Origin of the sequence: Streptomyces sp. NBC_01176 (genome assembly GCF_045039825.1) — a bacterium.
Lineage (GTDB): Bacteria > Actinomycetota > Actinomycetes > Streptomycetales > Streptomycetaceae > Streptomyces.
In genome coordinates this window covers 1432434-1487960 of sequence record NZ_CP108600.1, presented here as the reverse complement: position 1 = coordinate 1487960, position 55527 = coordinate 1432434, and the positions used below count along the sequence as shown (strand labels likewise).

The 55527-nt window shown below is 71.3% G+C and carries 57 protein-coding genes and 1 pseudogene (2 of these 58 running past the window's edge); 30 read left to right on the top strand and 28 right to left on the bottom strand.

The features are described 5' to 3' along the window. Together OG199_RS06255 and OG199_RS06250 are read left to right on the top strand one after the other, a co-directional pair. Positions 1–949, top strand: partial view of an ROK family transcriptional regulator gene (locus tag OG199_RS06255; protein ID WP_356800221.1) — the 3' portion only. It extends 374 nt beyond the left edge of the window; 949 of the gene's 1323 nt are visible here — the last part of the coding sequence; its start codon lies beyond the left edge, outside the window; it ends in the stop codon at positions 947–949. A 145-nt stretch (positions 950–1094) separates the two neighbouring features. Continuing rightward, positions 1095–1937, top strand: coding sequence for an alpha/beta fold hydrolase (locus OG199_RS06250; RefSeq protein ID WP_405828444.1), 843 nt, complete (start codon positions 1095–1097; stop codon positions 1935–1937). Positions 1938–2084: 147 nt separating this feature from the next. Here OG199_RS06250 and OG199_RS06245 read toward each other — a convergent pair whose 3' ends face one another. Beyond that, positions 2085–3044 (bottom strand): SDR family NAD(P)-dependent oxidoreductase, encoded by a 960-nt coding sequence (locus OG199_RS06245; protein ID WP_356800219.1) that lies wholly within the window; start codon positions 3042–3044, stop codon positions 2085–2087. A 368-nt stretch (positions 3045–3412) separates the two neighbouring features. Next, entirely contained in the window at positions 3413–4450 is a 1038-nt protein-coding gene (locus OG199_RS06240; protein ID WP_405828442.1) for a PHP domain-containing protein, read from the bottom strand. Between the two features lie 132 nt (positions 4451–4582). On the opposite strand from OG199_RS06240, the gene OG199_RS06235 reads away from it, so the two are divergent. From OG199_RS06235 to OG199_RS06220, 4 genes are all read left to right on the top strand, one after another. Beyond that, entirely contained in the window at positions 4583–4822 is a 240-nt protein-coding gene (locus OG199_RS06235; RefSeq protein ID WP_148011937.1) for a hypothetical protein, read from the top strand. A 266-nt stretch (positions 4823–5088) separates the two neighbouring features. Further along, the gene (locus OG199_RS06230; protein ID WP_356800217.1) at positions 5089–5487 is read left to right on the top strand and encodes a hypothetical protein; all 399 of its coding nucleotides are present in this window, start codon (positions 5089–5091) and stop codon (positions 5485–5487) included. Positions 5488–5490: 3 nt separating this feature from the next. Beyond that, complete coding sequence (locus OG199_RS06225) at positions 5491–6195, top strand: hypothetical protein (RefSeq protein ID WP_401807705.1); 705 nt, start codon at positions 5491–5493, stop codon at positions 6193–6195. After that, positions 6192–6569 (top strand): peptidase inhibitor family I36 protein, encoded by a 378-nt coding sequence (locus tag OG199_RS06220; protein ID WP_401807703.1) that lies wholly within the window; start codon positions 6192–6194, stop codon positions 6567–6569. The genes OG199_RS06225 and OG199_RS06220 overlap by 4 nt, the downstream gene beginning before the upstream one ends. A gap of 202 nt (positions 6570–6771) precedes the next feature. Here OG199_RS06220 and OG199_RS06215 read toward each other — a convergent pair whose 3' ends face one another. The 4 genes from OG199_RS06215 to otr(A) all read right to left on the bottom strand — a co-directional run bounded on the left by OG199_RS06215 (position 6772) and on the right by otr(A) (position 11722). Next, positions 6772–8007, bottom strand: coding sequence for a ricin-type beta-trefoil lectin domain protein (locus OG199_RS06215; protein WP_405828439.1), 1236 nt, complete (start codon positions 8005–8007; stop codon positions 6772–6774). 135 nt (positions 8008–8142) lie between these two features. Further along, a complete protein-coding gene (locus tag OG199_RS06210; protein ID WP_356800213.1) occupies positions 8143–8814 on the bottom strand; it encodes a VanZ family protein in 672 nt (223 codons plus the stop codon). Positions 8815–8872: 58 nt separating this feature from the next. Then, positions 8873–9523 (bottom strand): DUF4230 domain-containing protein, encoded by a 651-nt coding sequence (locus OG199_RS06205; protein ID WP_356800212.1) that lies wholly within the window; start codon positions 9521–9523, stop codon positions 8873–8875. 342 nt (positions 9524–9865) lie between these two features. After that, the gene (gene otr(A), locus OG199_RS06200) at positions 9866–11722 is read right to left on the bottom strand and encodes a tetracycline resistance ribosomal protection protein Otr(A) (protein WP_401807700.1); all 1857 of its coding nucleotides are present in this window, start codon (positions 11720–11722) and stop codon (positions 9866–9868) included. 245 nt (positions 11723–11967) lie between these two features. On the opposite strand from otr(A), the gene OG199_RS06195 reads away from it, so the two are divergent. Beyond that, the gene (locus OG199_RS06195) at positions 11968–12921 is read left to right on the top strand and encodes a ribose-phosphate pyrophosphokinase (RefSeq protein ID WP_356800210.1); all 954 of its coding nucleotides are present in this window, start codon (positions 11968–11970) and stop codon (positions 12919–12921) included. 222 nt (positions 12922–13143) lie between these two features. Here the strand turns inward: OG199_RS06195 and OG199_RS06190 are convergent, their stop codons facing one another. The 4 genes from OG199_RS06190 to OG199_RS06175 all read right to left on the bottom strand — a co-directional run bounded on the left by OG199_RS06190 (position 13144) and on the right by OG199_RS06175 (position 16710). Then, positions 13144–14025, bottom strand: a complete 882-nt coding sequence (locus OG199_RS06190; protein ID WP_405828436.1) for a GNAT family N-acetyltransferase — start codon at positions 14023–14025, stop codon at positions 13144–13146. A 77-nt stretch (positions 14026–14102) separates the two neighbouring features. After that, positions 14103–15128, bottom strand: a complete 1026-nt coding sequence (locus OG199_RS06185) for a JmjC domain-containing protein (RefSeq protein WP_405828434.1) — start codon at positions 15126–15128, stop codon at positions 14103–14105. Positions 15129–15216: 88 nt separating this feature from the next. Further along, positions 15217–16296 carry a cytochrome P450 gene (locus OG199_RS06180; RefSeq protein WP_405828432.1) on the bottom strand — a complete coding sequence of 360 codons (1080 nt, stop codon included), beginning with the start codon at positions 16294–16296 and terminating at the stop codon, positions 15217–15219. Between the two features lie 234 nt (positions 16297–16530). Then, the gene (locus OG199_RS06175; protein ID WP_356800206.1) at positions 16531–16710 is read right to left on the bottom strand and encodes a hypothetical protein; all 180 of its coding nucleotides are present in this window, start codon (positions 16708–16710) and stop codon (positions 16531–16533) included. 380 nt (positions 16711–17090) lie between these two features. On the opposite strand from OG199_RS06175, the gene OG199_RS06170 reads away from it, so the two are divergent. After that, positions 17091–18026 carry a class I SAM-dependent methyltransferase gene (locus tag OG199_RS06170; protein WP_356800205.1) on the top strand — a complete coding sequence of 312 codons (936 nt, stop codon included), beginning with the start codon at positions 17091–17093 and terminating at the stop codon, positions 18024–18026. A 94-nt stretch (positions 18027–18120) separates the two neighbouring features. Here the strand turns inward: OG199_RS06170 and OG199_RS06165 are convergent, their stop codons facing one another. After that, entirely contained in the window at positions 18121–18501 is a 381-nt protein-coding gene (locus tag OG199_RS06165) for an anti-sigma factor antagonist (protein WP_356800204.1), read from the bottom strand. A 256-nt stretch (positions 18502–18757) separates the two neighbouring features. Then, entirely contained in the window at positions 18758–19708 is a 951-nt protein-coding gene (locus OG199_RS06160) for an NADP-dependent oxidoreductase (protein WP_401807686.1), read from the bottom strand. Positions 19709–19778: 70 nt separating this feature from the next. Here OG199_RS06160 and OG199_RS06155 point away from each other — a divergent pair, with 70 nt between their 5' ends. Both OG199_RS06155 and OG199_RS06150 read left to right on the top strand, forming a co-directional pair. Beyond that, entirely contained in the window at positions 19779–20729 is a 951-nt protein-coding gene (locus tag OG199_RS06155) for a GlxA family transcriptional regulator (protein ID WP_401807683.1), read from the top strand. Between the two features lie 317 nt (positions 20730–21046). Continuing rightward, the gene (locus OG199_RS06150; protein WP_405834449.1) at positions 21047–22027 is read left to right on the top strand and encodes a zinc-binding dehydrogenase; all 981 of its coding nucleotides are present in this window, start codon (positions 21047–21049) and stop codon (positions 22025–22027) included. Between the two features lie 139 nt (positions 22028–22166). Here the strand turns inward: OG199_RS06150 and OG199_RS06145 are convergent, their stop codons facing one another. The 3 genes from OG199_RS06145 to OG199_RS06135 all read right to left on the bottom strand — a co-directional run bounded on the left by OG199_RS06145 (position 22167) and on the right by OG199_RS06135 (position 24676). Beyond that, positions 22167–22619, bottom strand: coding sequence for a VOC family protein (locus OG199_RS06145; protein WP_356800201.1), 453 nt, complete (start codon positions 22617–22619; stop codon positions 22167–22169). 312 nt (positions 22620–22931) lie between these two features. Continuing rightward, positions 22932–23702, bottom strand: coding sequence for a DUF427 domain-containing protein (locus OG199_RS06140; protein ID WP_405828428.1), 771 nt, complete (start codon positions 23700–23702; stop codon positions 22932–22934). Between the two features lie 227 nt (positions 23703–23929). Further along, positions 23930–24676, bottom strand: coding sequence for an SDR family oxidoreductase (locus tag OG199_RS06135; RefSeq protein ID WP_356800199.1), 747 nt, complete (start codon positions 24674–24676; stop codon positions 23930–23932). Positions 24677–25150: 474 nt separating this feature from the next. Here OG199_RS06135 and OG199_RS06130 point away from each other — a divergent pair, with 474 nt between their 5' ends. Then, a complete protein-coding gene (locus OG199_RS06130; RefSeq protein ID WP_356800240.1) occupies positions 25151–25522 on the top strand; it encodes a cupin domain-containing protein in 372 nt (123 codons plus the stop codon). A gap of 64 nt (positions 25523–25586) precedes the next feature. Further along, complete coding sequence (locus tag OG199_RS06125) at positions 25587–26201, top strand: DUF5134 domain-containing protein (protein WP_356800198.1); 615 nt, start codon at positions 25587–25589, stop codon at positions 26199–26201. A gap of 51 nt (positions 26202–26252) precedes the next feature. Here the strand turns inward: OG199_RS06125 and OG199_RS06120 are convergent, their stop codons facing one another. Then, entirely contained in the window at positions 26253–27161 is a 909-nt protein-coding gene (locus tag OG199_RS06120; protein ID WP_405828425.1) for an RNA polymerase sigma-70 factor, read from the bottom strand. Between the two features lie 463 nt (positions 27162–27624). Between OG199_RS06120 and OG199_RS06115 the strand changes: the two genes are divergently transcribed. Beyond that, a complete protein-coding gene (locus tag OG199_RS06115) occupies positions 27625–28695 on the top strand; it encodes a ferritin-like protein (protein WP_401808914.1) in 1071 nt (356 codons plus the stop codon). A gap of 179 nt (positions 28696–28874) precedes the next feature. Here the strand turns inward: OG199_RS06115 and OG199_RS06110 are convergent, their stop codons facing one another. Continuing rightward, positions 28875–30806 carry an N-acetylmuramoyl-L-alanine amidase gene (locus OG199_RS06110; RefSeq protein ID WP_405828422.1) on the bottom strand — a complete coding sequence of 644 codons (1932 nt, stop codon included), beginning with the start codon at positions 30804–30806 and terminating at the stop codon, positions 28875–28877. A gap of 334 nt (positions 30807–31140) precedes the next feature. On the opposite strand from OG199_RS06110, the gene OG199_RS06105 reads away from it, so the two are divergent. Both OG199_RS06105 and OG199_RS06100 read left to right on the top strand, forming a co-directional pair. Next, positions 31141–31299, top strand: a complete 159-nt coding sequence (locus OG199_RS06105) for a hypothetical protein (RefSeq protein ID WP_405828421.1) — start codon at positions 31141–31143, stop codon at positions 31297–31299. 250 nt (positions 31300–31549) lie between these two features. Continuing rightward, positions 31550–31945 (top strand): hypothetical protein, encoded by a 396-nt coding sequence (locus OG199_RS06100; protein WP_405828419.1) that lies wholly within the window; start codon positions 31550–31552, stop codon positions 31943–31945. A gap of 455 nt (positions 31946–32400) precedes the next feature. Here the strand turns inward: OG199_RS06100 and OG199_RS06095 are convergent, their stop codons facing one another. Together OG199_RS06095 and OG199_RS06090 are read right to left on the bottom strand one after the other, a co-directional pair. Continuing rightward, positions 32401–33441 (bottom strand): GlxA family transcriptional regulator, encoded by a 1041-nt coding sequence (locus tag OG199_RS06095; protein ID WP_405834447.1) that lies wholly within the window; start codon positions 33439–33441, stop codon positions 32401–32403. Positions 33442–33690: 249 nt separating this feature from the next. Continuing rightward, a pseudogene (locus OG199_RS06090) lies at positions 33691–34488 on the bottom strand (PP2C family protein-serine/threonine phosphatase); the annotation flags it as partial. 744 nt (positions 34489–35232) lie between these two features. On the opposite strand from OG199_RS06090, the gene OG199_RS06085 reads away from it, so the two are divergent. Continuing rightward, on the top strand, positions 35233–35982 hold the full coding sequence (locus OG199_RS06085) for an NAD(P)H-binding protein (protein WP_356800071.1): 750 nt from the start codon (positions 35233–35235) through the stop codon (positions 35980–35982). Positions 35983–36045: 63 nt separating this feature from the next. Here OG199_RS06085 and OG199_RS06080 read toward each other — a convergent pair whose 3' ends face one another. Continuing rightward, positions 36046–36600, bottom strand: a complete 555-nt coding sequence (locus OG199_RS06080) for a TetR/AcrR family transcriptional regulator (protein ID WP_356800069.1) — start codon at positions 36598–36600, stop codon at positions 36046–36048. Continuing rightward, entirely contained in the window at positions 36597–36959 is a 363-nt protein-coding gene (locus tag OG199_RS06075; protein WP_356800067.1) for a DUF1304 domain-containing protein, read from the bottom strand. Before OG199_RS06075 ends, OG199_RS06080 begins: the two co-directional genes overlap by 4 nt. 212 nt (positions 36960–37171) lie before the next feature. Here OG199_RS06075 and OG199_RS06070 point away from each other — a divergent pair, with 212 nt between their 5' ends. The 6 genes from OG199_RS06070 (at position 37172) to OG199_RS06045 (ending at position 43613) form a co-directional block, all read left to right on the top strand. Then, the gene (locus OG199_RS06070) at positions 37172–38716 is read left to right on the top strand and encodes an oxidoreductase (RefSeq protein ID WP_405828416.1); all 1545 of its coding nucleotides are present in this window, start codon (positions 37172–37174) and stop codon (positions 38714–38716) included. Between the two features lie 198 nt (positions 38717–38914). Continuing rightward, positions 38915–40798 carry an ATP-binding protein gene (locus OG199_RS06065; protein ID WP_405828414.1) on the top strand — a complete coding sequence of 628 codons (1884 nt, stop codon included), beginning with the start codon at positions 38915–38917 and terminating at the stop codon, positions 40796–40798. A gap of 5 nt (positions 40799–40803) precedes the next feature. Continuing rightward, positions 40804–41214, top strand: coding sequence for a roadblock/LC7 domain-containing protein (locus OG199_RS06060; protein ID WP_401808933.1), 411 nt, complete (start codon positions 40804–40806; stop codon positions 41212–41214). Further along, positions 41211–41585 carry a DUF742 domain-containing protein gene (locus tag OG199_RS06055; RefSeq protein ID WP_405828412.1) on the top strand — a complete coding sequence of 125 codons (375 nt, stop codon included), beginning with the start codon at positions 41211–41213 and terminating at the stop codon, positions 41583–41585. Before OG199_RS06060 ends, OG199_RS06055 begins: the two co-directional genes overlap by 4 nt. Next, positions 41566–42171, top strand: coding sequence for a GTP-binding protein (locus OG199_RS06050; protein WP_405828410.1), 606 nt, complete (start codon positions 41566–41568; stop codon positions 42169–42171). The genes OG199_RS06055 and OG199_RS06050 overlap by 20 nt, the downstream gene beginning before the upstream one ends. Continuing rightward, positions 42168–43613, top strand: a complete 1446-nt coding sequence (locus OG199_RS06045) for a cytochrome P450 (RefSeq protein WP_405828408.1) — start codon at positions 42168–42170, stop codon at positions 43611–43613. The genes OG199_RS06050 and OG199_RS06045 overlap by 4 nt, the downstream gene beginning before the upstream one ends. A 75-nt stretch (positions 43614–43688) precedes the next feature. Here the strand turns inward: OG199_RS06045 and OG199_RS06040 are convergent, their stop codons facing one another. Together OG199_RS06040 and OG199_RS06035 are read right to left on the bottom strand one after the other, a co-directional pair. After that, a complete protein-coding gene (locus OG199_RS06040) occupies positions 43689–45317 on the bottom strand; it encodes an amidohydrolase (RefSeq protein WP_405828406.1) in 1629 nt (542 codons plus the stop codon). Between the two features lie 47 nt (positions 45318–45364). Beyond that, entirely contained in the window at positions 45365–46858 is a 1494-nt protein-coding gene (locus tag OG199_RS06035; protein ID WP_401808942.1) for an APC family permease, read from the bottom strand. 118 nt (positions 46859–46976) lie between these two features. Between OG199_RS06035 and OG199_RS06030 the strand changes: the two genes are divergently transcribed. The 3 genes from OG199_RS06030 (at position 46977) to OG199_RS06020 (ending at position 48745) form a co-directional block, all read left to right on the top strand. Next, a complete protein-coding gene (locus OG199_RS06030) occupies positions 46977–47804 on the top strand; it encodes a TetR/AcrR family transcriptional regulator (RefSeq protein WP_405828403.1) in 828 nt (275 codons plus the stop codon). Between the two features lie 6 nt (positions 47805–47810). Then, positions 47811–48272, top strand: a complete 462-nt coding sequence (locus OG199_RS06025) for a pyridoxamine 5'-phosphate oxidase family protein (protein ID WP_405828401.1) — start codon at positions 47811–47813, stop codon at positions 48270–48272. Positions 48273–48352: 80 nt separating this feature from the next. Beyond that, positions 48353–48745, top strand: coding sequence for a VOC family protein (locus OG199_RS06020; protein WP_401808948.1), 393 nt, complete (start codon positions 48353–48355; stop codon positions 48743–48745). 35 nt (positions 48746–48780) lie between these two features. On the opposite strand, the gene OG199_RS06015 is transcribed toward OG199_RS06020, so the two are convergent. After that, positions 48781–49107: a DUF4235 domain-containing protein gene (locus tag OG199_RS06015; RefSeq protein WP_401808950.1), complete on the bottom strand. Its 327-nt coding sequence runs from the start codon at positions 49105–49107 to the stop codon at positions 48781–48783. 244 nt (positions 49108–49351) lie between these two features. Between OG199_RS06015 and OG199_RS06010 the strand changes: the two genes are divergently transcribed. After that, positions 49352–50296, top strand: a complete 945-nt coding sequence (locus OG199_RS06010) for a cation diffusion facilitator family transporter (protein ID WP_356800091.1) — start codon at positions 49352–49354, stop codon at positions 50294–50296. A gap of 173 nt (positions 50297–50469) precedes the next feature. Here the strand turns inward: OG199_RS06010 and OG199_RS06005 are convergent, their stop codons facing one another. Further along, on the bottom strand, positions 50470–50913 hold the full coding sequence (locus OG199_RS06005; protein ID WP_356800041.1) for a nitroreductase family deazaflavin-dependent oxidoreductase: 444 nt from the start codon (positions 50911–50913) through the stop codon (positions 50470–50472). Between the two features lie 165 nt (positions 50914–51078). Between OG199_RS06005 and OG199_RS06000 the strand changes: the two genes are divergently transcribed. Next, positions 51079–51594 (top strand): nuclear transport factor 2 family protein, encoded by a 516-nt coding sequence (locus tag OG199_RS06000; protein ID WP_356800039.1) that lies wholly within the window; start codon positions 51079–51081, stop codon positions 51592–51594. Between the two features lie 105 nt (positions 51595–51699). On the opposite strand, the gene OG199_RS05995 is transcribed toward OG199_RS06000, so the two are convergent. Next, positions 51700–52332 carry a LysE/ArgO family amino acid transporter gene (locus OG199_RS05995; RefSeq protein WP_402183099.1) on the bottom strand — a complete coding sequence of 211 codons (633 nt, stop codon included), beginning with the start codon at positions 52330–52332 and terminating at the stop codon, positions 51700–51702. A 422-nt stretch (positions 52333–52754) separates the two neighbouring features. Here OG199_RS05995 and OG199_RS05990 point away from each other — a divergent pair, with 422 nt between their 5' ends. Further along, positions 52755–53942 carry a cytochrome P450 gene (locus OG199_RS05990; protein ID WP_401808953.1) on the top strand — a complete coding sequence of 396 codons (1188 nt, stop codon included), beginning with the start codon at positions 52755–52757 and terminating at the stop codon, positions 53940–53942. Positions 53943–53961: 19 nt separating this feature from the next. Continuing rightward, positions 53962–54156, top strand: a complete 195-nt coding sequence (locus tag OG199_RS05985; protein ID WP_356800089.1) for a ferredoxin — start codon at positions 53962–53964, stop codon at positions 54154–54156. Between the two features lie 104 nt (positions 54157–54260). On the opposite strand, the gene OG199_RS05980 is transcribed toward OG199_RS05985, so the two are convergent. Continuing rightward, complete coding sequence (locus tag OG199_RS05980) at positions 54261–54848, bottom strand: TetR/AcrR family transcriptional regulator (RefSeq protein WP_405828397.1); 588 nt, start codon at positions 54846–54848, stop codon at positions 54261–54263. A 107-nt stretch (positions 54849–54955) separates the two neighbouring features. Between OG199_RS05980 and OG199_RS05975 the strand changes: the two genes are divergently transcribed. Then, on the top strand, positions 54956–55414 hold the full coding sequence (locus tag OG199_RS05975) for a nuclear transport factor 2 family protein (RefSeq protein WP_401808958.1): 459 nt from the start codon (positions 54956–54958) through the stop codon (positions 55412–55414). 51 nt (positions 55415–55465) lie between these two features. On the opposite strand, the gene OG199_RS05970 is transcribed toward OG199_RS05975, so the two are convergent. Beyond that, positions 55466–55527, bottom strand: partial view of an amidase gene (locus OG199_RS05970; RefSeq protein ID WP_405828395.1) — the 3' end only. 1390 nt of this gene lie beyond the right edge of the window; 62 of the gene's 1452 nt are visible here — the last part of the coding sequence; its start codon lies beyond the right edge, outside the window; the stop codon is at positions 55466–55468.

Genomic DNA, 55527 nt, shown 5'->3' with positions numbered 1-55527 from the left:
GCAGCGTCGGGAGTACGACGTCGACGTCATCGTCCGGCACATCCGCGACGGCATCGCCGAGGTGCTCGCCGAGGCGGGCATCGACCCGGAGCAGCTCCTCGGCGTCGGCATCGGCGTCCCCGGCATCGTGGCCCGCACCCCCGAGCGCGGTGCGGTGGTGCACGGCCAGACGATCGGCTGGGACGCCGTCCCGCTGGAGTCCCTGCTCCGCTCGACCTGCCGACTCCCCGACACCGTCCCGTACTTCGCCGACAACGGCGCCCGGACCCTCGGACAGGCGGAGATGTGGTTCGGCGCCGGACGCGGCGCGCGCAACGCGGTCGTCGTCCTCTTCGGCTCCGGCGTCGGCGCCTGTCTGGTCACGGAGGACGTGGAGAACGGCCGGTCCGTCGAATGGGGGCACCTGACCGTACGGGTCAGGGGGCGCCGCTGCCGTTGCGGCTCCCTGGGCTGTCTGGAGGCGTACGCCGGTGCGGAGGCGCTGCTCGACCGGTGGCGCGAGGAGGGCGGACGGCCGCCGGAGGGCACCGACGAGGAGACCGCGCTCACCGCGATGCTCGCCGCCGCCTACCCCGACGGGGACGCCGAGCACGACCCGGTGGCGCTCTCCGTTCTCGAGGAGACCGCCGAGTACCTGGGCGCGGGCCTGTCCGACCTGATCAACCTGTTCCAGCCCGAGCGCATCCTCATCGGCGGCTGGGCCGGACTCCAGCTCGGCACCCGCTTCCTGCCCGCCGTACGCCGGTACGCCACCTCGTACGCCCTGCGCTATCCCGCCCAGCGGGTCTCCATCGACCTCGGCCGGCTCGGACCCGACGCGGTGACCGTGGGCGCCGCGATCCTTCCCCTGGCCGACTTCTTCGCCCGGGGCGGGAGGCGTGCCGAGCCGGTGAACGAAGGGCCTTCCCCGGCCTGGCGGACCGCCCTGGAGGAGCGGGCGCCGCACTGACGCGGCAGTGTGCGCCTCGCACCGGCTCACCGGCCCGCGCGTCGCCATGACGTCCGGGGTAATCGACCCGGCACCCGTCTCCCGGAACCCTGATGGACGTACCCGGACGCACCTCGCGTCGTGACCGGATCCCGGGAGGATTCCCATGCCGTACTTCCAGAGCCCCGTCGATGGCACCCGGCTGCACTTCGTGGACTACGGACCGGCCGACGGCCCGGTGATCGTGTTCGTCAACGGCTCCTACTTCGATACCGGGATGTGGGAGTTCCAGACGCTCCCGCTCGCCGACGAGGGATTCCGCTGTGTCGGCCTCGACCGGCGGGGCCACGGCCGGTCGGACGACGTGTGGGGCGGCTTCGACCTCGACAGCCTGGCCGACGACGTCGACGGTCTGCTGCGCCACCTCGACCTGCGGGACGTGACCCTGGTCGGACACTCGGTCGGGGCCGCGGAGGTCGTGCGCTGCCTCACCCGGCATCGCGGCGCGCGCGTGTCCGGGGCGGCGCTGGTGGGAGGCGTGGTGCCGGGCGTCGTGCGCACCGCGGATCATGCGGCGGGCGTCGATCCGGCAGTCGTACGGGCCGGCAACGAGACCGTCCGCCGCGACCCGGCGGCCTTCTTCGCACGGGGAGCCGACGCCTTCTTCGCCCTCGGTCTGCCGGGCAACGACCTCTCCCCGGAGTACGTCCGCGGTGCGGTCGACCGCTGCCACGGAGCGACCGCGCGCGCCGGGGCGGCCCTCAGGGAGCTGGTCGCCACCCTGGACCTCGCTCCCGAGCTGCCGAAGATCGATCTCCCGGTGCTCGTCGTGCACGGCACCCACGACACGTCCGCGCCGCTCGCCCCGACCGGCCGCCGCGCGGCGGAACTGCTGCCCGACAGCACCCTCAAGGTCTACGAGAACGCGGGCCACGGCCTCTACGCCACCCACGCGGATCTGCTCACCGCGGATCTCCGGGAGTTCGCGCGCAAGCGCGTGAGCGCGTGAGCCGTGCTCCGGCCGACGAGTGACCCCGGTCGTCCGGAGTCACCGTTCAACCGGGGAGCCACCGCTCTCCGCCCCCGTTCGGGCCGGCCGGCGTTCGGGCCGACCCGCGCCGCGGCGGACCCGAACCGGGGCCGACCCGAGGTCGGGTCACGCGAACGCGTTCACCCCGGTCAGCTCCGCCGACAGCTCCCACAGCCGGGCGGCCTGGTCGGGGTCGATTGCGTACTCCCGTACGCCCGTCCGCTCGCCGTCCGCGGCAGTGACCTCGGCGATGTCGCAGTCCTCGCAGTACACGCCGCCCAGACCGGCCAGTTGCGGCGAGGTCGCGGCCCACACCTGGGTCGCGGCGCCCTGGGCGGGCGACTTGAAGGCCTCCGGGTTCAGCGGCACGCCGTTCTCGTCGATCCACCCGCGCTCCATCATCTCCTCCTTGGCGAGGTGACGCTGGAGCGGCGTGAGGATGCCGCCGGGGTGGAGGGCGAAGGCGCGCACGCCGGAGTCCCGGCCGAGCCGGTCGAGTTGGACGGCGAACAGGACGTTGGCGGTCTTCGCCTGCCCGTACGCCTCCCACTTGTCGTAGCCGGTGCGCCAGTGGACGTCGTCCCAGCGGATGCCCGAGTTGTGGTGGCCGGTCGAGGACACGGAGACGACCCGCGCGCCGCCGGGCTCGATCGCGGGCCAGAGCCGGTTGACGAGCGCGAAGTGGCCGAGGTGGTTGGTGGCGAACTGGGCTTCCCAGCCGGGCCCGACCCGGGTCTCCGGGCAGGCCATGATCCCGGCGTTGTCGATCATGATGTCGACGGTCCGGCCGGAGGCGAGGAACCGCTCGGCGAAGGCGCGGACGCTGTCGAGGTCGCCGAGGTCGAGCTCGTCCACCTCGACACCGTCGATGCCCGCCACCGCTTCCCGGGCCACGTCGGGGCGCCGTGCGGGGACGACGACGTGGGCGCCGGCCTCGGTGAGCGCCCGCGTCGTCTCCAGGCCGAGCCCCGAGTACCCGCCGGTGACGATCGCGAGCTTCCCGGAGAGGTCGATGCCCTGGAGGACGTCGTCGGCGGTGCTGCGGGCGCCGAACCCCGAGCCGATCTTGTGCTGTGCAGTGGTCATGCGACGACGTTACGGATTGGAGAGCACTCGAAGTCAACCGCGCGCCGGTCGGCCGCGGGACAGGGGAAAGGCCCCGACCGGACGGGGGAATCGCGGTCGGGGCCGTCTGTGGTGGGCACGGACGGCGGTCGCCTCGCGGCGAAAGGCTCCACAGGGCATCAGCCGAACGATCATCCCTGTGGGCGATGGTCGAGGCCCGGGGACACTGTCCCGTCCATACCCACGGCTGGTTTAACGGGGAACTACCGGCGGGTGTTCCCCCGGGACCAGGGCGGGAGCGGTGATGTGGGTCACCCCGGCCGTGGGCGGGAGAGGGCCGGCCGCGGCGGGCGCCCAGCGCTGGGTCCCGCGCCCCAGGAGCACCGTCCTCAGGGCCCTGCCGCGTGCGACGGAGGGGTCCTTTCCCGGGTCCAGGCCAACAGCTCGTCCGCGGTCCAGGTGGTGATCACACGCTCGGCGGGCACCCCGCACTCCTCCGCCCGCGCGCACCCGTGGATCTGCCAGTCGAGCTGACCGGGGGCGTGCGCGTCGGTGTCCACGGAGAACAGCACGCCCGCGTCGACCGCCCGGCGCACCAGCCGGCGCGGCGGGTCGAGCCGCTCCGGACGGCTGTTGATCTCCACGGCCGTACCGGATTCGGCGCAGGCCGCGAAGACGGCGTCCGCGTCGAACTCCGACTCGGGCCGTCGGCGCTCGGTGAGCAGCCGGCCCGTGCAGTGCCCCAGCACGTCCGCGAGCGGGTTGCGCACGGCGGCGATCATGCGCCGGGTCATCGACCGCGCGTCCATGCGCAGTTTGGAGTGCACCGACACGACCACGACATCCAGTTGGTCCAGCAGTTCGGGCTCCTGGTCGAGCGACCCGTCGTCGAGGATGTCGCACTCGATCCCCGTGAGCAGCCGGAACGGAGCCCACCGCCGATTGAGTTCCCCGACCACCGTCAGCTGTTCGCGCAGGCGCCCTGGGGACAGGCCCCGCGCGACGGTGAGCCGCGGCGAGTGGTCCGTGAGCACCGCCCACTCGTGCCCGAGCGAGGCCGCGGTCCGGCCCATCGCCTCGATCGGGCTGCCGCCGTCCGACCAGTCGGAGTGCAGGTGACAGTCGCCGCGCAGCAGCGCCCGCAGCGCATCGCCACCCTGGGCGAGCGGCTCCCCGGCCGTCGCCTCCAGCTTTTCCAGATAGCCGGGCACCCGGCCGTCGAGCGCCTCCCGCACGACCTGTGCCGTCTTCGGCCCGATGCCCTTCAGCGACTCCAGGGACCTGTCGGCCGCGCGTCGCTCGACCTCGGCACGAGAGAGCCCGGCCAGCAGGGACTCGGCGGTGCGGAAGGCCCGTACCCGATAGGTGGGGGCCCGGGACCGCTCCAGCAGGAACGCGATCCGGTCCAGGGCCTCGACGGGATCCATCGGCGCCACCTTCCACCAGCTCCGCGGGCCCTTCCAGACTCGCCCAGCCGCCGCGCGCCCGCACGGCGGGGCGGCTCACCCGGCTGGACGCGCGCCCCCGCCCACGTGCGGGAATCGATCTACGCTCTACTCATGACCGAAATCGCGAGCCCCCACATCTCCCAACCACGGATCCTGGTGCTCGGGGTACAGCCGGGCACGCCGCCGTTCCGGATCATGGAGATCGACGGCGAAGTGGTCTGCGAGGCGAGGGCCATCACCGACGTACTCGTGACGGCCGCCGCCTACGGGATCACCGTCCACGATCTCGACGACCCGGACGTGGTGCGCTGGGTGGGCGGCGACAAGTTCACGTGGCTGCCGCGCCACTAGCGGCGGCAGCACGGCACGGGCGGCAGCAGCGGCATCGGCACCGCGACCGGCATCGGTGGTGCTGCCGGGCGAGGGCCTGGGGGAGCGCGCGGACCTGAGGGTTCTGCGCCGGTGCGAGCTGTTTCAGGAGGAATGACCCCGCACCTCGGTAAAGATCATCAATTGTCGGGAACCGCGCATGGGTCCGCGATCACGAGGGCACGGTTGATCTTGCCGGGCGGGCAGCAGCCGCTCCGGCATCCCCCTCCGTCTCCTCGGGAGTCCTCATGTTCCGTGGCTTCGCCGTGCCCGCCTCCCTCCTGGCCTCGACCGCGCTCCTCGCCTCCGCGGCGGCGGGTACGGCCGCCGCGACCCCCTCGCTCTCCGTGTCGCTCCCGGCCTCCGCAGCTTCGCGGGCCGGGGACGTGTGCTTCTGGACAGCGGCCGGACAACACGGCTCGTCCTGGTGCTACACCCCACCCGGCTATACGGACGTCCCGGAGTTCCTGCACGACAAGGCCGCCTCCTTCCGGTCCAACGCCGACACCGCCGTGTACGCCATCGACTGGGGCCGCGGCACCTGTTACGCCCGGCTGATCCGGGCGCACGACCTGGCCGACAACTGGCCCTGGGGCGCCCGGCTGGACGGTGTCGCCGACACCACGATGGGCTGCGAGGTCGGCTGACCCGTGCGACTCCTTCGCGCGCTCTGCGCCGCCACGCTGGTGGTGCTCATGCTGGCGGGCTGCGCCACGACGCCCGCGCAGCGGACCGCGCCGCCGCTGCCCAGGACCGAGCGCGACCGGGACGACCTCATCGACGCCGCGCAGCAGGTACTCGTGGACCGCTGCCTGGCCCGGCAGGGGATCACTCCGCGCCACACCACGGACGGAGACGACCGCCGACTGCAGGGCGCCCTCTTCGGCCGCGGCCGGCCCGAGCTGGCCGTCACCCTCGCCACCGGCTACACCGTCACCGCCCACACGGACGGCTGTCTCGCCGCCGCCCAACGCGACCTGTACGGGGACCAGGAGCTCTGGTTCCGTACCCGGGTCGTGGTGAACAACCTGCGGGCCGAGGCCCAGCAGCGCATGAAGCGCGACACCGGTTTCCGTGCGGCGACGGCCCGCTGGACCCACTGCGCCACCCCGGCACACGGACCCCGCCCCGGCCGCCCCGACCCCGCCGTCTCCGAGCGCTGCGCCCGTGAGAGCGGCCTGACCCGGCTGCGTACGCGCCTGGAACCGGTCCTACTGGCCCGGGTCCGCGCCGAGCGGCGCGGGCCGTTGACCACCTACCGGCAGCTGCGCACCCGCGCACTGCACCGCGCGGCGGCGCTGTACGCCGAGCGGACCGTTCCCACAACCCGGAAGAAAGGCAGTACCTCTTCGTGATCACCAAGCGCCTCGCGCTCTCCGCCGCAGCGTCCCTGCTCGCCCTGACCGGCGGTCTGGCCCTGGCCGCTCCCGCCGGCGCGGCCGACTGCCCCAGCGGGAACTTCTGCGTCTGGGAGAACGCCAACTTCGACGGCCAGCGTGCCAACTGGTCGGGGGACGACGGCTGGTGGGAGAGCTGGATCGCCGACACCGACTCCTCGTGGGCCAACCACGGGCTGTCGGGACCGGGCGTCAAGGACCACGTGAAGGTCTACGAGAACGCCTGGCAGGGCGGCGCCATGACCATCTGTCTCGGTCCCGGCGAGGAGGTCGGCTACAACGCCGTGGCGAACGACCGCGGCGACTCGCACACCTGGTCCATGGGCTGCTGACCGGCCGCCGACCCGCGCTGTCCGCCCGCGGTACGAGGCCGTGGGCGGACACCCGGCGGTGTGTACGCCCCGGGTGCTGAAGTCGGAGACACAACCGGGGGTCATGCAGGGGGACATCTGTCGGGGGGACATGTACGGGGGGTCCGGCGGGGGCGCGAACCCCCACCGGACCCCCCGTCCCCCCGTCCCCCGAGGTGGACTGTCAGCTCACGGACCACTTCTGGTTGGCGGCGCCCGAGCACGTCCAGATCTGCAGCCGGGTGCCGTTGGCCGAGCTGTTGCCCGTCGCGTCCAGGCACTTGTTGGCCTGCGGATTCACGATGTCGTGGGCCGCGCTGACGGCCCACTTCTGGTTGGGCCCGCCGGTGCAGTCCCACAGCTGGACGGTCGAGCCGTCCGCCGTACCGCCGCTGGTGACGTCCAGGCACTTGCCCAGTGCGCGGATCGTGCCGTCGGAGGAGACCGTCCACTGCTGGGCCGCGGTGCCGTTGCAGTCGTAGAGCTGTACGGGTGTGCCGTTGGCCGCGCTCGCCCCGGCCACGTCCACGCACTTGCCGGCGAGACCGGTGATCGGCCGTCCGGTGGACCCCGAACCGTCGCTCGTCGTCACCTTCACCTCGTCCACCACCAACTGCTGGGGGAAGACGGTGGAACCGTCCGGGTCGCCCGGCCAGTAGCCGCCGACCGCCAGGTTGAGGATCATGAAGAACGGCTTGTTGAACACCCAGGTCCTGCCACCCAGATCGGCGGGCGTACGCCGCTGGTAGACGTTGCCGTCCACCGACCAGGTGATCGAGTCGGGGGCCCAGTCGATGGCGAAGGTGTGGAAGGCGTCGGCGAAGGCCTGGCCGCCCGGCAGGGTGTAGCCGGCGCCGATGCCCCCGGATCCCGAGTACCCGGGCCCGTGGATGGTGCCGTGCACGGTCGAGGGCTCGAAGCCGACGTTCTCCATGATGTCGATCTCGCCCGAGTCCGGCCAGTTGACCGGTGTGCCGAGCATCCAGAAGGCGGGCCACATGCCCTGCCCGCGCGGGATCTTCATCCGCGCCTCGACATGGCCGTAGGTGCCGGTGAACTTCCCGGACGTGTTCATCCGGGCCGAGGTGTACTCACAACGCCCGTACCAGCATTGGTAGTTACCCGGGTTTTCCCGACGAGCGGTGATCACCAGGTGGCCCTGGCCGTCCAGCTTCGCGTTGTTGTTGCCGGACGTGTAGTACTGCCGCTCGTGGTTGTTGACGTTGTCGCCGGTCTCGACCTGCCACTTCGAGGAGTCGACGCCGGCGCCGGAGGGACCGTCGAACGTGTCGGAGAAGGTGGTGACGGCCGCGACCGCCGTCGGGGGATCCGCCTGGGCGGGTACGACGGCGGCCGCGGTGACGAGCGCTGCGGACAGCACTCCCAAGAGGCATCTGCGGAGCAGGCGTGGGGAGTTCAAGACTCTCCCTTCCGTACGGTGCCCCGGGGAAGGGGGCGCCGACTGAGGTGGGGGGTGCGTGCTTCGCCTCTTGATTTAAGGAGTGAGGTAAGGGGGTGTCAATACTTTGGTCCGGACCAGCGCTTCGGGTTCGGTTCAGGCCTCCTGGGAGTCGCGCCGGTTGCGGAAGCGACGGCGTGGGTGCACGGCCCGGCCCATCCGCCGCCCCAGCAGCAGATAACCCACCAGCGCGCCGGTGGTGTTGAGGATGACGTCGTCGATGTCGAAGGCCCGCCCGGTGATGAACGCACCCTGGGCCAGTTCCACGAGCAGCATCACCGCCGCGGTGAGCAGCACCACGCGCAGAATCCCGCGGGTGCGGGGCACGAGGACCGGCAGCAGTACGCCGAACGGCACACCGAGCAGGATGTTCCCGCCGATCTGCTTCACGGCGTCACGCAACGCCGGCTGGTCGAGGTAGGCGCGCAGGGACCGGCCGGGGTGCAGGTTGGTGTGGATCAGCGCCTTCGACGCCGGGGACGGCTCCAGGGTCAGCCGGGCCAGGGCGACCGCGAACCCCACCATGGCCACGAACGCCAGCAGCATGATCAGCAGCCGGACCAGCAGCGGGAGCGACCTGCGCTGCTCCTTGGCCGGTGCCGTGCGCGCGACCCGGGCCGGTTTCTTCGGACGGCGACGGAAGACCTTCGCCCTGTCCCCGGACGGTGTCTTGCGCTTGCCCTGTGCGGACGCCTTTCCCTTGTCCTGCGGGCGGCCGGATTTCCCGGCACGCGTGCCCAACGCCGTACGGATCACTCGATCCTCCACGTTTCAACATTTCTCTGGTCGAAGGCTGTTACCCGCAATGCCGTGCACCACTCCCGTGTCAGGTGCCGTAGGTGACGGTCACGTCGGTGAAGCCGAGGGAGTGCAGCAGGCCGTCGAGCATGCTGGTGGTGTTCTGCTCGGCCCGTGCCGTCAGACGGCTGTCCTTGGCGGCGTCACCGATGTGTTTCGCCGCGAGTTTCTGCACGGACCGCTCGCTGTTCGGGTTGTCGGAGAAGAAGTCGCCGAGCCGGTCCAGCAGACCGCGCTGCTTGGAGACGGCGTACGAGCGGTCGGGGTCGAGGGCAGGCTTGCCGAGCACCGCGTGCGGCAGCCGCAGAGTGGCCGAGGTGCGGTCGGAGTTGACCGTCACGTCGTTCTTCGCGAGCTTCCCGAGGTCGACATACGCGTCGACCGTACCGGCGCCGACGTACAGCGTGCGGGACCCGCGGATGGCGTCGGGCAGGAACTTCGCGTCCTTCTCCAGGTCCACGACCACCTGGAAGTTGCCCGAAGCGGCGTCGTAGCGGCTCATGTCCTGGATCGACTGCAGGAGCGTGGGCCCGGAGCGGTCGTGCGTCTCCGTGCCGAACAGATCGCGCAGCCCCGGGAGAACGGCCAGCCGCAGCCCGGCGAACAGCACCACGAGCACCAGTACCACGGCGGTGATCACCTTGGCCCACACGGGCATGCGCTTGATGGACGTCGTCATGTCGACGGCCCTCCTTCCTGCTCCCCGGATGCCCGCCAATCCCGTTGATAGACCCTTCCGTTGTTGGGCCGATGTCAGTGCAGGGGGCACGGGTTTCCGTGGCGGGGCGGGGATAGGGCCAGGGCAGGATGGTCGAGCAACCTGCCCCTGTGCCCGTCCCTGCCCACGCCCTCGCGGTGAGCGGTGAGCGGTGCGCCGACGGAGCGCGGTGCCCACCTGGCGTACGCCGTCGGTCCGCCCGCACGTAGCGTGCTCCGGGGCGCACGCGGCGACTGCCGGACCGCAGGAGGCGGCCGCCGGACCATACGCGCGGTCTCCGGACCGCACGCGCCGGTCGCCGTACTACACGCGCCGGTCGCCCGACGGGCGCGACCACCAGACTCCCTCCCCGTGGGTGAGGCCCGGCAGCCGCAGCTCGATCTCCCGCACCCGCCGGGCCGGCAGTTCGCCGGTGACCAGCCAGGAGGTTCGTCCGCCGGTGGTCTCCCCGAACTCCGCTTCCAGCGCGGCGAGTCGCGCGGTCACAGGGGCGAGCGCGTCGAGCGGGACCTCCACTTCGAAGGTGTGACAGGGCTCGTACACCCGCGTCCCCGCCCGCTCCAGCGCGCGCAGCAGCACGATGGGGGTGAGGCCCCGGAAGTCGGCGGCCGTGCTGAGCGGCGCGACGAATCCGGAGCGGATCAGGGTGACCCGATAGTCCGTCACCGGCCGGTCGTGCGGACCGGTGAGCAGGGTCGCGTGGACGGTGTCCTCGATCGCCTGATGGAAGGCGCGGGGAAGGGCGCCGAGTTCGGTCTCGTACGTGAACACTCCGCCCGAACCGAGCGGTCCCGGCCCGATGCGCAGGCCCACGGTCGCCCAGAACCCGAGGTGACCGTGGCGCTGGATCTCCTCGCACGCCTCACCGGTGCCGTCCGGCCGCTCCAGGAACCGCACCCGGCTCGGTTCGAACTCCGCCTCGATGCCGAAGTCGTGGGCGAGTGTGGCCGCCAGGACTTCCAGCTGGACCTCTCCGTAGAGGAGCAGCGAGGTGGCGCCGGACGGGGTGGGGCGGGCCCCCAGCAGCGGGTCCTGGTCGGCCAGGGCGAGCAGTGCCGCGCGCAGCGGGGCCGCCTGATGCGGATGCTTCGCCCGGACCTCCGTCTCCAGCGTCGGTGCGGCGAACCGCGGCGCGCGGTCGGTGGCGTCGCCGAGCCGGTCGCCGACACGGACACCGTGCACGCCCCGGAGCGCGGCGATGTCGCCCGGGGTGAGGGCGACCGCCCCGGGCCTCCCGACGACTTCCAGTTCACGGGCGCGGCCGGGTACCGGGCAGGTGCGGCCGTTGGCCTCGCGCCGCACGAACGTGAGCCGCTGACGGGGCGTCACCCGGCCCGCGTACAGGCGCAGATAGGCGGTGCGCTCACCGCCGGGACCGGGCCGTACGGCGAAGACCGTGCCGCGGGGCCGGCCGGAGTCGGGGGCCTCCGGCCGTGGCACCGTCCGGACCAGTGCCTCGACGAGCTCGGGAACACCCTGGCCGCCCAGGGCGGATCCGAAGAGGACCGGATGGAGGGAGCCGTCGGCGGTGCGCGCGGCGAGGGCGGCGTCCAGTGCGTCCGGCGTCGGCGCGGGACCGTCCACGAGCCCGGCGAGCACGTCCTCGTCCACCTCCGCGAGCGTGCCGATCGCCGCCTCGTCCAGCGGACGCGGCACGACACGGGCGTGGGGTCCGCCGATGTCGCGCACCCCGGTGAGCGGGACGACGTACGGGGTGAGACGGCGCCGGACGTCGTCGAGGAGCGCCTCCTCCCGTGCCCCCGTCCGGTCGATCTTGTTGACGAACACGAGCGTGGGCAGCCGGAGTCGTCGCAGGGTCCTCATGAGCACCCGGGTCTGCGCCTGGACGCCCTCCACGGCGGAGAGCAGCAGCACGGCGCCGTCCAGGACCTCCAGGGCCCGCTCGACCTCGGCGATGAAGTCGGAGTGCCCGGGGGTGTCGATCAGGTTGATCTGGACGTCCCCGGCGGTGAAGGCGGCGACGGCCGAGCGGATGGTGATTCCGCGCCGGCGCTCGATCTCGCCGTCGTCGGTGCGGGTGTCGCCCGCGTCGACACTGCCGAGCCGGTCGAGGGCGCCGCCGTCGAACAGCAGCCGCTCGGTGAGGCTGGTCTTACCGGCGTCGACGTGGGCCAGAATGCCGATGTTCAGGGTGTGCATGTGTGGTCGAGTCCTCGGGAGCGGTCGTCCGGCAGGGGCGCTGAGACGTTCCGAGGAATCGGCACATGTCGTTCTCCCGAGGGTGGGGGTGCGGGCTGGGTCATCATGGCGTGCGGCCGGTGACCGTGCGCAACCGGTTTTCCCCCGGTGGGGCACCCGGCCGGGGCCCAGTACGATGAAGCACGCATCCCGGGTCGATCATGCCAGCCGGCGGCGCACCCGGTTCGATCTTGCGAGGAGCGGTCGTGCGTGACATCGCCGTGTTCAGCGGTAGTGCCCATCCCGAGCTGGCGGCAGAGGTCTGCGCGCATCTCGGCGTGCCCCTCAGCCCGACCCGGGTCAGCCGGTTCGCCAACGACTGCCTGGAGGTGCAGCTCCAGGCCAACTGCCGTGAGCGCGACGTGTTCCTCGTGCAGCCGCTCGTCACCCCGGTGCAGGAGCACCTGGTGGAGCTGCTGATGATGTGCGACGCGGCCAGGGGGGCGTCCGCCGGGCGGATCACCGTGGTCATGCCGCATTATTCGTACGCGCGTTCGGACAAAAAGGACATGCCGCGGATCTCCATGGGCGGTCGGCTGGTGGCCGACCTGCTGGTGGCGGCCGGGGCGAGCCGGGTGCTGGCGATGACGCTGCACTCCCCGCAGGTCCACGGATTCTTCTCGGTGCCGGTCGACCATCTGCACGCGCTGCGCGAGCTGGCCGTGCACTTCCGCAGGCACGACCTCTCCCGTACGACGGTGGTGTCGCCGGACCTGGGCAACGCGAAGGAGGCGGCGGCCTTCGCGCGGCTGATCGGTGCCCAGGTGGCGGCCGGTGCCAAGCAGCGGTTCGCGGACGACCGGGTGAGCATCAGCTCCGTCATCGGCGAGATCGCCGGCCGCGATGTCATCGTGCTCGACGACGAGATCGCCAAGGGCAGCACCGTTCTCGAACTGCTCGAGCGGTTGCGGGAGTTGGGGCCGCGCTCGATCCGGGTCGCCTGCACCCACGGGTTGTTCGCGGCGGGTGCGCTCAAACGGCTCAGCGAGCAGGAGGACGTGCTGGAGATCGTGTGCACCAACACCGTGCCCGTGCCGCACGAGGAGCACACCGAGAAACTGAGCATCCTGTCCATCGCCCCGGCCCTCGCGGAGGCCGTGCGGCGCATTCACAACGGTGAGTCCGTCAGCGCCCTGTTCGACGCGCCGCCGAGCGAATAGGCAAGCAGGGAGCGGGACTTACCGATCGGTGCAGAATGAGCCGGGGAGGCTCGTCAGCTAGCTTCAGTCATCAAGTCGGTTCAGGCCCCGGGTGAACTCGCCGTTGTCGACCAGGCCCGCAGGCAACCATCCGACTCCATGCTCCTGCTCACCGGGTGAGTGTCCGGGCGGAAGCGCCCGTCTCAACCGCGTTCTCCTGGCACACTGCCGGGCGTCACAGCTCTAGAGGTCGAGCTGGTACTCGTAGGTGACGTGCGTGGGTCGGTAGCCGAGCGTGTCATTGACCCGACGGATGCGCGGGTTGTTGTCGGCGGTGTCCGTGAGCAGGCCGTCGAGCAGTGGGTGCCGCTCCCGGGCGTGCCGAACGGACGCGGCCTTCATCAAACGGCTCAGGCCGTGCCCGCGGTGCTCGGGGAGGACGGCGGTCCCGTAGTGCTGGGCGTCTCCGGTGCCGTCGCCGGGGATGGCCAGTTCGGTGTATCCGGCGATGGAGTCGTCCGCCTCGGCGATGGCGACGACGGTGTGCAGCAGGCTGCCCTGATTCTCGACAGCCGCCACGGCGGCCCGGACGCGTTCCAGGTCCCAGGGCACCGCGCTGAAGTCGACACCGCCGGTGGGCGTGTCGTTCATGGCGTGACGCGACGCCACGAACGTCTGGGCGAGTGCGTCCGGGACCATCCCCTCCCAGGACGCGAGCCGGTACCCGGGAGGCGGCTCTTCGATGATCACGGTCAATGCGGCGATGTCCGCGTCGCGCAGGGGCAGCCGGGCCGAGATCAGGGTCAGGACCTTGTGGAAGTCCCGGGCAGTCAGGAACCACTCGCCGGGGGCGCCGGCCCGGACGTGGCTGATGATGCGCCGCCGGTCGTGTTCGCGTGCGGCGGCCGTCGCCGCGTCCAGGAGACGGAAGCCGGTGTCCTCCTGCCGCTCCTGCGGGTGGATGTGCAGGTGCAGCTCGGCGAGGTGGTGTTGTCCCGCCCGGGTGAACAGGCGAAGGAATGCCGACCCGACCGGAGTTCCGTCGGTACCCGATGCCAGCCACGCCAGCCGGCGGCTGGAAGGGCTGACTTCTGGGTCGATCAGCGCGGTGATGCGGGCGGACATGTCGTCTCCGTGGCGAGAGGTGGCGTCAGGGCTCGGCGTGCACGCACCCGGACGATGGCGCACCGGGCCCTGGCACGTCAGTGCGCGGGGCGCGCCGCAGCGCGCAGTTTCCGCCAGGTGCGACTGACGGAGGCCGGGCCGGGTCGCGCGTCCCCGGAGGCACTGGCGTCCCAGGTGCGTGCGGCCTCGGCGAAGGACTCCTGCGTCGGCGAGGTCTCCGTCGCCGCGGGTTCGGCCGGTCGTCCCGACTGCCGGACGCGGGCCGCGCGTCGGAGGTCCTGCGAGGAGATGGTGTCGAGCTGTGCCCGGACGTGATCGAGCAGCGTGGCGCAGGCGTCGGCGATCGCGGCGTCGCCCAGAGGGCGTGCCGGCAGGTCGAGGCCTTCGGCCAACCGCTCTTCCAGGGTCGACCTCAGATCCCGCAGGGAGACGTCGCGGATGGTCAGTGAGAGGTGGGCGGACAGTCCCGCGGCTCCCACCGCCCGATGCGCGAACGCCCGGGGGATGTAGAGCACGCTGCCGGGGTTCAGGACACTTTGCAGCAGCCGTGGGGAGCGCTCGTCGCCCGGGAGCTCGCCCAGCGACCAGTCCGCCGCCGTCGGCGCGTCGTGCACGTACCAGGTCTTGCTTCCGGCTGCTTGGAGGACGAACACGTCGGCGTCGTCGCGGTGCACCGCGAGCCCCTGACCGCCCACGGGGGTGACGAAGAAGAATGCTTCGACGCGCCGGCCGGTCTCCTCCGACAGCCGGGCCACGAGGCTGCGGGTGGCGGGATGCCATTGGTCGACGCGCCGCAGCAGCAGTGTCGCGCCGGTCCGCAGGAGGGAGAGGACCTTGGCGCGGTCGGCGAAGCCGTGATGCGTGGTGCCGTGGACCACCCGTGCGGTGGTGTAGGCGTCGGCCGGGACAACCACCTTGTCGGAGCGGACCATCTCGAGGTAAGGGGTCCGCAGGAGCCCGCTCTCGAAGGCGGTGTCCAGGTCGCTGAGGTCGAACGGCGAGCTGAGCCTGTCCGAGGTGAAGACCGCGGGCTGGCGTTGCCACTGCCGGCGGGCGAAGGTCTCGATGTCGCCGACCCAGTCGGCCAGCGTGGGCGATTTCATGGTGCTTCCGTCGGTGTTGAGGTCCCCGTCGGTACGCGAGGCTGAGGGCGCGGACCTGCGTGTCGGCCTTGCGGCGGACGGTGGCAGGTCAGGGCGCGCTCGCTGATGCCGCGACTTCCGCTTCGAACCGGACGGACAGCAGGGAGCGCAGCGGAATGTGTGTCTGCTGCTGGGGGCTGTGGATGGTGAGCTGGTTGTCGAGGGCGACGTGCAGCAGGCGTTCGGCCAGGGGTACGACCAGGTGTTTGGCCCAGCACCGAGCACCGTCGAAACCGAACGGCATGAAGGCGGGCGTTTTCTCCGGATCCTCGACCCCGTTCCATCGCTCCGGACGGAACTCCAGCGGGTCGGACCAGTAGTCCGGATCGCGATGCATCAGCAGGGGGAAGAGCGCGATGTTGTCCTGGGGACGGATGTCGGGGTGCAGTCCGTCGTACACGTCCCCGCCGCCGCGGAACAGCATCCACGCGGGCGGGAGCACCCGCAGGGTCTCCCACAGAACGGCCGTGTGCTCGGTTCGAGGCACTTCGTGCCTTTCCGGGCCCATGAGCCACAGGGCGTTCGCGACCAACGCGGCCACCCCGTCGGACAAGGTGGCCGTCGCCCGCCGGTAGAGCGCGATGGCCTGCCTCCGGTTCTGGGTATCCGAAGCGTCGTGAATCTGCTCGGCCAGCATGGTCCCCTCGCTCTCGCCGCCGGATCTCGGCCAGACCGTGACGGCACGGTCGACGATCCGGGAAAGCAGGTCCGAACGGGTGACGCCGCGGTGCGACAACAGCGAGACCGGCAGGGGGTCGGACGAGAAGAGCCATGTACGCAGATACGAGGTGGCGGCGTAGGGCCACTCGCCCGACAGCTGGTGCGCCGGCGGAGGGGGAGTACGGACACCCGCCATGACGTCCCGGCCCAATGCGTGGATGGACCGTGTGGCACTGTCGTGGTGGATGTCGGCTCCCGCGGCGGGCTTGAAGACCGAACGCTCCGACGCCAGTACCGGGCGCGCGGCGACGACAGCGGAGATCAGAGGGAAATCGGATATGCCCACCGTGGTGTCGTCGATCCGGAAGACCTTCGTGTCTTTCGTCAACAGATCCTGAATCTGCGGATCGTATCCAACGCGGTAGTCGCGAGCCGCCGCGACCGTGGTCACCGGTTTCGGTTCTTCCATGGGAAATCCGCCTCCTTTGGGGTGGCGATGAAATACGTTCTCTGTGTCGCGCAGAGAAATACTGGCGTGGGGTGGCAAGGACCGTCGCTCGCCCCAGTGGTCCGGCGGCTGGAATCGGCCGTGGCTGCCGCAGGCGCGCACCGCTCAACATCGAGGACCCGCTGAAGGTTCAGATCTCCGGGCGCCACCGAAGGCGTCCGGAGCCGTGGCCCGGACGCCTTCGGTGGCAGCGCATCAGATGACGTGGTAGGGCCACGCGTTGCCGGCCAGGTTGTCGGCCGGCTTGAACTTCTTCACGAGCGCCTGGATCATCTTCATGGTTATTCCTTTTCTCGGTGCGTGGGCACAGCGGATCGAGGTGCCTGCACCGTTTTCTCCATTCGGCATTCCGGACCGGAGGCCGAGCGATCCCATGAAAGCCCGAGCGGAGTCCGAAAGCGACTGGTCCTGATGTCTCCCTGACGCGAAGCAGTCCCTTCTTAACGGCGCCACCGGCTTGGTTTTTGACCTGTGCGTCGGAGCCATGAGGTCGCTGACTTCTCGTCCACTGTTCGGGAGTGCCTGGTTTGCGAGCCGAGCCCGTTCCAACCCGACTGTGACCGGGGCGAGTTGGGGGTATACCGAGCGCGGGAAGGGATGAGGATCCTGCTGAATGGGTTCTCGACCAAGATCACCCCATGCGCCCGGTGCTTCGGATGCTGGTCGCGCGCCCAGTGACGGTTCCGGGGAGGGCTGAACCTGACGCGCAGTCGGGTCGCAACGGCCGTCGTCCGGGTGGTGTTGAATGTGGCGCCATGAGCGAGAGTGGACGTGCGGCGAGCCGGACGGCGGTGCTGGTCTGCCAGGGGCGGGCGGCCGCGAACGGGAGGGCTGCCACCGGCCGGTTCGCGGACCCGGTGGCGGAACGGCTGCTGCGCGCCGCGGAACGTACGCCCGTGGACGAGGTGCGCGCGAACACTCCGCCGAAGGGCTGGCGGGAGCGCACCGTGTACGAGAGTGTGCGGGCGTGCGCCGAGGTGGTCGTGCCGCGGACGGTCGCGATCGACGAGGCACTGCGCGCCCGCGTGACCGGTCAGCTCGTGATCCTCGGAGCCGGTCTGGACACGCGCGCGTGGCGGCTGACCGAACTCGCGCGTACGGACGTGTGGGAGGTCGACCATCCGGCCTCCCAGCAGGACAAGCGCGCCCGTCTCGCCGAGGCCGCGCCGGTCCTCGGGGAACCGGGGGAGAGCAGTCGCCCCGCGGCCGAGCTGTCGGCCACCGCCCGCTCCGTGCGGTTCACGCCGGTCGATCTCGCCGTCGATGATCTCGGTGCGGCGTTGGAGGCCGCCGGGCACGACCCCTCCGCGCCGACGACATGGCTGTGGGAGGGCGTCGTCCCGTACCTCACGCGCGACGAGGTGCGCGCCACGGTGGCCGCGCTCGCCGCCCGGACGGTCCCGGGCAGCGCACTCGTCGTCAACTACCAGGCGCCGTCGGCGAGGGCGACCGCAGGCCGGCTGCTGGCCCGCTTGCTCGGCGGTTCCGTCACCTCGGGCGAGCCGTGGCGCTCGCTGTGGACGCCGCAGCGGATGGCCGCGCTGCTCGCGGAGTACGGCCTGCGAGTGGTGTCGGACGACAACCTGCTCGCCGTCGCACACACCCTCGGCAGCCCGGCCCGCGGGCGGAGGTCCCTGCAGTCGGGGCGCGTGGCCGTCGCGGAGAGCCACCGACGCGAGGACGTGAGCTGACCCGGCACCGTGGCCGGGAGGCGGACTTCGTTGTGCTCGCGCCAAGAGGCTTGTCGTCCACCCGGGACGGGGCACGGGGTCGGCGGGGCCGCCGTCACAAGGTGCCCGACGCCGCCTCCGGCTGACCGAGCGCCTCGTCGAGCGACGCCGAGGGTGGCAGGAGATGGTCCAGGCCGGTCACCGTCAGCATGCGCAGTGTCAGCGGACGGTCGCAGACCAGGTGCAGGCTTCCGCCCCGGGCGAGGACCCGGCTCCTGGCCCGGTACAGCAGGCGCAGCCCCGAGCAGTCGAAGAACTCGACGGGCCGCAGGTCGATGACGACCTGCGGCTCCGGTCGGCCGGTGGCCGAGTCCAGGTACGGGGTGATCGCCAGGGCGGTGAGGATGTCGATCTCTCCGTGGAGCTCCAGCACCGTGTGGCCCCGGTCCCGGTGGACGCGCAGATGCCGGTGCGGCGGCGCGGGGTCGTGGGTCACGACGACATCGCCTCCAACCGGCCGCTCAACCACTCCTGTGACGGGGGCAGGCCCACAACTCCGGCCCCTGCTCTGCAAGTTACCCTCGTTGGAGTGAATTTCAGCATGTTCGATTGACATATGTCTTCGATTTGGGCGACGAGTCCTTCAGTCGTCTGCTCGGTGCGTGCGTCGGGCGGTGGCCGACCGGCCCGTGCGGAGGGAACGCGGGGCTTGGGCACGGCGTGATGATCGCGCCGTGCCCAAGAGTTCCGCGTCAGTCGACCAGCAGCACCAGCTTGCCCGTGGTCCGGCCGGTCTCTCCGAGCGTGTGCGCCTCGGCGGCGTCGGCCAGCGGGAACGCGCCGGCGACCGTCGCGTGCAGCAGACCCTTGTCGACGAGGTCCGCGATCGCCCGCATGCCCGCGTGGTCGGCCTCCACCAGCATCCGCGCCGCCCGTACGCCCAGCCGCGCGGCCTCCTCGTACAGCTCCTCCGAGCCCACCGGCAGGATCGACACCACGATCCCGCCCTCGCGCAGCACCCTCAGCGACTGGAAGGTGTTGTCGTCGCCGATCGTGTCGAGGACCACGTCGACGTCCCGGACGGCCTCGGTGAAGTCGGTCTCCCGGTAGTCGATCACCTCGTCCGCGCCCAGCTTGCGCAGGTACTCGTGCTTGCCCGCGCTCGCCGTGCCGATCACGTACGCGCCCCGTGCCTTGGCGATCTGCACGGCCACATGCCCGACACCGCCGGCGGCCGCGTGGATCAGTACGCGCTGCCCCGGCCGCACGTCGGCCGTGTCGACGAGTGCCTGCCAGGCGGTGAGCGAGACCAGCGGCAGGGCGCCGGCCTCCGTGTGGTCGATGCCGGCCGGCTTGCGTGCGAAGGAACGCGCGGGAGCGGTCACGTACTCGGCGTGCGAGCCGTGGCCGAACGGGTAGGGCACCATGCCGAAGACCTCGTCGCCCGGCGCGTGGACGGTGACGCCGATCCCGACGGCCTCCACCACACCGGACACGTCCCAGCCCAGGACGAAGGGCGGCTGTCCCAGGAACATGCCCGTCGCCCGGTGCTTCCAGTCGGTCGGGTTGACCCCGGCCGCCCGCACCCGCACCAGTACCTCGCTGGGCCCGGGAACCGGGCGCTCCACTTCCACTTCCTTGAGGACCTCGGGTCCGCCGAGAACGTCCTGACTGATCGCGCGCATCGTGTTCTTAGTACTCATGACTCACAGCCTGCCGGGGTCGGACGCTCCGTGAAATGGCACGATTGCCAATCTCCGATAGGATCGTGCCATGCGGCATGTGGAGAGAGTGGTCGTTCTGGCGCTCGACGGCGTCTACCCCTTCGAGCTCGGCATCCCCAGCCGGATCCTCGGTGCGGCGGACGGCCGGTACGAGGTGTTGACCTGCACCGTCGACGGGAAGCCGGTGCGCAGCAACGCGGACTTCTCGATCACCGTCGAGCACGGGCCCGAGGTGCTGCGCACGGCGGACACGGTGGTGATCCCGGCCATCACGCCCTCGAGCGTCACCGCGGAGCTTCCCGCCGAGGTCACCGCCGCGCTCGCGCTCATCCGGCCGGGCACCCGTCTCGTCTCCATCTGCACCGGCGCGTTCGTGCTGGCGGCGGCCGGGCTCCTGGAGGGCCGGCGGGCGACCACGCACTGGCAGCTCGCCGAGCAGTTCCGCGACATGTACCCCGGCGTGGACCTGGATCCGGACGTCCTCTTCGTGGACGACGGCACAGTCCTCACGTCCGCGGGTGCCGCCTCCGGGGTCGACATCTGCCTGCACATCCTGCGCAAGGACCACGGCAGCGAGCTGGCCAACAGTGTGGCCCGGCGCTGTGTGGTGCCGCCCTGGCGCGACGGTGGTCAGGCCCAGTACATCGAGCAGCCCGTTCCCGACCCCGTGGCGACCAGCACGGCCGCGACCCGGGTGTGGGCACTGGCCCGTCTGGGTGACCCGCTGACCCTGACCGACCTCGCCGGTCACGCCCGGATGAGTCTGCGCACCTTCGCGCGGCGTTTCCACGACGAGGTGGGCCTCAGTCCCGGCCGCTGGCTCATCCAGCAGCGCGTCACCCGGGCCCGCCATCTGCTGGAGGCCAGCGAACTCTCGGTCGACCAGATCGCCGGCGAGGTCGGCTTCGCCACCGGCACCTCCCTGCGCCAGCACCTGCACGCGGCGATCGGGGTCTCGCCGCAGACCTACCGGCGTACGTTCCACGCGGCGGCGCGTTGACCTGACCGCCGCACGGTCTGCGCCGCCGCGGCTGCGCGCAGCCGGTGCGGCGGAGTGGCCGAGCTTCGTGCCGCACGCGGGAATCGTCCTCGCCCGGCGGACGGCGAGGAGCCTGCCGTGCGTGGCCGGCTGCTCGGACACCGGGTTTCCCTTGCCACAGCGGCAGAACGCCGACGCCCCTGGACGGCCGGGTCTCACAACAGGTGCGTGACCGGGGCGAGTTGGGAATGAAACCGCAGTGCCCGCACGTTGACGACCGCCGACCGGCTCTCCTACCCAGGGAAGAAGGCAGGCCCGTGACGTCCTCGCCGACCACCATGCGCGCCGTCCAGCTCTCCGCCCCCGGCCCCGTGGACAACCTGCGGCTGACCACACTCCCGCTGCCGCCCCGGCGGGACGGCTGGGTACGCATCCGCGTCGAGGCGTTCGGCCTCAACCGCTCGGAGCTGAAGCTTCGACTGGGTGTGAGCGTGGGCGTCAGCTTTCCCCGGGTGCCGGGTATCGAGGCCGTCGGCACCGTGGACGCGGCTCCGGCCGGCAGTGGGCTGGTGGTCGGACAGAAGGTCGTCGCGATGATGGGCGACATGGGGCGCACCTACGACGGCGGCTATGCCGAGTACACGTCCGTGCCGCTGTCGCAGGTCATCCCCGTCGACACCGACCTGCACTGGGAGTTGCTGGGCGCCCTGCCGGAGATGGTGCAGACGGCCTACGGCTCGCTCACCGTCGGTCTGGACCTGAAGCCCGGTCAGTCCGTGCTGATCCGCGGCGGTACCTCCTCGGTGGGTCTGGCGGCCGCCGCGCTGGCCACCTGGCGTGGCGCGACGGTGCTGTCCACCACCCGACGGGCCGATCGCCTGGGCGCGCTGAAGGAGCACGGTGTCGACCACCCGCTGCTCGACACCGGCGAGGTCGCGCCCGCCGTGCGCGAGCTGTACCCGGACGGCGTCGACACCGCCCTCGATCTCGTCGGCACGCCGACCCTGCCCGACACTCTGCGCGCGGTGCGCGTGCACGGCACGGCCTGCTTCGGCGGCAGCCTCTCCAACCAGTGGACGGTGCGGGACTTCTCCCCGAACGAGTACCTGCCGAAGGGGGTGCGCCTGACGGGCTACTTCGGCGACGCCGCCGACCTGCCTCGGGAGGCCTTCCAGGAGATCCTCGACGCGGTCGCGGTAGGCCGGCTGACCTTCCCCGTGGACCGCGTCTACGACGGACTGGAGCAGGTGCCACAGGCCCACGACGACATGGAGCACGACCGCGCCACCGGCAAACTCGTCGTCCGCGTCCGGCACTAGGACCCGGGCCAAGGGTTGACCGCACTCACCGCGCCCGCGCCGGCGGGCGTGCGGCACAGCGCCGGTCACCCGGCCGTCGGGCGACCGCCGTGCCGGCGCTCGGGAACATCGGCGGCGCGCCGCCGGCGGACCCTCGTGATCAGGATTCCGCGGGCCGGGCGGCCAGGATTCCGCTGAGCAGACCGGTGGACTGGCCTACCTCGATGAGGTGGCCGTCGGGGTCGCGCAGGTAGCAGCGGAGCTCGGACGCACGATCGAGGGGCTCGGTCAGGAACTGCGCGCCCTTCGAGACGGCGTGCGCGTGGAAGGCCGCCATGTCGGCGACGCGTACGTTCAGGAAGCCGGACACCCGCTCGCTGCTCTGCGGTACCTCCAGTGTGACGCCCGGCTTGTCCGGGGTGGGCCCGCCGCCGGGGTTCATGATGATCCAGCTGTTCGCCACCTTGACGATCGCCGGGTTCTCCTCCATCACGACCTCACCGCCGAAGACATCGGCGTAGAAACGTCGCGAGACCGCGACGTCGCTCACGGTCACGAAGTAGGTGAGGAGGAGACCGTGCTCAGGCACGGGGAGTCCACCGGGAGAGGTCATCGGATCCGTACCTCCAGGACCGGAGGGTCGTGCCGCGTCCGGCAGCGTCTTCGCCGCCTCGAGCCGCGCCTCCGTCCCCGTACGACTGCCGCTCTCATGAATGTGCGCTGAGTCCCTGTCGGACACCGTGTGGCACCTTCCCGTAAATCGACTGCGTCACAGGGCTGCCGCGCCCGCCTCATCGGCGCGGTCGCACGGCAAGTCCTGTGACCGTTCCATGGGTTGACCGGGTATGCCGTGCATCTGTGACACCCAGAACCAGGGCCTGCTCGTCGAACTCGCCGAGCAGGCCCGGCAGCAACTGAGGGGGTTCTACGGCCCGGTGGGCCGCGGCAACTGTGTGCCGTCGACGTACAGGTCGACGTGTTCGTTGTAGAACGCCGTCATGCCCGCGACGCGGTTGGCCTGGATCGTGGGGAAGTCGTACATCCAGGCGATGTCGTCGTGGGTGGCGACGTCGCTGTCGAACGACCAGTAGCTGCTGGTGGTTCCCTTGTACGGGCAGTGGGTCACCGTGCCGGAGCGGCGCAGCCGGGTCCAGTCGACGTGCTCGCGGTCGACGTAGTACCGGGTCGGCAGGCCGGTCTCGAACAGCTTCACGCAGTTCGGCGCGTCCGCGAGTATGACGCCGTCCAACTCCACGCGGACACTGCTGGACGAGCGCAGCGCGTCCACCCGGGAGTAGGGGCTGCGCGGGTGGACGAAGACCGGCTCGTCCTCCTCGAACCAGGAGTCCAGCGCCTTCCATTCGAAACGGACGGTGCCGCGCAGGGACTCCGGAGCGTCCTCGTCCCAGACCCACGCCGCGCCCTCGCGGACCTCGGACCCGGTACGCAGGGAGTGACGCCGTGCGGGCCCGGCGCCCAGCACTTCGACGTGGTCGTCGTCCGTCAGCACACCCTCGACCAAGTCCTCGACCGGGATGCTGAACTGGGGATAGGCAAGCCACTCCCACACGTACAGGGCGCGTCGGGTGTCGAAGACGGTGCGGCCACCGATCAGCCCGCGGATGCGCCGCGGTACGGGCTCCACGTGTCCGATCGGGGCGATCAGGCGTGGGTGCAGCACGCTTTCCTCAGCCATCGTTGTTCTCCTCGGTCCACTCGATACACGTGCGCCCTCGGTGCGGGGGCGTTTCAGGTCTCCGTCGGCGCGGACACGGGGGTGTGCCGCTGACGGCGTGGATGCGGCCCCCGCGACGCGAGGTGACCGGCCACCCGGGATGCGGCCGCCGCCGCATCCGCCGTGCGGTGCGGAGGCGGCCTTCGCGGGAAGCGGGGCTCCGGCATCAGAACCGCCCAGGTGCGGGGCTACTGCTGCTGCGCGACCCAGTCGGCGAAACGCACCTTGCCGAGGCGGACGTCGGGGCCGGGGAGCAGGGTGGTGTCCTGCAGCTGGGCGCCGAAATACGGAGCCTTGGGGTCCGCCACGACCGTACGGGGGTCGTTCTTGGCGGCGAGGCCCTTGCTGATCAGCTCGTCCAGCCGGAACGTGTCGGGACCGGCCACCTCGACCACGCCGTCGACCGGTGCGCCGACGGCGGTGGCGCCCACGGTGGCGGCGACGTCGTCTGAGTGGACGGGCTGGATCCTGACCGGGGCGAGATGCACCGTGTGGCCCTGGGTGGCCGACTCCGCGATGCCCTTCATGAACTCGAAGAACTGCGTGGCGTGAACGATGGAGTAGGGAATCCCGGACTCCTTGATCAGCTCCTCCTGTACCTGCTTGGCACGGAAGTAGCCGCTCTCCTGCAGGCGTTCGGTACCGACCACGGACAGCGCGACATGGTGGGTCACGCCGGCCTCCTTCTCGGCCTTCAGGAGGTTCGTGGTCGAGGTACGGAAGAACTCCATGACGTCGTCGTCCGCGAACGAGGGGGAGTTGGAGACGTCCACCACCACCTGGGCTCCGCGCAGGACCTCGGCCACGCCCTCACCCGTCAGCGTGTTCACACCACTGTTGGGAGACGCCGGCACCGCCTCGTGGCCGTGCTCGGCGAGCTTGCTCACCAGCTTCGAGCCGATGAGCCCGGTTCCGCCAATGACTACAACCTTCATGATGGGGTCCTCTCGGATAGGTGCCACTGTGCATCACGCCGCGGTCGCCGAGGTGGTCCGCCCGGACAAGGGCTCGTCCGCACAAGGTGACAACGGCTGTACCGACTAAGACAGGACAGTGGCGGTCCCTGTGACACCGCACGCGGAGTGCCGCTCAGTGCTGCTGAGGGGAGTGGAGCCGGCGCGTTCTGTCACCGCACGACATGCCGCCGACCACGCGGAACCGGGCACGGCCAGGGCCTGACCCGTGTCACAGAACCACGGCCCGCCCGGTCATCACGAGGAAACAGTCGTGGGAGCCGGAGGCGTGGCCTCGTGTCCGGTGGACGGTGTGCCGCCCATGGCTCCGCGGATGACCTACGGAAGGTGCGACCAGTGTCGGACAAGGATGCAGCGAACGTTCACGACCACGGACACGGCGGACACGGACACGGGAACGGCGAGGACGGCCCGAGCTGGACGCGGGCGGCGAGGATGCTGCAGGACGCGTCGCCGATCACCGTCCCCGAAGGTGCCTCGGCGATGACGATCCACGTCGAATGGGAGCCCGGCGACCCGGGAACCCCTCCGCACCGCCACTCGGGCCCGGCGTTCGGATACGTCGTCGAGGGGGCGGTCCGCTTCGAGCTCGAAGGTGAGCCCGAGCGCGTCGTCGAGGCCGGCGGTACGTTCTGGGAGCCGGGCGGCGACGCCATCCACTACCAGGACGGCAACGCGCTGTCCGACGCCCGCACCAGCTTCGTGGTGACCATGCTGTGCGCGCCGGGCAGGCCCATGCTCGAACTGGTCGACGAGGAGGAGCTCGCCCAGCGCGCCCACCTGCGGGCCCCGCGCCCCACCGCCTGACCCCGCGTCCACTCACGCATTTCCCTGAGGGAACCCGTCCGCTCGTGAGAGGGCGCGGAAAGGCATGAGTGCCTCCGATGTCATCTACTGCATGCTGACACCGCTGTTCGTGGCCGCAGCCGTCCACGGGCTGCGGCACGAGGTCCTGTCACGGCGTTCAGGGTGGCGCAGCCGCGTCGACCGTCTGCTGCACACCGCCATGGCCCTGGTCATGGCGGTGATGCCGTGGTTTGACCTGAGCCGGGTGTTGCCCGGAGGGGCGCAGCCGGCCTTCTTCGTCGCCGCCGCGCTGTGGTACCCGTTGACCGCGGTGAGCGGCCGCCAGGAGTCCGGACCGGCCGCGACCGCCAGGCGACTTCCGTACGCGGTCGGCATGGCCGCGATGGGCTGGATGACCCGTCCCGGGGCGGCCGAGCCGCACGAGGCCCTGGGCGGAGTCCCTGTGACGGTGCATCACTCCGGGCACCCCGTGGGGCAGATGAAGGCCGACGACACGCTCACCGCCGTACTCGCTCTGTATCTCCTCAGTCATGCGCTGAGGTTGCTGACCCGGGACATGCCCACACTGCGCACGGCCCGGAGCAGCGACGTCTCCACCGACAGAGAGCTGTACGGCCGCTTCTGGGAGGGGACGACGGCCCTCGGGACGGCCGTCATGCTGCTGCTCATGGTCCACTGACCGTCGTGGCCCGAGGGTCGGTTCCGTCGCCACTCACGGGCGCGACCGCCCTCACGCGGACCCTCGCTGGTCCACGGACGCCGCGTAGGGGTTCAGTTTCTCGGGGTTCATGACCCACATGATGCGTTCGATGCCGTGTTCCGACACGTCCACGGAGAGGAGAACCTTCGGGTTGCCCTGGGAGGAGACGAGGACGGCCGGGCCGCCGTTGCTCTCGACCCAGCGGATGTCCGTTCCGGGCCAGAACCGCGGGGCGAAGGCGACGAGGTACTTGCTGACGTGCGGGCGGCCGACGACGGGGATCCGGGAGGCCCCGCGGATGCCTCCGCCGTCGGCGTAGCTGACCACGTCGGCGCTGAGTACGTCCTCGAGCGCGGACAGGCTGCCGGTCTGTGCGGCGACGAGGAAGACCTCCAGGAGTCTGCGGTGGGCGTCGGGGCTGACGGGTTCCTTGCGTTCCGCGGAGAGGTGTTTGCGGGCGCGGCTGACCAGTTGACGTGTGTTGGCCTCGCTGGTCTCGAGGATGTCGGCGATCTGTCCGTAGGGGTAGTCGAAGGCTTCGCGCAGGACGTAGGCGGCCCGTTCCACCGGGTTCAGTTTCTCCAGGAGGAAGAGGACGGCCAGGTCGAGTGCCTCGGCCCGTTCCGCGCCGAGCTGGGGGTCGAGGCTGGTGTCGACCGGTTCCGGGAGCCAGGGCCCGATGTACGTCTCACGCCGTACCCGGGCGGACTGCGCGAGGTTGATGGCCAGGCGGGCGGTGACGGTGGCCAGGAACGCCGCCGGCTCGCGGATGTCGGTGCGGTCGGTGCTCTGCCACCGCAGCCATGCCTCCTGCACGATGTCCTCGGCCTCCACGGCGCTGCCGAGCACGCGGTACGCGATGCCGAAGAGCTGGGGACGGGCCGCGACGAAATCCCTCGTCGCCCGGTCGAGGGAGTCCATGTCATCCCTGGCGTGCATAGGTGACCTCCAGTTCACGACTGCCACGGCGCAAATATTCTCACGGACAAAAATTGTCCGAGTAAGGGGGGTGGTCTTTTCCGGCCCCCTGCATCCCCTCGAGTCGTCGCCGCCCCTGGCGGGACGGGCCAGGTGATGCTCGCGGTCAGATCCACCGAAAAGGCGCGGATCGCCACCGTTCCGGACGGGACTGTCACAGATCGGGCGACAGTCCTGTCATAGCTGAGGATCTGACAGTGACGGGCGTCCCGGCAGGCGGGAGAAGGCGTCGTGAAGATCGCGGTCGGCGGGTGGTACCGACCATCCCGACCGGCGAGCTTGCCGCACCCTTCGACCTGCGAGCCGTCCTGCCCGCGTCGACCGGAGACGCCCGGATGGCGCCCCGCTGTCCCGGTGAACGGCCTGCATCCCGGTCGTCACCACGGTACTTACCCCTCTGGAACAGCCGAAGTGAGAAGAACCTGTGCCTCATCCAGAACAGCCTGACCTCACCGAGACGCGTGCACCGGCACCGATAACGACACTCGAAGGCCTTCGTGAGCACCTCCAGTGGGCGATCGAACTGGAACACGCCACACTGCCGCCCTACCTCTGCGCCCTCTATTCGCTGGACCCGTCGAGGAACCCTGAGGCCGTTCAGGTGGTGAGCGGTGTCTTCGTCGAGGAGATGATCCACCTGGCCCTGGCGGCGAACCTCCTCAACGCGGTCGGCGGTCAACCCCGCCTGGACACGCCGCAGATGCTGCCCCGCCACCCCCGGCCCCTGCCGCACGGCGATCGCTCGCTGGAGATGTCACTGGTTCCGTTCGGGCCGGCAGCGCTTGAGATGTTCCTCCGCCTCGAGCGGCCCGCGCGAGCCGGTGCTCCCGCCGAGGGCGACGACTACGAGACGATCGGGCAGTTCTACGACGCGATCGAGCAAGGACTGCGCCACCTGTGCGCCGAACTCGGCGAGCGGGCGGTCTTCTGCGGTGACCCCGCCCGCCAGGCCGTCGCCGGCCCCTTCATGCACACGGGCGGCCAGTTGGCCGCGGTCACCGATCTCGACTCGGCCCTCGCGGCACTGACGGAGATCGTCGAGCAGGGCGAGGGCGCGTCCCGCGGCGAGGTCTGGGACGGCGACGAGGACATCTTCCACACCGACCGCGACGAAGTCGCCCACTACTACCGGTTCCAGGAACTCAAGTCGGGCCGGCGCTACCAGCGGGGTGACACGCCGCAGTCCGGGCCCACGGGCGAGGCGATCGTGGTCGACCCCGAGGGTGTCTACCCGATGCGCCCCAATCCGCGGATGGCGGATCACCCTCTGGGCAGCCCGATCCGTACTGCCCAGGAACAGTTCAACAAGACGTACTGCGTGCTGCTCCACCAACTGGACCAGGCGTTCAACGGCAGCCCGAGAATGCTGGGGGCCGCGACCCGCACGATGTACGCGCTCAAGGCGCAGGCGCAGAACCTGATGCAGACGCCTGACGGGGACGACACGACAGCCGGTCCGACCTTCGAGTACATCGAACCCGAACTCCGCGGGTGAGCGCCGACGAGCGGTGCCGGACGGTCGTGGTCGACGCGGGCCCGGACCGTAGGGGCTGACCTGATCGCCCGGAGTGGCGGCGGACATACGAAAGTCCCGCTCCGGGCTTGGTACGGGTGAGGGGCCCGGCCTGGTGGTGTGTCACCGGGTCGGGCCCCTTGGTCATGGGGTGTGGGTGGTCAGTTTCCGGCGTCCTGCCAGTGGTGGGTGGCGGTGGTGGCGGTGGTGTCGTTGGCGTAGACGAGTGCTGTGCGGTGGTTGTACTGGATGGTGTACATCTTCTTGGCGCCGATGACGACGGTTCCGGAGGTGAAGTAGTCGTCGGTGGCGGCGGGGGGTTGGGTGGCGACGTAGGCCTGGCCCGTGGGGACGGTGTACATGCTGAGGGGGGCTTGGGTGGAGGCGCCGAGGCCGGCGGGGTATTCGGATTTGTCGGGGTAGCTGGAGCCGTAGACGGCGGCGGGGGTGGTGCCGGCGGCCTTGATGATTTTGACGCCGTAGGTGTTTCTGGTGTTCTGGCCGTGCGGGTTGTGGAACCAGACCTTGGCGCCGCTGTACCAGATGGCGGTCCAGTCGCCCTGGACGTCGGCGACGACGAACTGCTGGCCGGTCTGGGCGGTGCTGCCCCAGTCGTTGATGCGGTTGGTGCCGGGGCCGGTGGGGTGGATGGCCTGGTCGGCGAAGAGGGGGGCGGTGGGGTCGGGGGCGGTGCGCAGGTAGACGAAGTTGGAGGCTTGTGGTGTGTCGGTGCAGGCGGGGGTGCTGCCGGTGGGGTCGTCGGCGGGGCAGATGTTGACGTTTTGCACGTTGTCGGCGAACGGGGGGTCGATGGTGACGACGGAGCCGGTGGTGGGCGGGGTGCGGAGTCCGCTGAGGGGGTGGCCGAGCAGGCGCATGAAGTGGTCCCAGTCCCAGCCGTTGCCGGGGTCCCAGTGCATGCCGGAGACGAGTGAGGAGTTGGGTCCGGCAACGTTGTCATGGCCGATGATGTGCTGCCGGTCCAGGGGTATCCGGAATCGGTCGGCGAGGTATTTAACGAGGTCGGCGGTGGCTTCGTACTGGGCTTCGGTGTACCAGGTGGCGCCCTGGGCGGCGTAGCCCTCGTGTTCGATGCCGATGGAGTGGAGGTTGGTGGAGTAGTTGCCGGCCTGGAAGGCGATGTCCTTGGTGGGGACCATCTGGGTGACCGCGCCGTCTGCGGATCGCATGACGTAGTGGGTGGAGGCGGCGTTCTTGGGGTCGGCGAGGGTGTTGATGCCGGCCTGGTAGGTGGATTCCAGGTCGTGGATGACGATGGTGTCGATGCGGATGCCGTTGGAGGGCCGGTTGGAGATTTGGCCGCCGGCCGTGGAGCCGGGCACGAAGGTGCAGTCCACGGTGGGTGGGCATTCGGTGTCGGTGGTGGTGGCCGTCGTTTTGAGGTGCAGTTCGTCTATTTGTGTGTCTGCGGGGTGGACCGAGGGAGTGGCTGTGAGCCGGATTTGCCGGCCGTTGTCGATGGTGGCGGTGGCGCCGTCGTGGATGGTGTCGAAGACGCGGTCGGCGAAGCGTGCGGCGGTCTGCTTCTGTGTGGACTGGCTGTAGCGGGCGACGGCGCCGTACCACTGGGCGGCGTCCGGTGGTGTGTTGCCGGTGAGTTGTTTCTGGTAGGAGGCGAGGAGTGCGGCGCCGCCGCGGATGTTCGCGGCCGCGTCCTTGCGGAGGGTGTCGGCGGGCAGGCCGGTGAGTTTCGCGGCGGCCTGCAGGGTGTGCAGGGCGGGGTTCGCGGCGAGGGTGGTGAGGTCGCTGCGGCCGGGGGCGCCGGCGTCGCCGGCGGCCATCATGGCGGGGGTGACGTCGGTGAGGTGCAGGGGTCCGAAGCCGCCGTCGGTGCTGGGGAGTTCGCCGTGTGACTGCCAGCCTGATTCCTGGTAGGCGAGGCCGAGCAGGACGTTGAGGGGGATGTGGTACTGGGTGGCGGCGGTGGCGAAGTCCTGCTGCCGGGTGGGGTTGGCCGGGTCGGTGGGGGTGTCGGCCAGTGCGGTGAAGGGGAGGGTGGCCAGGCCGGCTGCGGCCAGTGTGCCGGCGGCGATCGCGGCGGAGAGCCGCAGCCGCTTCTTCCTCTGATGCACGGTGCTGTTCCTTACGGAAAAGTGGTATGAAAGGTCGTCAAGTACCCTACGGTCAGGCGCTCGAGCAGGACAATGGATGCCCCCGCCTCGAAGCGCCGACGGCTCTATGACCGACGGACCGGGCCAGTTGTGACATCGGGCGGCTGTTTGCCTGGACGTCACCCTGCCCGGCGGAGACGGTGCGGAGTCATCCCCCAGGTTGTCCGGCAATCGGCGTTCTCGGGCATCCGACGGCGGCGACATGCGCATATGGGGGGCGGCGTCGCGAACAACGGGCATCCTGGGTGGACTTATCACAGGCATGTCCTCGGTGACGGCGGCGTGCACGAGCAGTGTGAGTGCGACCACGGCAGCGGCATCGTTCGAGCGGTTCGACTGGGAGAACCCCACCATCGCCGTCCTGCTGCTGCTCTCACTCGCCTGCGCCCTCGTTTCCGCCCGTCTCCAGCGCGAACAGCGCACGGCAACCCGGCCGAAGAGCTCGACCTGTTGAGCCCCCCCTCGACGTCGCCACGGCCGGGCAGACGCATGGGCGGGTTGGCGGTGCCGACGTCCGACACTGTCACCGTGATCGTTCGGCCCTTGCCGCGACCGTCGATGTGACGGCTGTCACAGATCGGCGTGCCACCCAGTCAATGAGGTATACGCAGAAAATCAGTCAGCCCGATGTGCAACCGCAGCTTGGACTGAACGCCGTGGCACCCCCGGTGCCGCGCGAACCCGAGGACGGGAGGCGAGACGCCATGTTGCTCGAGGCCGACACATGCATCTGTCGAGGTGCGTACGAGACCGTTTCCTCGTCGGAGCATCCACAGGATGCCGACGGCTCCTTCTCCGATCCGGGGTTCTCCGTCCACGGCCCGGCCGCCGAGGAGTGGGCCCCGCCACCTCCCCCTGAGATGTGGCTGGTAGGTCTTGAGACGCGCACCACGGACGGTCTGCCCGTCTGGCGGTACTACATCGTGGACCACGCCCTCGATTCCCGCGACGCGTCTCACGCGGCGCTTGAGCGCGCCGACAGCGCCCCGGAGAGGGCCAGTCGGGGACAGGCCGGCGTCGTCGGCCGGATCGAGCGCATCGAAGTCCAGCAGATAGTGCAGGACGTGCTCGGGAAGGTCACGCTGGCGCGGCGGTCCTGAACGCCTCGGAGACACCCTCCTCCGCGAAGACGTGCTGTCGGAGGAGGGCTCCCCGGAATCCACGGAGAGCCCTGGGACCGCTGGTGCTCCACCCTGTGCCACCCGGATGGCCTGATCCGTGGCACCGATGTCCTTCACGCACCGCGTCGGCGCCGGGGCCGCCCTGCATGATGGGAAGAGAGCCGGTCGGAGACGGCTTCCCCCGGGGCGACGGGACGGGCCGGGTGGGCCTCGCGGACGGCGTACGACGGTTCCTCCCCGCACGGCCACGCGTAAGGGAGGGCGTACGAGGGACAGAGCGGAGGAGCGGCGGAGCGGAGCCGGAAAACGCACGGTGCGCCGTCGCGGAACGTGCACCGCACATGACGCCGCAACCGCATGCTCACACACGGAACAGGCCACTGCTCCTCGGAACTGCCCGTGTCCGGAACGATCCGCGGGTCACGGGTCATGGGTCACGTGGAGTCCGCGGTGGCCGAGGATTCCAGGCACCCGGCACGGACGCCCAAGGCGGTGGACACCGCTCGACCTCCGGCGCCGGGGGCGGTGGCCGGACGTGTGGTGCGGAAGCGGTCCCGGTAGGTGCCGGGGCTCACGCCGAGCCGGCTGCGGAAGGCCCGCCGCATGGTCTCCTCCGTTCCGAATCCGCTGCGCCGCGCGACGGTGTCGAGCGGTTCGTCCCCGCCCTCGAGGAGTGCCTGTGCCGCCTCCAGACGGATGCGCTTCACGTACTCGCCGGCCGTGGTGCCGATCTCCGTACGGAACAGCCGGGTCAGGTGCCGGGAGCTCAGTGCCGCTCTGTCCGCGAGTGCCTGCAGACTGTGGTCACCCCGAGGGTCGGCCGCCACCCGGTCCAGAATGTCACGCAACGGCGAGTTCACGGGCCGAGGGGACTGCTGACGCACGCTGAACTGGGACTGTCCGCCGGGCCGGGCCATGAAGACCACCAGGTGCTTGGCGGCCGCCCGGGCGACATCCGGACCCAGGTCTGACTCGACGAGCGACAGCGTCAGATCGATGCCGGCGGTGATCCCGGCAGAGGTGATGAATCTTCCGTCCCTGACGAAGATCGCCTCGGAGTCCACCCGGACGCGGGGATAACGGGCGGCGAGGTCCGCGGCGAGTTTCCAGTGGGTCGCGGCCCGCCGCCCGTCCAGGAGCCCGGTCTCGGCCAGCGGGAACGTCCCGGCGCAGACGGCCGCGACCGTGGCGGTGCGGGACCTGTCGGCGAGCCGCGTGATTCCCTCGATGAGCGGTGGATCGGCGACCGCCTCCCACCACTGGGGACCCCCGGGGACGACGAGCGTGTCGACGCCGGAATCGAAGTCGCCCAGCGCCAGGTCCGGTACGAGCCGGAGTCCGGCGGTGGTGCGCACCGGCCGTCCGTCGAGGGAGGCGGTGGTCAGCCGGTAGTCGCCGCCGAGCTCATTTGCCGCGGCGTAGACGTCCAAGGGCCCGGTGACGTCGAGCGACTGCACCCCGTCGAACATCAGCACGAGGACGCGATGGCGCGCCGCGTGCCGGGCGACCCCCGTGGAGCGACCACGGGACGGCCCGGGGGGAACGGTCTGATCCTTCCCCATGTCTTGCTCCGTGGGCTTCTCCGTCCTCGTGGGTGGGGGCGCGGCCTGCGGTGAGCGGGGAGCGGAATCAACGGGGTGGCCCGCACGCGGCAGGTCTGCCGTTCCCGCTGTCTGCGGATCGCGTACCCGGGATGTCGTGGAGCCGGGGGTTCGCTGGAGGGCGATCATGGCGGCGTCGTCGCCCAAGGGGCCGCTGATGTGCCGGGTTAGGTCGCCCTGGACGTACCGGAGGAGTTGCTCGGGGCCGGTGCCGGCCCAGGAGGCGACCCTCTCCCTGAGGGGGTAGAAGGTGCCTGACCCGTCGCGGGCTTCGGTGATGCCGTCGGTGTAGAGCATCAGGACGTCTTCGGCGGCGAAGGGGAAGGTGTCCTGGTGGTGATCGCGGGCGGAGGAGCTTCCCAGGCCCAGGGGCGGGCTGCATCGCTGAGGCTTCAGGAGGGTTGCGCGGCCGCCGCCCGAGAGCAGGGGTGCGGGATGGCCGCAGCTGACCGCGTGCACCACCCGATGGTCGTCGGGGATCTCCAGCAGCAGCGCGGTGACGAAGCGTTCGCCGGCCTCGTGGTCGGTTTCGACGACCTCTTCCAGGTGGCTGCGGATACTGGCCTCGAGGTGGGCGGCCACTTCCGGGAGGGTGGGATAGCAGCGGGCGGCTTCCCTGAACGCGCCGAGTGCGGCGGCCACCTCGTGTATGCCCTGCAGCCCCTTGCCGCGCACGTCGCCGATCAGGACCCGCGTGGCACCAGGGATGCGGACGGCCCCGTACAGGTCGCTGCCGACCGTGGCATGGGCGTCGGACGCCTGATAGGTGGCTGCGATACGCAGCGGGCCGAGCCGGCCGGGAAGGGGACGCAGTACGACCCTCTGAGCGATCTCCGAGACGGCGCGAAGCGTGTTCACTTCCGTGCGGTGTCGCTGCCGCAGGGCGCAGAGGACGATGACGACCGCGCAGATGACGAGCATGGTGACGGACTGCGAGACAGTGGCGAACAGCAGCCGAGGGTGACCGAGGTCGAGGCCGATTCGGGCCGCACCCGACACGAGGACGACTCCGCCGCTGAGCGTGGGGCCGGCGAAGGTCGCCGCCGCCGCCGAGACGACGGCGAGCAGGGTCGCCCAGCCCATGGCCGGGACGTATGTCCCGTCGAGGACGATGACGCCCACCAGAACCAGGAGTACGGCGACCAGCCGCAGGCGTGACGGCAGGGAACCGCGGCGGAGACCGGCCCGGCCGGGACCCGGGACGAGGGCCGCGTTCCACCGGGAGGTCGCGGCGGGATGGGGGAGGGGCGGAGAAGTGATCACGCACTGTTCCTAACGGAGTCGGGGACCACTGCCCGGCTTGTCGATCGCACAAGCGGTCCACGGGCAGTCACTGCGGATCCCGTGCGAAGTCCCCGGGCGGGGGAACGGCGTTCCTGCGCGGAGAGGCGGGCTCCGAAGCACGCTCACGAACCGGTCGTGGGAAGCGCCGCACATCGACGCCTTGTGGGGTCCATGTGCGCGCTCCGAGCACGTCGCAGTCGCGGGCTTTCCAGGTATGACCGCTTGTGCGCCCGATTTGTGACGTCGGCGACGGCTGACCGGGTCCGGTCCGCACGGCACCCGAAGCGGAAGGGGCTGACCATGGTCACGAGCCCGGACGTCACAATCTCCGGGTCTCCGCTGTCATGTACTTGTACAGCGTCAAGCGGAACGGGAGCAGTCATGAAGATCGCGGTGGCCGGCGGTACAGGACTCGCCGGGCGGCTCGTCGTGGAGGTGCTGCGAACGCGCGGGCACACGCCGGTGGTGCTGTCCCGCGGGCAGGGCGTCGACCTGCTGAACGGTTCCGGGCTGGATGCGGCGCTGACCGGCGCCGAGACGGTCGTCGACGTCAGCAATGTGACCACGATGCGCAGATCCGTGGCGATGAACTTCTTCGACACCGCGGGCCGGCATCTCGTCGGCGCGGCGGAGCGGGCGGGGGTGCGGCATCTCGTGACCCTGTCGATCGTGGGGATCGACAGAGTCAAGAACCCGTACTACGCGGGCAAACTGCGGCAGGAGGAGATCGTCCGCGGGGGGCCGGTGCCGTGGACCGTTCTGCGGGCGACCCAGTTCCACGACTTCGCGGGTCAGCTGCTGAACAGCCTGCCCGGGCCGATAGCGACGGTGCCGATGGGGCGGCTCCAGCCCGTCGCCGTACGGGAGGTGGCCGAAGCCCTCGCCGACCTCGCCCTCGGGTCCCCGCGGGGGATGGCCCCCGAGATCGCCGGCCCGCGGGTGGAGTCGCTGGTCGACATGGCCCGGCGCCGGATCGCCGCGGGCGGCGTCCGCCGGCGCCCGGTCCTGCCCCTGTATCTTCCCGGCGGGATGAACAGTGGCGGCCTGCTGCCGACCGGGCCGGGACCGCGGGGCACCCAGACCTTCACCGACTGGCTCGGCGAGCAGAGGACCACCGCCAGGAACGACTAGAGGACGGTTGACCGGACCCCACGCGGCGGAGGCGTGGCCCGCGACGAAGGACACGGTGAGGTGTCACCGGCTCATGTGCAGGGTCACCAGCAACTGCCATACCTGGTGGGCCACTTCCTCCGGAGTGCCCTCCAGCAGACCGTGCAGCCAGTCCGCGAGCACGCCCGCGAAGGTGGCGGCCACCGCGGAGGCGACGAGGGCGGCGTCCGGGGCGCCCGCGAGGGTTCGCTCGGTCACGCTGCGGGCGCGCAGGTCCCGGTGCAGCACATGACCCAGCGGGCCACCGCCGCCGGGGCTCAGGAGGGCCCGGTAGAGGCCGGCGTGCGGCGCGAGGCCGGAGAAGAACGAGAGGAGCGCGGGCGGCGCCGACACCGGGTCGGGCCGCCCGCGCCACGCGTGCAGCGCGTCCACGGCCTCGCGTACGACATCGGCGCAGGTGTCCACCGCGAGCGCCTCCAGGTCGGCGTAGTGCAGGTAGAACGTGGCCCGGCCCACCCCCGCGCGCCGCACCAGCGCGGCGACGCCGACCTCCTCCAGCGGCCGCTCCGCGCACTCCTCGAGCAGTGCCCGCCGCAGTCTCTCCCGGGTGCGGGCCGCCCGAGGATCCTCGGCCGTCACCGGGCGACGAGGACGGCGGCCAGGGCGAGCGCGCCGGGCAGTGCCTGCGCGAAGAGGATGCGCCGGTTCGCGGTGACCGCTCCGTACACCCCGGCGATCACCACGCACACCAGGAAGAAGACCCGCACGCGGAAGCCGGTCGGATCGGCTGCGAGCAGCCCCCAGACCAGACCCGCGGCCAGGAAGCCGTTGTAGAGGCCCTGGTTGGCGGCCATCGGCGCGGTCGCCCGGGCCAGCTCCGGATCGAAGCCGTGCAGTCCCCGCCCCGGTTTCTTCTCCCACAGGAACATCTCCATCACCAGGATGTACACGTGCAGCGCGGCCACCAGGCCCACCAGCACGTTCGCGACCGTCTCCATCGTCAGCAAGCTCCCTCGTGCGATCAAGAATCCTGGACAGGTTCTGGACAGGTGTCCACTATAGCTGGACGGATGTCCAGGAACTCTGCGGGTACCCCCGGTTGTCCCGTGCGCCCCCTGGGTAGAGCGATGCAGCGGTTTCCTTTGCCGGAGGGGGAGTTGACGTGTCGGGCAGCCTCGCGCCAGGGGGATGGAGCGGGAGTGAGCGGGGAATGTGGGCCGCCTTCCGGAGGGGCGAGTGGTACGCGGACGGGGGCGAGGTACGGGCCGCGGTCGTCCGCAGGCTGCTGCTCGCACCGCCGGCCGCCGAACCGGGCCACCTGCCCCGGCTGCGGCTCAGGGACGTACGGATCACCGGGCGGCTCGACCTCGCCGAGGCCGTCGTCGCCGGGACCCTGCGGCTGCGCAACTGCCGCTTCGAGCAGGTCCCCTCACTCGACGGTGCCGCACTGGGCGCCCTCGAACTGCGCGACTGCGTGCTGCCCGGACTCTCCGGGGTCGGCGTCACGATCGGCGGGAAGTGCGAGATCACCGGGTGCCGGGTGGAAGGACCGACGGATCTGTACGGCGCGTCGATCGGCGGCACCCTGCACCTGGAGAACAGCCGGCTGACCGGGCGCGGTGAGCGCCGCGGCGAACGCGCCCTGCACCTCCTGTGCGCCACGATCGGCGGCGACATCCAGGCCGGCTCGGGCTTCGCCGTCGACGGCTGCGCCGACCTGCGGGACACCTCCGTACGCGGCAGCGTCGTGCTCACGGGCGCCGAACTGCGCAACCCGTCGGGTACGGCGCTCAAGGCCAACAGGCTGCACATAGGCGGCAACCTGAACTGCCGCGGCGGGCTCGTCGCCGAGGGCACCGTCGACCTGTGCGACGCCCGGGTGGGCGGCGGCGCCCTCTTCGAGGACGCCTCGCTCTCCACCGAGCACGGACCGGCCCTGCGCGCCCACGGCATAGACGTCGGAGCCGAGTTCAACCTCTGCGACGGGTTCACCGCGCTCGGCAGGCTCTCCATGAGCAGCATCACGGTGCGCAGCCGGTTCTGCTTCAAGGACGGCCTCATCGACACCCCCGCCGGACAGCCGGCCCTCATCAGCCGGCGCTCCACCGCCTCCGAACTCGACCTGCGCTTCCGGGAACCCGTCAAAGGCGTGGTGTCCCTCAGTCACACCCGCGTCACCGTGCTGAGCGCCACCCCGGAGAGCTGGCCCAGGGCTCTGCGCATGGACGGCGTGGTCTACGACAGTCTGCTGCCCCAACTGTCCGCCCGGCAAAGGCTTCCGCTGCTCGCCCGTGACCCCGAGGGGTTCACCCCGCAGCCGTACGAACAACTCGCGGCCACCTACCGGCAGCACGGCCACGACCGTGACGCCCGCACGGTGCTGCTCGCCCAGCAGCGCAGGCTGCGGGGCACCCTGCCGTGGCCGGGGCGCGTGTGGAGCGGCTTCCAGGACCTCACCGTCGGCTACGGCTACCGCCCGATGCGCGCCGTGTGGTGGCTGTGCGCGATCATGCTCAGCGGCATCCTGCTGTTCACGCGCTGGCCCCCACAGGCGGTCGAGCCGGGCAAGCCACCCCACTTCCAGGCGGCCATCTACACCTTCGACCTGGTGCTGCCTCTCGTCGACTTCGGGCAGGAGCAGGCGTTCAGTCCACGGGGCGGGCTTCAGTGGGCGGCCGTGGTCCTCGTCTGCCTGGGATGGCTGCTCGCGACGACGGCCGCCGCGGGCGCCAACCGCGTTCTCCGCAGGACCTGACACCCGACCGAGCACGCCTGTAGGAGGGCGATCGCATACGCACCGCTCTGCGTCGCTGGGTTGATCCTTTTGATCTAGAACCCGATAAGCTCCCCTGGGACAAGGCGAGTTGAGGCGGACACACTCGATCGTCCCGTGCCGCGCGTGCGACCCGTACGGCGCCCGCCCTCCTGTGTTCGAGCGTGCTGGTCTTGAAGGATGCAGATGGAACTTGCCACTTCGCCCCCGGCGGCGCGGGCACCCGTCGCCTGGTACAGCTGGTGGCTGATGCCGGTCGCGCTGGGAGCCGGAACCGTCGCCACCGCGGTCGCCGGACCCGACCAGGTCCAGATCCCCGCGGCGTTCGCGGGTACGGCGGCCACCACGGCCGGCGCGATCTGTGTGCGGCTCCTCCTGCGCACCCGGTCCCAACTGCGCCGTTCCGCCGCCGACATCCGTGGCGAACGGGCGGAGCGGTCCCAAGAGTGGCAGCGGCACGTGGCGGCCCTGGAGCGGGAGTTCGCCGCCGAACGCGCGGTCCTGGACGCACAACTGGCCGACCGGACCCGCACCTTCGAGACCCGCCTCGCCGAGCAGACGCAGAGCCACGAAAACCGCATCGCGGAACAGACGGAGGACCACGAGGCACGCCTCGCCGAACGGTCCGAGGGGTACGAGGCACGGCTCGCCGAGCAGACCCGCACCCACGAGGCGCGGCTCGCGGAAGAGATCCGGACCCATGAGGCGCGGCTCGCCGAAGAGATCCGGACCCACGAGGCCCGCCTGTCCGAGCAGGCGCGGGCCCACGACGCGCGGATCGCCGAGCAGGCCGAGGCCCACGAGACCGGGATCGCCGCGCGGACCCAGGTCTGGCAGGAGCGGCTCGCCGTGCAACTGGCCGTCGTCGGCAGGCTTGGTGACACGTATCTTCCCGGCGCGCTCGAACGGCTGCGGGCCGGTGAGGCCGTCGACGACATCCTGCCGGAGGTCGCGCAGGAGACGGACGCCGGCCCCGAACTCCGTGCCGAGCTGCGGAAGATCCTGCGGACCGCGCTGATCGGCGTCGAGGCGGAGTTCGACCGCTCCACCTCGGCCGAGCAGGCCGTGATCAGCATCGGCAGTCGTATGCACGTGCTGACCAGCAAGCTGCGCGGCCGTCTGCACGAGATGCAGGGCGAACACGGCCGGCTCCCCGCGGTGGCCCGGGGTCTGATGGAGCTGGACCAGGAGATCGGCCCCGCCGACTGTCTCGCCGCCAGCATCGGCGTGCTCGGCGGCTCGGACCGGCCCGGACGCCAGTGGCAGGAGCCGCAGCGGCTGCTCAGCGTGGTCCGCGGCGGTATCGGCCGCATCAAGGACTTCGGCCGCGTCCAGGTCCGTCATCTGCCCGAACTCGGCGTCGACGGTGCCCTGGTGGACCACCTCACGCTGCTCTTCGCCCATCTCCTGGACAACGCGGCACGCTACTCGCCGCCCACCGAACCGGTGGTCGTCTCCGGCCGGGAGGTACCCAACGGGGTCGGCATCGAGATCCAGGACGCGGGCAAGGGGCTGAGCGAGGAGAAGAGGAACGAGGCCGCGCACACCCTCGCGGGTACCTCGGCCGGTCCGGGCCTCGGCGGTATCTCGGAGGACGCGAACCTGGGCCTGCGCGTGGTGGGCACGTTGGCACGGCGCTACGGCATCCGGGTCACCTTCGCCGACTCGCCCTGGCTCGGCACCTCGGTGGTCGTCGTCGTACCGCACAAGTACTTCAGCCCGCTGCCCGTCACGGTCACCGACCCGGCCCCCGCCGCCGGGACCGCCACGGACCGGGCCGCGACGGGTGACGAGAGCGCGGACACCACGTCCGGCGGCCTTCCCCGACGCCGCGGCAGGCGGACCGGGGCGCCGGATCGGCGCCCCGGCACCGCTTCGCGCCCTGCCGCCACTCCCCGGCCCGGCGCCGTGGGCCGCACCGAGGAGTCCGTGGCCGCCGTGCCCCCCGCCGCGTCCTTCACCGGCCTCGCCGCCTTCGCCACGGCCGGACGGGACAGCGGGCCGCCGCACGGCGCGGCCGCGGCACGTGAGTCCGACGAGCACCGCACTGAAGAGAGCGACTAGTTCACATGACGCAACAGGGAACCGACGTCAGCTGGGCGCTCCGCGACCTGACGGAGAGCATCAAGGAGATCCGCTTCGCCCTCGTGGCCTCGAGCGACGGCAAGGCCATCACCTCCTACGGCGCCGACGACCCCGACGACGTGGACCGGTTCGCCGCCGTGGTCGCGGGTCTGCAGGCGCTGGCGCAGCCGGTGGCCGAGCAGTTCCCCCGCTGTGCCGGGGGGCTGCGGCTGGCGATGATCGAGGTCGACGGCGGCCATCTGTTCGTGGTGCGGGCCGGGGTGGAGACGTACCTCGGAGTGCTGGCCAGGGAAGGTCTCGACCAGGGCCTTCTCGGTCACCAGATGAGGGATCTGGCCCGCAGGATGGGTGAACTCCTCGGCACCGAACCGCGCTTGGAGGAGCACTCTGGATGAGTTCTCCCCGCCGGCCCACGGACCCGTCCGGCCTTGAGCGCTACTACGTCCTCACCGGTGGCCGCAGTGGGCCGGGCGGCGGTCCGGCGGCGGGCCTCGACGTCGCGACCCTCGTCGTCTCCCGCGCTGCCCCCGCCCCGGGCATGCAGCCCGAGCACGAGGAGATCCTCCGGCGCTGCCGCGAGCCGCTCTCGGTGTCCGAGCTCGGCGCCCATCTCGAACTGCCCTTCAACATTCTCGCGGTGCTCCTGGCCGATCTGCTGGACGCAGGTCGTGTCGAGGCCCGTCATCCCCTACCGGAGTCCGACACCGGTCGCGGGCCCGGCCGCGCGCTCCTCGAGGAGGTACTCCGTGGACTTCAAAGGCTTTGACCGTCCCGACCCGGGGTCGGGCGGCGGCCCCCGCTCGGTGAAGGTGATGATCGCCGGCGGCTTCGGCACCGGCAAGACCACTCTGGTGGGCTCGGTCAGCGACATCAAGCCGCTGACCACCGAGGAGACGCTGACCGCGGCCGGCGCCGGTACCGACGACCTGATCGGCGTGGCCGACAAGACGCGGACCACCGTCAGCATGGACTTCGGCAGGATCTCCCTCAACGACGAGCTGGTGCTGTACCTGTTCGGGACGCCGGGCCAGGAGCGGTTCTGGTTCCTGTGGAACGGCCTGTTCAAGGGCGCGCTCGGGGCGGTCGTCCTGGTGGACACCCGGCGGCTGGACTCCAGCTTCCGGGCCATCGAGGAGATGGAACGGCAGGACGTGCCCTTCGTCATCGCCCTGAACGTCTTCCCGGACTCTCCGCGGCACCCGGTCGGGGAGATCCGCGACGCCCTCGACCTTCCTCCGCACATCCCGATCGTGGCCTGCGACGCCCGGGACAGGGCGTCCAGCCGTGACGTCCTCATCGCGCTCGTACGCCACCTGCAGGAACGCTCCGCCGCCGCTCGGGAACCGCGATGAACGACCGGCTCACGCACGACCCCGGCGCTCCTCGCGGCTGCCCGGTCGCACCCGGCGACGCACACGACCGCGCACCCGGGGACGCACACGACCGCGCACCCGGCGACGCGCACGACCGCGCGGACGGCAGCGCGCACGACCCCGCGGCCGGCGGTACGGGCGGCGGCCTCACCCGCCTGTACGGACCTGGGGCGGCAACGGATCCGCAGGAGCTGTACGCGCGGCTGCGCAAGGAGTACGGGGCGGTGGCCCCGGTCCTCCTGGAGGGCGACGTTCCCGCCTGGCTGGTCCTCGGCTACCGGGAGAACCGGCGGGTGCTCGACAACGCCCGTCAGTTCAGCCGGGACGCCCGCATCTGGCGGGACCGGAAGGAAGGCCGTGTCGACGACAGGTCACCGCTGATCCCGATGCTGGGCTGGCGGCCCGACTGCGTGTCCCAGGACGGCGAGCCGCACCGCAGGCTGCGCGGCGCGGTCACCGACAATCTGCGGACCGTCGCGGCGCGCGGCATCCGGCGCCACGTCGCGCACTTCGCCCACCGGCAGATCGACGCGTTCGCCGGCACGGGCAGCGCCGATCTGGTGGGGGAGTTCGCCGAGTACCTGCCGATGCTCGTCCTGACCCGGTTGTTCGGACTCCCGGCGGCCGAGGGGCGCAACCTCGCCGTCTCCTGCGCCCAGGTCATCAAGGGCGGCGAGGACGCCCTCACCCACAACGACCTGATCATGCGCATTCTCGCGGATCTCACCGACCGCAAACGCGCCGAGCCCGGCGCCGACTTCACCACCGGACTGATCGAGCACGAGGCCGGTCTCGACGAGGACGAGATCCTCAACCACCTGCGCCTGGTCCTGATCACCGCGCACACCACCACCAGCAACCTGCTGGCCCGCGTGCTCCAACTGGTCCTGACCGACACCTCGCGGCTCGCCGGGCTGGTCAGCGGAGAGCTGGACGTCTCCGCCGTCGTCGAGGAGGTGCTGTGGAACACCCCGCCGCTCACCGTCCTGCCGGGGCGCTTCGCCGCCGTGGACCTCGAACTCGCCGGCCACCGCGTCATGGAGGGCGACCTGCTGCTGCTCGGGCTCGCCGCCGGAAACCTGGACCCCGGGATCCGGCCCGAGGCCGGGGTCTCGGTGCGGGGCAACCAGTCGCACCTCGCGTTCAGCGGCGGCGCGCACGAGTGCCCCGGACAGGGCATCGGCCAGGCCATCATCGGGACGGCCGTCGACGTCCTGCTGCACCGGCTGCCGGGCCTGCGGCTGGCCGTGCCGGCCGGTGAACTCACCTCGACGGCCTCCACCTGGGAGACCCGACTGGACCGGCTACCGGTCGAGTTCGCGGCGCGAACGGGAGAGGAACGACAGACGGGAGAGGGGCTGCAGACGGGAGAGGGGCTGCAGACGGGCTCCGCAGGGCCCCCACACCCCTCCGCAACCTGACCCACTGCCCGGCGTCGGGGCCGGGCGCGTCGCACCTTCGGGTGACGCGTACCGCCCGGTCCCGGGTAGGCACCGTCACGCGTCCGGTGCCTCGTGGACGCGCTCACCCCCCACATAGGTCAGCGCGACCCGCGTCGTACCGATCTCCTCGGGCGGCCCGGCGTACGGGTCGCGGTCCAGCACCACGAGATCCGCCAGCGACCCCGCCCGCAGACTCCCGGTGTCGTCGAGATGGTTGGCGTACGCGGATCCCGCCGTGTACGCCGTGAACGCGGCGGTCAGCCCCACGCGTTCGGCCGGCAGGAACACCGGCTCCGTCCCGTCCGGCACCACGCGGTTGACCGCGACATGGATGCCCTGGAGCGGGTCGGGGCTGCTGACCGGCCAGTCGCTGCCCGCCGCGAGTCGCGCCCCGGACCGCAGCAGCGAGCCGAACGGGTACTGCAGGGCGGCCCGTTCGGGTCCGAGGAAGGGAATGGTCAGCTCGTCCATCTGCGGTTCGTGCGCGGCCCACAGGGGCTGGATGTTGGCCGTGGCGCCGAGCCGCGCGAAGCGGGGCACGTCGTCGGGGTGCACGACCTGGAGGTGGGCCAGGTGCGGACGCGTGTCGCTCGGGCCGTTCGCCTTCCGCGCCGCCTCGACCGCGTCCAGGGCGTCCCGTACGGCCCGGTCGCCCAGCGCGTGGAAGTGGCACTGGAAGCCGAGGGCGTCCAACTCGGCGACGTATGCCGGAAGTCGGGCCGGATCGATGAAACTGGTGCCGCGATTGGCGGTGGCGCAGCCGCAGTTGTCGAGATAGGGGTCGAGCAGGGCGGCGCTGCCGTTCTCGGCGACCCCGTCCAGCATCAGTTTGACGCTGGTGGCGCGGAACCGCCCATGGCTCAACGCGGCCCGGCGCTCGACGAGTTCGGGGATCTGCTCGGCCCCGCGTTCCCGGTCCCACCACAGCGCGCCGACGACCCGCGCGGTCAGCGAGCCGTCGCGGGCAGCCGTCAGATACGCGTCCGACGGGTCGTCCATTCCCAGGAAGGCGCCGACGAGCGCGTCCTGCCAGGCGGTGATGCCGAGCGCGTGCAGATGCCGTTGGGCGTGCAGCAGCGCGGCGAGCCGGTCCGCCGGGGTGGCCGGGGGAGCGAGCCGGCCGACGTACCGCATGGCCCCCTCCTGGAGCATCCCGGTGGGCTCGCCCGAGGCGTCCCGCTCGAAGCGTCCGTCGGCCGGGTCCGGAGTGTCGCGTGTGACCCCCGCCAGCTCCAGGGCACGGCTGTTGGCCCAGGCCCCGTGGTGGTCCCGGTTCGGCAGGTACACCGGCCGGTCGGGCACGACCGCGTCCAGCGCCTCCTTCGTCGGCGTACCGCCCTCGAACGCCTCCATGGACCAGCCGCCGCCCGTGATCCACTCCCGGCCGGGATGTGCGTCGGCGTACGCACGGACGGCGCGCACCGTCTCCTCGGCGGTCCGCGCGCCCGTCAGATCGCACTGGGCGAGTTCAAGTCCCGCCGGGACGGGGTGGAGGTGCGCGTCCTGGAAGCCGGGCAGGAGGAGCCGTCCGGCAAGGTCGACGACCTCGGTCCGGGGGCCGGTCAGTTCGCGGGCCGAGGCCCCGACGGCGGTGATCCGGTCGCCGGTGACGGCGACCTCGGTGACGGTGGGGCCCTCGGGAGTGAGGACCGGTCCACCGGTGAACAGGAGGTCAGCGTGCATGTGTCCGTTCCTTGGTCGGGTGTCGGCGGTCCGGGTGCGGGTGCGGGTCAGCGGGGTGCGGCCAGCAGCCGGGGCGCGTCGGCGTCGGTGCCGCGGCCGGTGCGGAAGTACGGGGATCTGCGCACCCACTTGGCCCAGGCGGCCGCCGCGCATCCGGAGGCGATCATCAGGCCGGGCACGAGCAGCAGGAACCACCCGTTGTCCGCGCTGACTTCGAGATGGTCGGCGGAGGTGTAGAAGGACCAGGCGAGGTAGCCGCCGAGGCCGAGCAGGGCCGCGGCGCTCAGGGACGGGAGCACCACGGCCCGTATCCCCTGCCGCCAGTCCTCGCGCAGCAGGCCGCGGAAGCGCGCCGCGGCCGCCAGGGCGGTGAGCGCGTAGGACAGGGCGACGACGATCCCGACCGCGTTCACCGTCGCCATGATCATGTCGGCGAGCCGGGGGATCACCAGGGCGAGGGCCGCCACGGCCGCCGCCAGCGCGCCGATCAGCAGGGTCCCGGCCGCCGGAGTCCCGTACCGGGAGTTGACCCTGGACCACACCGGTCCCAGCGTGCGGTCCCGGCTCATCGCGAACATCCCGCGAGCCGTCGGGATCACGCCCGCCTGCAGGGAGGCGACGGCCGAGAACATCAGCGCCACCAGAGGCAGCGCGGCGAGCGGCTGGGAGGCGAGACGGTCGCCGAAGAACGCCAGCCCCTGGGCGCCGTGGTCGGCCAACTCGTCCTCGGACAGTACGCGTTGGAAGGCGACCGAGCCGAGGAGGAACAGTCCGAGCATCGTGACCAGCGTGATGGTCCCGGCCCGTGAGGCGTCCTTGGGGTCGCGCACCTCCTCGTTCACGGTGAACGCCGCCTCGAACCCCCAGTAGCAGAACACCGACAGCAGCATGCCCTGCGCCAGGGCCGTGGCCGAGGGGATCCGGAACGGGTCGAACCAGCTCAGGCGGAAGGCGTGCGGACCGGTGACGATGCCGTATCCGCAGAAGCCCAGCAGGACGACGTACTCGAAGACCAGCAGCCCGCTCTGCAGACGGGCGGCGGTTCTGACCCCGGTGACCGCCGTGAGGGTGACGGCGACGAGGACCACGACGCCCACCGCGGTCGTCTGGGCGGTGGAGTCCGGGTCCAGCGCGAACCCGGCCGCCTCGTGCAGTCCCGCCTCACCGGCGAGTTGCAGCATGGCCGAGCCGGTCACGGCGGTGGTGTAGGCGAGAAAGGCCACCGTGGCCACGATGTTCACCCAGCCGACCAGGAAGCCGAGCCAGGGAGTGAGGGAACGGCCCACCCAGACATAGCCGTTGCCCGCGTTCGGCTCGACCCGGTTCAGCCGCGAGTAGGCGCCCGCGATGCCCAGGACCGGGAGGAAGGCCAGCAGCATGATGGCGGGCAGATGCAGACCGACCACCCCCGCCGTCACGCCCAGCCCGATCCCGATGCTGGTGGTCGCCGCCGTACTGGACGCGGCGATCGCGACGCCGTCCACGACACCGAGGGACTTGCGCAGGGACGGGGGATCCACACCGTACGGCTTCTGCGTCATGGCCTGCTCCGATCGCACCCGGGGCCTGGTTCCGGCCCGATGACCGGAAATGAAACTGCCCGGAGCCTTAACAGGTCAACGCCGTTGACATAAGGTGCCCGCACCGGAGGGAGAGTCCATGACCGAACGAGTCGTCCCGCCCGCCGCCCGGCGGCGCCGACGCCCCACCAAGACGGGTGTGGTCCTCTCCGAGGAGCTCATCGTCGAGACGGCGCTGCGGCTGCTCAAGGAGCACGGCGCCGACGCCCTTACCGTCCGCCGCCTCGGCCTCGCCCTCGGCGCCGATCCCACGGCCCTGTACCGGTACTTCCGCGACACCGACGACCTGCTGCTCGCCATCGCCGACGAACTCATCGGCCGTACGCTGCGCACCTGGCGTCCCACCGGTGACTGGCGGGCCGACCTGCGCGACCTCGGCCTGCGGATGCACTCCGGATCCCTCTCCCATCCCCAGGCCGCGGTGCTCAGCGCGTACCGCGTCACGGGCCGGGTCCACGAGATCGCGGCGGTGGAGACGATCCTCGGCGTGCTGCGCGGCGCCGGCTTCCCCGACGTCGAGGCCGTACGGATCTACCACGCGTTCGTCGACCAGGCGCTGGCCTTCGCGGCCCTCGACGCGGCGAGCGTGGCCCTGCCCCGGGCCGCGCGAGAGGCCGAGGCCGGGGTGTGGCGGGCGACGTACGCGCGGCTGTCCCCCGACACGCACCCGCACATCGCGGCGACGGCGCGTCATCTGGTGGCGGACATGCGGCGCAGCGCCTACCCGTCGGCGCTCGACCTGCTGCTGGCCGCCGCGGCCGCCCGGCTGGACGAGATACAGGAGCTCCCGCCGACGCAACCGACACGGCAGACGGAGACGCGACCGGAAGACCCCGCCGGTCACACCGCCGGGCTCTCCCGCGTCATTCCCCCGGACCCGTCCGCACCACGGCCCCCAGGAAGCTGACCGCACATGACCCCGCCCGCCCGCACCGTGAAGCAGCGCACACAGGACACGCTCCACCGGCTGGAACAGGACGTCGACGTCTGGGTGTCCACGGCAGGCCCCGACGGCGCGGCGCCCCACCTGATCCCGCTGTCCTACCTCTGGGACGGCACGACCGTGCTGCTGGCCACCCCCGGCGCCAGCCCGACGGGCCGCAACCTGCGGACGACGGGCACGGTACGTCTGGCCTTCGGACCCACCCGCGACGTGGTCGTCGTCGACGGCACCGTCGAGACGCTGGAACCCGCCGGACTGCCGGCCGGTGTCGGCGACGCCTTCGCCGAGCGGACCGGCTTCGATCCGCGCCGCCTCACCACCGCCTACCTCTACTTCCGCGTCACTCCACGGCGGGTACAGGCCTGGCGCGAGGCCGACGAGATCGCCGGCCGCGACCTCATGCGGGACGGCGGCTGGCTCGTGGACGACTGATTCCGTGGGACGGGGTATCCGGGAGGCGCGGGGCAGCGACGGCCCAGCCGACCGCGCCCCCGATCCCCTACGGAGGAAGCATGGCACTGGTCCTGGCAGGCGTGGTGGTGCTGGACTGCGCCGAGCCCGAGAAGCTCGCCGCGTTCTACAAGGAACTCCTCGACGGCGAGGAGACGGACACGAGCGCGAACCGCATCGACATCCAGGGCGCGGACGGGACGCGGATGGGGTTCCGCAGGGACCTCACGGCGACGCCGCCGAGCTGGCCCCGCCCCGAGAACTCCCTCCAGGTCCATCTGGACTTCCAGGTGGCGGACCTGGACGAGGCGGAACGCCGGATCGTCGGTCTCGGCGGGCGGCCCATCGAGACCAAGGACGCCGCGGGACCCTTCGAGGAGCGGGGCTACTCCGACCCGTCGGGGCACTCGTTCACCCTGTGCCTCACGCCCACCATGGCGCCGAAGCTGGGCTGAACCCACCGCCGTGTCCGGCCCGGCGGATACGGTCGTCAGCTCCGGCCACCACGGCCGCCTCTGCCCTTCCCCTTGTCCGGGGACGGCCAGATCCCCGTCGAACGCTCGACGGCCTTCGCGCCCGCGCGGTCCGCCGCGCTGCGGGCGACGGCGAACAGCGCGCCCTGGAGGGCCGCGGCGAGCAGCACCTCACCCCAGCCGCGGTCCTTGTCCAGCGCGTCGGGCGCGTCCTCCTCGTGGCGCACCGCCTTCCACGCCGCCTCGAAGGCCAGCCCGGCCAGGGCTCCGCTCGCCCAGCCCAGCGCGAATCCCAGCGGCTTGTAGGCGAACGGGAGTTTGAGTTTCTTCCGTTTCTTGGGCACGTGGGTCTCCTTCCGTGGTCCGAGTCGACGGTGCCACCGAATCCGGACGTCGGGTAGAGGGCCGTACCGTCCGCCGAAGTGTGAGGCGCGCGGGCCTGGGCAACCGGACGGGGTGAATCGGACATCGCAGGACCGGTCGGACCGGCCGAAGCCGTCGGCACAATCCCAGCAGCCGAAGGAGCCGAAGGAGCCGGCGCAGTCGGAGCCGGCGCCGAAGCCGAAGGGGCAGGACCACGGAACGCGCCTGACCGTGCTCGTGGCCCTCGGGGCCAATCTCCTGATCGCCGTGGCCAAGGCGGTGGGCGGACTGCTCACGGGCTCGCCCGCACTGCTCTCCGAGGCCGCGCACTCCGTGGCGGACAGCCTGAACGAGGTCTTCCTCCTCGCCGCCCTGCGCCGCAGCCGCCGGCCCGCCGACCGCCGGCACCCGTTCGGCTACGGCAAGGAACGGTTCTTCTGGTCGCTGCTCGCCGCCGTCGGCATCTTCGTGATGGGCGGCTGCTTCTCGTTCTTCCAGGGCTTCGAGGCCCTGAAGAGCGGCAGCGAGGAGTCGTCCAGCGGCTATGTGGCGGGGCTCGCGGTGCTGGTCGTCTCCCTGCTCGCCGAGGGCGCGTCCCTGTTCCGCGCGCTTCACCAGGTGCGCGGACAGGGCGGCGCCGGAGGGCTGCGCGACCCCGCCCTGCGCACGGTGGTCGCCGAGGACGGCACCGCCGTGCTGGGCGTGACGCTCGCGATCATCGGCATGGCGCTGCACATGATCACCGGACAGATCGTGTGGGAGGCCTCGGCATCCTTCGCCATCGGGGCACTTCTGGTGGGCGTCGCCTACTGGTTGGGCCGCGACGCGCGTGAGCAGCTCATCGGCCGGGCCGCCGACCCCGAGTCGAGCGGCCGGATACGGGCGCTGCTCGAGGCACAGCCCGAGATCGACAGCGTGGAGGCGCTGCTCACCATGGAGATCGGCCTCGACTCGACCCTGGTCGCCGCCCGGATCGACCTCGTACCGGGGATGGACAGCGAGGAGGTCGAGGAGGTCGCCGTCCGCATCAAACGCTCCGTCGCGCACACGGTGCCGGAGGCGGACCAGATCTTCCTGGACGTGACCGACGCGGCGGCGGCACGGGCCGCGTCGCGCGAGGGCGGGACAGCGGACGACCCCGCCGCGACGGGGGAGCGCGGCGGGGCCTGAGGTACGAGTGCCCGGGGGGCGGACGGCTCATGCACGGCGTGTCCGCGAGACCTCGGCGTCCGCCCCGAGGCCCTTTTCGCGGACCTCGGCGCGGACGCGGCCGGGACCCCCGGTCAGGCGCGGCCGGGACCCCGCTCACGCGCCGCGCGTCGTCGCCGGCGCGTCCGCGCCGCTCAGTCAGTCGGCTCCAGCACGAAGACGGGGATCTCGCGGTCCGTCTTCTTCTGGTAGTCGGCGTACGAGGGGTACGCCGCGACCGCGCGCTCCCACCACTCGTCCTTCTCCGCGCCGGTGACCTCACGCGCCCGCAGGTCCTGGCGCCGGGCACCGTCCTGGAGTTCGACGTGCGGGTCGGACTTCACGTTGAAGTACCAGACCGGATGCTTCGGGGCTCCGCCGAGCGAGGCGACCGCCGCGTAACGGCCGTCGTGCTCGACGCGCATCAGCGGGGTCTTGCGGATCTTGCCGCTCTTGGCACCGCGGGTCGTGAGAATGATGACCGGCAGTCCCGTGTCCTGCAGTGTGGTGCCCTCGGTGCCGCCGGAGCTCTCGTACAGCTCCACCTGCTCGCGCACCCACTGCGTCGGGCTGGGTTCGTACTCACCCTCAAGAGGCATGACTTCCGTCCCATCTCGCGTCGTACTGGTCCTGTCTCGGCATGATTCAACACCAGCGGGGCTGTGAATCATCCGCGGCATGACCCCGCGGGTAATCGCGGACGCGGGCCACGTGCGGGACGGTGGAGCCGTTACCGGACGAGGACCACGGAGAGGGCGGCCCCCATGTCATCGGTCACCGCACACGTTCCGACAACCGGCGCCGTGGCCCAGGAGTTGCTGCGCCGGATCGGCGCCGGCGTCCCCGAACGGATCGCCGAGCTCTACGCCGAACGGATCGACTGGAAGCTCAGTTGGCCAGGGGACGAGCACGGGCGTGCCGCGACCCCGTGGATCCGTCCGCGGTCCACCCGTGCCGACGCCGCCGCCCACTTCCGGGAGCTGGGCGCGCACCATCTGCCCGCGGGCGCGGACACCACGGTCGAGCGGATCCTCGTCGACGGTGCGGAGGCCGTGGTCCTCGGTGAGATCCGGCAGACGGCCCGGGCGACCGGGCGCCCCTACCGGGCCCGGTTCGCCCTGCACCTGACGGTCGAGGACGGTCTCGTCGTACGCCATCACGTGTACGAGGACAGCCTCGCGGTGGCCCGCGCCTTCGAACCCGGCGACGACGTCCGCCCGGTAACCCCGGGCACTCCGACCACCCCCGGCGCCCCGGCGGCCCTTCGTCGCGACCGGTGACCGCGCCCGCCAACTCGCCGGGTCCCACTGGCAGATCGAGGCCGTACGGGATCACGGCCGGTCGCGCCAGGTCACACCGTTGACGGCGGTCACGGGTCCACGTGGTCATGGCGAGGCGAGGAGCATCCGTACGGCGAGCACCATGATCACGGCGCTGGACACGAGCGCCGTCACCAGCCGCCCCCGGTGTCCCGTCAGGACCCGCCCCAGCAGCGCGCCGCCGCCGGCGATCAGCAGCTGCCAGCTCGCGGAGGCGACGAACGCGGCGAGTACGAACACCCCCTGCTCCAGCGGCCGTACCGCCTCGGTCGCACGGCTGCCGAGGACGAGCGCGGCGAAGTAGACGATGGTGGTGGGGTTCAGGAGGGTGATCCCCAGCAGCGTCAGATACGCCCGCGCCGGGTGCGCCGGATCCTTCGCCGAACGGGCGGTGAGCCGCCGCTCGCGGTACTGGCGCAGAGCGGTGACGGTGCCCCGTACCGCCAGGGCGGCCAGGACCAGCCCGGACACCCAGCGCAACGGCACCAGCACCGGCTGGAGCGCGGCGGCGAGCGCGGCGCCCCCGAGCGCGGCGACCAGGGCGTACACCCCGTCGGCGGTCGCGATGCCCAGGGCGGCTGACCCGCCGATCCGCAGTGACGTACGAGCGGTGAGGGACACTAGATAGGTCGCGACCGCTCCGACGGGGATGGCGATGCCATAGCCCGCGAGCAGCCCCGCGACGAGCGCGGCGGTCACGATCGGGGAAGCGAGGGCCTCCGCGGTCGGCCGGGCCGCTGCTGGACCCGCACCGGACGAGTGGCGGCGGAGGTCGGCGGCAGGAAGGCTTCGAACATGGACATGCGCAGATCCTCGGGCCTCCGCGGCGGCCCGTGCAACCGAATTTCGGGGGCCGCCGACGGGATCGCAAGGAACACCGCCGAGCCACGTGGAACGGGTGTCCACCGTTGCCCGGGCGGGCGGTTCGAGCCATGTCCACGCGTGGGCGCCGCCCCGCCGGCCCCCGGGCGCCCGGTCGGCGCCCCGCCGGGCGACGGCGTTCGGCCAGACCGCCCGACCGGAGCATCTGGCCGAACTTCGAGTGGCTCTGTAGATGCCTGGGGCATCTAATGAGGAGCGGCAAGATCGGCAAGAGGGAACCATCGCATGCGAGGTCACTCATGACAGAAACCGTTGCCTTCCCCCAGGACCGCACGTGTCCTTACCACCCGCCCACCGCCTACGACCCCCTGCGCGAGGCGCGCCCCCTGTCGCGGGTGTCCCTGTACGACGGCCGCAGCGTGTGGGTCGTCACGGGCCACGGCATCGCCCGTGACCTCCTCACCGACCCACGGCTCTCGTCCGACCGCACCCGTCCGGCGTTCCCGATGCCCACGGAGCGGTTCGCCTCCGCCCGCGACCGCCGGGTGGCGCTCCTCGGGCTCGACGATCCCGCGCACCACACCCAGCGCCGCATGCTGGTCCCCAGCTTCACCCTCAAGCGGATCGGGACCCTGCGTCCCCGTATCCAGGAGACCGTGGACCGGCTGCTCGACGCCATGGTGCAGAAGGGCCCGCCCGCCGAGCTGGTCGGCGACTTCGCGCTGCCCGTGCCGTCGATGGTGATCTGCGCGCTGCTCGGCGTCCCGTACGCCGATCACGAGTTCTTCGAGGAGCAGTCCCGCAGGCTGCTGCGCGGCCCCGCCGCCGCGGACACCCAGGACGCCCGCGACCAACTGGACGCCTACTTCGGGTCGCTCATCGACCGCAAGCAGAAGGATCCGGGAGACGGGCTGCTCGACGAGCTCATCCAGGACCGGTTGCGCGAGGGCGCGGTGGACCGCGAGGAGCTGATCAGCCTGGCGACGATCCTCCTGGTGGCCGGCCACGAGACGACCGCGAACATGATCTCGCTCGGTACGTTCACCCTGCTCAGGCACCCGGAGCAGCTGGCGGAGCTGCGCGCGGAGCCGACACTCATGCCCGCCGCCGTCGAGGAGCTGCTGCGCTTCCTGTCCATCGCCGACGGGCTGCTGCGGGTGGCCACCGAGGACATCGAGGTGGCCGGAGCGACGATCCGCGCCGATGACGGAGTCGTCTTCTCGACCTCCGTCATCAACCGTGACGAGCACACCTTCCCCGAGCCGGACGCCCTCGACTGGCACCGTCCGGCCCGTCACCACGTCGCGTTCGGCTTCGGCATCCACCAGTGCCTCGGCCAGAACCTCGCGCGTGCCGAGATGGAGATCGCCCTGCTGTCGCTGTTCGACCGGCTGCCCGGACTGCGGCTGGACGCGCCGGCGGACGACATCCCCTTCAAACCCGGAGACACGATCCAGGGGATGCTGGAACTCCCCGTGACCTGGTAAGAGGCTTACCGGCATGACCATCAACATCGTGATCGACAAGGACGTCTGCATCGGCGCGGGACAGTGCGCGCTGACCGCGCCGAACGTCTTCACCCAGGACGACGACGGATTCAGCGAGGTGCTCCCCGGCAGCGAGGACGGCGGCGGTGACCCACTGGTCCGGGAGGCCGCGCGGGCCTGCCCGGTGGGCGCCATCACCGTCTCAGAGGCCTGAGGGCACCCCCGGCGGATCCGGGGAAACCTCCCGCGGACCCGAGGACACCTTCCTCGGGTCCGTCCGCCGCGCCTTCCGGCCGGTCCGGTCGCCGCGGTGTCCGCTCAGCCGGCGTGCCGGGCGGACGAGATGAGCGCCTCGGCCGCCGAGGCCGCGTGCCCGGCGGCCTCCACCTCCCGCGTGATGCCCGCGGTGACCATGGCTCCCTCGGCGAGCAGATACACCTGGTCGGTGAGCGAGTCCGGCAGTCCCGCGTCGGTCACGAGGCCGCCCAGATAGTCCCTGAACGCCTTCTTGTGCGCGCGGACCTGGACGGCCACACGTGGTGAGGTGGCGCCGAGTTCACCGTAGGAGTTGATCCAGGCGCATCCGCGGAAGTCCGGTTCCCCGAACCACAGCCGGAGCCGGTCGAACACGGCCAGAATCCGCCGCTCGGGCTCCTCGTACCGGTCGACGTGCTCGGCCAGCCGGCGCCGCCAGCGGATGTCACGCCGCTCCAGGTAGGCCTCGACCAGCAGTTCCTTGGCGGGGAAGAGCTGATAGAGCCGCTTGAGGGAGACGCCCGAGGCGCCCCGGATGTCGTCCATCCCGACGGTCTGGATGCCGCGGCCGTAGAACAGCTCCTCCGCAGCGTCCAGCGCCTGTTCCCGGGCCTGTGCGAGGGCCTGTTCCCGAGCGCTCGTGATGTCCATGGGCAGGGGGCTCCTTGACGCGAGAACCAACGTTCTCTACGTTAGCAGCCGGTCAGGAGAACGCACGTTCTCAACCTTGTCGCGCCGCGTCCGGCAGGAAGCCGCTCATGTCCGTCCGCCCGCCCCTGCCGCCCTTCACCCGTGAGACCGCTCTCCAGAAGGTCCGGGCCGCCGAGGACGCCTGGAACACCCGCGACCCCCACAAGGTCTCGCTCGCCTACTCCGAGGACTCCGTCTGGCGCAACCGCGACACCTTCGTCACCGGTCGCGCCGCGATCGTCGAGTTCCTCACCGCGAAGTGGGAGCGCGAGCGGGAGTACGCCCTGCGCAAGGACCTCTGGTCCTTCGACGGCAACCGCATCGCCGTCCGCTTCCAGTACGAGTCCCGCGACGCGGACGGCCGGTGGTGGCGGTCCTACGGCAACGAACTGTGGGAGTTCGACGGGCAGGGGCTGATGACCCGCCGCGAGGCGAGCATCGACGACGTGCCCATCGAGGAGAAGGACCGCCGGCTCTTCGGGCCGCGCTCCGACGCCGAACGCGGGGCGTCCCTCCCTCTCCGGTGACGCGTGGTCCCTCCGGTGACGGGGGCGCCCCTGCCTCTCCGGTGGTGCGCCCTACTTCGGTACCTGGAAGCCGCCGATCTCCTGCTCGAGCAGTTCGGCCAGCCGCAGCGGAG

What these genes read in the sequence shown, in the direction of transcription:
- OG199_RS06250 (WP_405828444.1), top strand. Translation starts at nt 1,095, where the DNA reads ATGCCGTACTTCCAGAGCCCCGTCGATGGCACCCGGCTGCACTTCGTG.
- OG199_RS06245 (WP_356800219.1), bottom strand. Translation starts at nt 3,044, where the DNA reads ATGACCACTGCACAGCACAAGATCGGCTCGGGGTTCGGCGCCCGCAGC.
- OG199_RS06240 (WP_405828442.1), bottom strand. Translation starts at nt 4,450, where the DNA reads ATGGATCCCGTCGAGGCCCTGGACCGGATCGCGTTCCTGCTGGAGCGG.
- OG199_RS06235 (WP_148011937.1), top strand. Translation starts at nt 4,583, where the DNA reads ATGACCGAAATCGCGAGCCCCCACATCTCCCAACCACGGATCCTGGTG.
- OG199_RS06230 (WP_356800217.1), top strand. Translation starts at nt 5,089, where the DNA reads ATGTTCCGTGGCTTCGCCGTGCCCGCCTCCCTCCTGGCCTCGACCGCG.
- OG199_RS06205 (WP_356800212.1), bottom strand. Translation starts at nt 9,523, where the DNA reads ATGACGACGTCCATCAAGCGCATGCCCGTGTGGGCCAAGGTGATCACC.
- OG199_RS06190 (WP_405828436.1), bottom strand. Translation starts at nt 14,025, where the DNA reads ATGTCCGCCCGCATCACCGCGCTGATCGACCCAGAAGTCAGCCCTTCC.
- OG199_RS06185 (WP_405828434.1), bottom strand. Translation starts at nt 15,128, where the DNA reads ATGAAATCGCCCACGCTGGCCGACTGGGTCGGCGACATCGAGACCTTC.
- OG199_RS06180 (WP_405828432.1), bottom strand. Translation starts at nt 16,296, where the DNA reads ATGGAAGAACCGAAACCGGTGACCACGGTCGCGGCGGCTCGCGACTAC.
- OG199_RS06175 (WP_356800206.1), bottom strand. Translation starts at nt 16,710, where the DNA reads ATGGGATCGCTCGGCCTCCGGTCCGGAATGCCGAATGGAGAAAACGGT.
- OG199_RS06170 (WP_356800205.1), top strand. Translation starts at nt 17,091, where the DNA reads ATGAGCGAGAGTGGACGTGCGGCGAGCCGGACGGCGGTGCTGGTCTGC.
- OG199_RS06160 (WP_401807686.1), bottom strand. Translation starts at nt 19,708, where the DNA reads ATGAGTACTAAGAACACGATGCGCGCGATCAGTCAGGACGTTCTCGGC.
- OG199_RS06155 (WP_401807683.1), top strand. Translation starts at nt 19,779, where the DNA reads ATGCGGCATGTGGAGAGAGTGGTCGTTCTGGCGCTCGACGGCGTCTAC.
- OG199_RS06150 (WP_405834449.1), top strand. Translation starts at nt 21,047, where the DNA reads ATGCGCGCCGTCCAGCTCTCCGCCCCCGGCCCCGTGGACAACCTGCGG.
- OG199_RS06145 (WP_356800201.1), bottom strand. Translation starts at nt 22,619, where the DNA reads ATGACCTCTCCCGGTGGACTCCCCGTGCCTGAGCACGGTCTCCTCCTC.
- OG199_RS06140 (WP_405828428.1), bottom strand. Translation starts at nt 23,702, where the DNA reads ATGGCTGAGGAAAGCGTGCTGCACCCACGCCTGATCGCCCCGATCGGA.
- OG199_RS06135 (WP_356800199.1), bottom strand. Translation starts at nt 24,676, where the DNA reads ATGAAGGTTGTAGTCATTGGCGGAACCGGGCTCATCGGCTCGAAGCTG.
- OG199_RS06130 (WP_356800240.1), top strand. Translation starts at nt 25,151, where the DNA reads ATGCTGCAGGACGCGTCGCCGATCACCGTCCCCGAAGGTGCCTCGGCG.
- OG199_RS06125 (WP_356800198.1), top strand. Translation starts at nt 25,587, where the DNA reads ATGAGTGCCTCCGATGTCATCTACTGCATGCTGACACCGCTGTTCGTG.
- OG199_RS06120 (WP_405828425.1), bottom strand. Translation starts at nt 27,161, where the DNA reads ATGCACGCCAGGGATGACATGGACTCCCTCGACCGGGCGACGAGGGAT.
- OG199_RS06100 (WP_405828419.1), top strand. Translation starts at nt 31,550, where the DNA reads ATGTTGCTCGAGGCCGACACATGCATCTGTCGAGGTGCGTACGAGACC.
- OG199_RS06085 (WP_356800071.1), top strand. Translation starts at nt 35,233, where the DNA reads ATGAAGATCGCGGTGGCCGGCGGTACAGGACTCGCCGGGCGGCTCGTC.
- OG199_RS06075 (WP_356800067.1), bottom strand. Translation starts at nt 36,959, where the DNA reads ATGGAGACGGTCGCGAACGTGCTGGTGGGCCTGGTGGCCGCGCTGCAC.
- OG199_RS06070 (WP_405828416.1), top strand. Translation starts at nt 37,172, where the DNA reads ATGTGGGCCGCCTTCCGGAGGGGCGAGTGGTACGCGGACGGGGGCGAG.
- OG199_RS06065 (WP_405828414.1), top strand. Translation starts at nt 38,915, where the DNA reads ATGCAGATGGAACTTGCCACTTCGCCCCCGGCGGCGCGGGCACCCGTC.
- OG199_RS06060 (WP_401808933.1), top strand. Translation starts at nt 40,804, where the DNA reads ATGACGCAACAGGGAACCGACGTCAGCTGGGCGCTCCGCGACCTGACG.
- OG199_RS06055 (WP_405828412.1), top strand. Translation starts at nt 41,211, where the DNA reads ATGAGTTCTCCCCGCCGGCCCACGGACCCGTCCGGCCTTGAGCGCTAC.
- OG199_RS06045 (WP_405828408.1), top strand. Translation starts at nt 42,168, where the DNA reads ATGAACGACCGGCTCACGCACGACCCCGGCGCTCCTCGCGGCTGCCCG.
- OG199_RS06040 (WP_405828406.1), bottom strand. Translation starts at nt 45,317, where the DNA reads ATGCACGCTGACCTCCTGTTCACCGGTGGACCGGTCCTCACTCCCGAG.
- OG199_RS06035 (WP_401808942.1), bottom strand. Translation starts at nt 46,858, where the DNA reads ATGACGCAGAAGCCGTACGGTGTGGATCCCCCGTCCCTGCGCAAGTCC.
- OG199_RS06030 (WP_405828403.1), top strand. Translation starts at nt 46,977, where the DNA reads ATGACCGAACGAGTCGTCCCGCCCGCCGCCCGGCGGCGCCGACGCCCC.
- OG199_RS06025 (WP_405828401.1), top strand. Translation starts at nt 47,811, where the DNA reads ATGACCCCGCCCGCCCGCACCGTGAAGCAGCGCACACAGGACACGCTC.
- OG199_RS06020 (WP_401808948.1), top strand. Translation starts at nt 48,353, where the DNA reads ATGGCACTGGTCCTGGCAGGCGTGGTGGTGCTGGACTGCGCCGAGCCC.
- OG199_RS06005 (WP_356800041.1), bottom strand. Translation starts at nt 50,913, where the DNA reads ATGCCTCTTGAGGGTGAGTACGAACCCAGCCCGACGCAGTGGGTGCGC.
- OG199_RS06000 (WP_356800039.1), top strand. Translation starts at nt 51,079, where the DNA reads ATGTCATCGGTCACCGCACACGTTCCGACAACCGGCGCCGTGGCCCAG.
- OG199_RS05990 (WP_401808953.1), top strand. Translation starts at nt 52,755, where the DNA reads ATGACAGAAACCGTTGCCTTCCCCCAGGACCGCACGTGTCCTTACCAC.
- OG199_RS05980 (WP_405828397.1), bottom strand. Translation starts at nt 54,848, where the DNA reads ATGGACATCACGAGCGCTCGGGAACAGGCCCTCGCACAGGCCCGGGAA.
- OG199_RS05975 (WP_401808958.1), top strand. Translation starts at nt 54,956, where the DNA reads ATGTCCGTCCGCCCGCCCCTGCCGCCCTTCACCCGTGAGACCGCTCTC.